At 33.6% G+C, this 57,671-nt stretch carries 54 protein-coding genes (1 of these 54 running past the window's edge); 34 read left to right on the top strand and 20 right to left on the bottom strand.

Translation table 11 applies throughout. From position 1 onward, the window contains the following. The 16 genes from moaA to rocD form a co-directional block, all read right to left on the bottom strand. Window positions 1-817: the 5' portion of a GTP 3',8-cyclase MoaA gene (gene moaA, locus B0A66_RS07150; RefSeq protein WP_089049171.1), read on the bottom strand. 191 nt of this gene lie to the left of the window's left edge; only the first 817 of its 1,008 coding nucleotides appear in the window; it begins with the start codon at window positions 815-817; its stop codon lies beyond the left edge, outside the window. Beyond that, window positions 804-1,718: a bifunctional molybdenum cofactor biosynthesis protein MoaC/MoaB gene (gene moaCB, locus B0A66_RS07145; protein WP_089049170.1), complete on the bottom strand. Its 915-nt coding sequence runs from the start codon at window positions 1,716-1,718 to the stop codon at window positions 804-806. The genes moaA and moaCB overlap by 14 nt, the downstream gene beginning before the upstream one ends. A gap of 15 nt (window positions 1,719-1,733) precedes the next feature. Continuing rightward, window positions 1,734-2,165 carry a molybdenum cofactor biosynthesis protein MoaE gene (locus B0A66_RS07140; protein WP_089049169.1) on the bottom strand — a complete coding sequence of 144 codons (432 nt, stop codon included), beginning with the start codon at window positions 2,163-2,165 and terminating at the stop codon, window positions 1,734-1,736. 207 nt (window positions 2,166-2,372) lie between these two features. Beyond that, window positions 2,373-3,446, bottom strand: coding sequence for a HesA/MoeB/ThiF family protein (gene moeB / locus B0A66_RS07135; protein WP_089049168.1), 1,074 nt, complete (start codon window positions 3,444-3,446; stop codon window positions 2,373-2,375). A gap of 10 nt (window positions 3,447-3,456) precedes the next feature. Further along, window positions 3,457-3,693 (bottom strand): MoaD/ThiS family protein, encoded by a 237-nt coding sequence (locus B0A66_RS07130; protein WP_089049167.1) that lies wholly within the window; start codon window positions 3,691-3,693, stop codon window positions 3,457-3,459. Next, window positions 3,693-4,484 (bottom strand): uroporphyrinogen-III C-methyltransferase, encoded by a 792-nt coding sequence (gene cobA, locus B0A66_RS07125; RefSeq protein ID WP_089049166.1) that lies wholly within the window; start codon window positions 4,482-4,484, stop codon window positions 3,693-3,695. The genes B0A66_RS07130 and cobA overlap by 1 nt, the downstream gene beginning before the upstream one ends. 5 nt (window positions 4,485-4,489) lie before the next feature. Continuing rightward, window positions 4,490-5,056, bottom strand: a complete 567-nt coding sequence (locus B0A66_RS07120; protein ID WP_089049165.1) for a molybdenum cofactor guanylyltransferase — start codon at window positions 5,054-5,056, stop codon at window positions 4,490-4,492. Window positions 5,057-5,387: 331 nt separating this feature from the next. Then, entirely contained in the window at window positions 5,388-6,560 is a 1,173-nt protein-coding gene (locus tag B0A66_RS07115; RefSeq protein WP_089049164.1) for a molybdopterin molybdotransferase MoeA, read from the bottom strand. 175 nt (window positions 6,561-6,735) lie between these two features. After that, complete coding sequence (locus B0A66_RS07110; protein ID WP_089049163.1) at window positions 6,736-6,984, bottom strand: DUF6755 family protein; 249 nt, start codon at window positions 6,982-6,984, stop codon at window positions 6,736-6,738. Window positions 6,985-7,007: 23 nt separating this feature from the next. Next, complete coding sequence (locus B0A66_RS07105; protein ID WP_089049162.1) at window positions 7,008-7,520, bottom strand: QcrA and Rieske domain-containing protein; 513 nt, start codon at window positions 7,518-7,520, stop codon at window positions 7,008-7,010. A gap of 11 nt (window positions 7,521-7,531) precedes the next feature. Then, the gene (locus tag B0A66_RS07100) at window positions 7,532-8,101 is read right to left on the bottom strand and encodes a 4Fe-4S dicluster domain-containing protein (RefSeq protein WP_089049161.1); all 570 of its coding nucleotides are present in this window, start codon (window positions 8,099-8,101) and stop codon (window positions 7,532-7,534) included. Window positions 8,102-8,120: 19 nt separating this feature from the next. Next, window positions 8,121-10,337, bottom strand: a complete 2,217-nt coding sequence (locus B0A66_RS07095) for a molybdopterin oxidoreductase family protein (protein WP_089049160.1) — start codon at window positions 10,335-10,337, stop codon at window positions 8,121-8,123. A gap of 83 nt (window positions 10,338-10,420) precedes the next feature. Beyond that, complete coding sequence (locus tag B0A66_RS07090) at window positions 10,421-11,473, bottom strand: MFS transporter (protein WP_089049159.1); 1,053 nt, start codon at window positions 11,471-11,473, stop codon at window positions 10,421-10,423. Between the two features lie 26 nt (window positions 11,474-11,499). Continuing rightward, on the bottom strand, window positions 11,500-13,092 hold the full coding sequence (locus tag B0A66_RS07085) for a magnesium transporter MgtE N-terminal domain-containing protein (protein ID WP_089049158.1): 1,593 nt from the start codon (window positions 13,090-13,092) through the stop codon (window positions 11,500-11,502). A 19-nt stretch (window positions 13,093-13,111) separates the two neighbouring features. After that, window positions 13,112-14,584: an MFS transporter gene (locus tag B0A66_RS07080; protein ID WP_089049157.1), complete on the bottom strand. Its 1,473-nt coding sequence runs from the start codon at window positions 14,582-14,584 to the stop codon at window positions 13,112-13,114. Between the two features lie 605 nt (window positions 14,585-15,189). Beyond that, window positions 15,190-16,440 carry an ornithine--oxo-acid transaminase gene (rocD, locus tag B0A66_RS07075; protein WP_089049156.1) on the bottom strand — a complete coding sequence of 417 codons (1,251 nt, stop codon included), beginning with the start codon at window positions 16,438-16,440 and terminating at the stop codon, window positions 15,190-15,192. A gap of 192 nt (window positions 16,441-16,632) precedes the next feature. Here rocD and B0A66_RS07070 point away from each other — a divergent pair, with 192 nt between their 5' ends. The 4 genes from B0A66_RS07070 (at window position 16,633) to B0A66_RS07055 (ending at window position 19,986) form a co-directional block, all read left to right on the top strand. Next, window positions 16,633-17,085 (top strand): Lrp/AsnC family transcriptional regulator, encoded by a 453-nt coding sequence (locus B0A66_RS07070; RefSeq protein ID WP_089049155.1) that lies wholly within the window; start codon window positions 16,633-16,635, stop codon window positions 17,083-17,085. A 107-nt stretch (window positions 17,086-17,192) separates the two neighbouring features. Then, window positions 17,193-17,966: a dienelactone hydrolase family protein gene (locus B0A66_RS07065; protein WP_089049154.1), complete on the top strand. Its 774-nt coding sequence runs from the start codon at window positions 17,193-17,195 to the stop codon at window positions 17,964-17,966. Between the two features lie 39 nt (window positions 17,967-18,005). Beyond that, on the top strand, window positions 18,006-18,962 hold the full coding sequence (locus B0A66_RS07060) for a DUF3667 domain-containing protein (RefSeq protein WP_089049153.1): 957 nt from the start codon (window positions 18,006-18,008) through the stop codon (window positions 18,960-18,962). Window positions 18,963-18,966: 4 nt separating this feature from the next. Beyond that, window positions 18,967-19,986 (top strand): M28 family peptidase, encoded by a 1,020-nt coding sequence (locus tag B0A66_RS07055; RefSeq protein ID WP_089049193.1) that lies wholly within the window; start codon window positions 18,967-18,969, stop codon window positions 19,984-19,986. A gap of 186 nt (window positions 19,987-20,172) precedes the next feature. Here the strand turns inward: B0A66_RS07055 and rho are convergent, their stop codons facing one another. Continuing rightward, a complete protein-coding gene (gene rho, locus B0A66_RS07050; RefSeq protein WP_089049152.1) occupies window positions 20,173-21,966 on the bottom strand; it encodes a transcription termination factor Rho in 1,794 nt (597 codons plus the stop codon). Window positions 21,967-22,149: 183 nt separating this feature from the next. Here rho and B0A66_RS07045 point away from each other — a divergent pair, with 183 nt between their 5' ends. From B0A66_RS07045 to B0A66_RS07035, 3 genes are all read left to right on the top strand, one after another. Beyond that, the gene (locus B0A66_RS07045) at window positions 22,150-22,563 is read left to right on the top strand and encodes a DUF4293 domain-containing protein (protein WP_089049151.1); all 414 of its coding nucleotides are present in this window, start codon (window positions 22,150-22,152) and stop codon (window positions 22,561-22,563) included. Window positions 22,564-22,711: 148 nt separating this feature from the next. Next, window positions 22,712-23,374 (top strand): response regulator, encoded by a 663-nt coding sequence (locus tag B0A66_RS07040; protein ID WP_089049192.1) that lies wholly within the window; start codon window positions 22,712-22,714, stop codon window positions 23,372-23,374. A gap of 25 nt (window positions 23,375-23,399) precedes the next feature. Further along, a complete protein-coding gene (locus tag B0A66_RS07035) occupies window positions 23,400-24,344 on the top strand; it encodes a sensor histidine kinase (RefSeq protein WP_089049150.1) in 945 nt (314 codons plus the stop codon). 2 nt (window positions 24,345-24,346) lie between these two features. On the opposite strand, the gene B0A66_RS07030 is transcribed toward B0A66_RS07035, so the two are convergent. Next, on the bottom strand, window positions 24,347-24,841 hold the full coding sequence (locus B0A66_RS07030; protein WP_089049149.1) for a metallophosphoesterase family protein: 495 nt from the start codon (window positions 24,839-24,841) through the stop codon (window positions 24,347-24,349). Window positions 24,842-24,988: 147 nt separating this feature from the next. On the opposite strand from B0A66_RS07030, the gene truA reads away from it, so the two are divergent. From truA to B0A66_RS06935, 19 genes are all read left to right on the top strand, one after another. Then, on the top strand, window positions 24,989-25,723 hold the full coding sequence (gene truA, locus B0A66_RS07025) for a tRNA pseudouridine(38-40) synthase TruA (RefSeq protein ID WP_089049148.1): 735 nt from the start codon (window positions 24,989-24,991) through the stop codon (window positions 25,721-25,723). A gap of 176 nt (window positions 25,724-25,899) precedes the next feature. Then, window positions 25,900-27,654 (top strand): ABC transporter ATP-binding protein, encoded by a 1,755-nt coding sequence (locus B0A66_RS07020; protein ID WP_089049147.1) that lies wholly within the window; start codon window positions 25,900-25,902, stop codon window positions 27,652-27,654. A 256-nt stretch (window positions 27,655-27,910) separates the two neighbouring features. Further along, window positions 27,911-28,495, top strand: a complete 585-nt coding sequence (locus B0A66_RS07015) for an NUMOD4 domain-containing protein (protein ID WP_089049146.1) — start codon at window positions 27,911-27,913, stop codon at window positions 28,493-28,495. 303 nt (window positions 28,496-28,798) lie between these two features. Beyond that, window positions 28,799-30,187: a dihydrolipoyl dehydrogenase gene (lpdA, locus tag B0A66_RS07010; RefSeq protein WP_089049145.1), complete on the top strand. Its 1,389-nt coding sequence runs from the start codon at window positions 28,799-28,801 to the stop codon at window positions 30,185-30,187. Between the two features lie 1,005 nt (window positions 30,188-31,192). Next, the gene (locus B0A66_RS07005) at window positions 31,193-31,435 is read left to right on the top strand and encodes a hypothetical protein (protein WP_089049144.1); all 243 of its coding nucleotides are present in this window, start codon (window positions 31,193-31,195) and stop codon (window positions 31,433-31,435) included. An 11-nt stretch (window positions 31,436-31,446) separates the two neighbouring features. Next, complete coding sequence (locus B0A66_RS07000) at window positions 31,447-32,379, top strand: hypothetical protein (RefSeq protein WP_089049143.1); 933 nt, start codon at window positions 31,447-31,449, stop codon at window positions 32,377-32,379. A gap of 29 nt (window positions 32,380-32,408) precedes the next feature. After that, entirely contained in the window at window positions 32,409-33,359 is a 951-nt protein-coding gene (locus B0A66_RS06995) for a DUF6620 family protein (protein ID WP_089049142.1), read from the top strand. Window positions 33,360-33,473: 114 nt separating this feature from the next. After that, on the top strand, window positions 33,474-34,220 hold the full coding sequence (locus B0A66_RS06990; RefSeq protein WP_089049141.1) for a DUF2314 domain-containing protein: 747 nt from the start codon (window positions 33,474-33,476) through the stop codon (window positions 34,218-34,220). 194 nt (window positions 34,221-34,414) lie between these two features. Beyond that, on the top strand, window positions 34,415-34,930 hold the full coding sequence (locus B0A66_RS06985; protein ID WP_089049140.1) for a TPM domain-containing protein: 516 nt from the start codon (window positions 34,415-34,417) through the stop codon (window positions 34,928-34,930). Window positions 34,931-34,995: 65 nt separating this feature from the next. Beyond that, window positions 34,996-35,640, top strand: coding sequence for a suppressor of fused domain protein (locus tag B0A66_RS06980; protein ID WP_089049139.1), 645 nt, complete (start codon window positions 34,996-34,998; stop codon window positions 35,638-35,640). A 343-nt stretch (window positions 35,641-35,983) separates the two neighbouring features. Continuing rightward, window positions 35,984-36,487 (top strand): hypothetical protein, encoded by a 504-nt coding sequence (locus tag B0A66_RS06975; RefSeq protein ID WP_123868225.1) that lies wholly within the window; start codon window positions 35,984-35,986, stop codon window positions 36,485-36,487. Window positions 36,488-36,684: 197 nt separating this feature from the next. After that, complete coding sequence (locus B0A66_RS06970; protein ID WP_089049137.1) at window positions 36,685-37,728, top strand: serine hydrolase domain-containing protein; 1,044 nt, start codon at window positions 36,685-36,687, stop codon at window positions 37,726-37,728. Further along, a complete protein-coding gene (locus B0A66_RS06965) occupies window positions 37,728-38,150 on the top strand; it encodes a DUF1801 domain-containing protein (protein ID WP_089049136.1) in 423 nt (140 codons plus the stop codon). Before B0A66_RS06970 ends, B0A66_RS06965 begins: the two co-directional genes overlap by 1 nt. 7 nt (window positions 38,151-38,157) lie before the next feature. Continuing rightward, window positions 38,158-39,255 (top strand): MBL fold metallo-hydrolase, encoded by a 1,098-nt coding sequence (locus B0A66_RS06960; protein ID WP_089049135.1) that lies wholly within the window; start codon window positions 38,158-38,160, stop codon window positions 39,253-39,255. Window positions 39,256-39,291: 36 nt separating this feature from the next. After that, complete coding sequence (locus tag B0A66_RS06955) at window positions 39,292-39,825, top strand: GNAT family N-acetyltransferase (RefSeq protein WP_089049134.1); 534 nt, start codon at window positions 39,292-39,294, stop codon at window positions 39,823-39,825. A 76-nt stretch (window positions 39,826-39,901) separates the two neighbouring features. After that, window positions 39,902-41,119 carry a porin family protein gene (locus B0A66_RS06950; RefSeq protein WP_089049133.1) on the top strand — a complete coding sequence of 406 codons (1,218 nt, stop codon included), beginning with the start codon at window positions 39,902-39,904 and terminating at the stop codon, window positions 41,117-41,119. A 141-nt stretch (window positions 41,120-41,260) separates the two neighbouring features. After that, window positions 41,261-42,484, top strand: a complete 1,224-nt coding sequence (locus B0A66_RS06945; RefSeq protein WP_089049132.1) for a porin family protein — start codon at window positions 41,261-41,263, stop codon at window positions 42,482-42,484. A gap of 110 nt (window positions 42,485-42,594) precedes the next feature. Beyond that, window positions 42,595-42,963 carry an iron chaperone gene (locus B0A66_RS06940; RefSeq protein WP_089049131.1) on the top strand — a complete coding sequence of 123 codons (369 nt, stop codon included), beginning with the start codon at window positions 42,595-42,597 and terminating at the stop codon, window positions 42,961-42,963. 6 nt (window positions 42,964-42,969) lie between these two features. Then, a complete protein-coding gene (locus tag B0A66_RS06935; protein ID WP_089049130.1) occupies window positions 42,970-43,650 on the top strand; it encodes a mutarotase in 681 nt (226 codons plus the stop codon). A 16-nt stretch (window positions 43,651-43,666) separates the two neighbouring features. On the opposite strand, the gene B0A66_RS06930 is transcribed toward B0A66_RS06935, so the two are convergent. Both B0A66_RS06930 and B0A66_RS06925 read right to left on the bottom strand, forming a co-directional pair. After that, window positions 43,667-44,047: a VOC family protein gene (locus B0A66_RS06930; protein ID WP_089049129.1), complete on the bottom strand. Its 381-nt coding sequence runs from the start codon at window positions 44,045-44,047 to the stop codon at window positions 43,667-43,669. Between the two features lie 21 nt (window positions 44,048-44,068). Beyond that, window positions 44,069-46,213: a cation:proton antiporter gene (locus B0A66_RS06925; RefSeq protein ID WP_089049128.1), complete on the bottom strand. Its 2,145-nt coding sequence runs from the start codon at window positions 46,211-46,213 to the stop codon at window positions 44,069-44,071. 309 nt (window positions 46,214-46,522) lie between these two features. Between B0A66_RS06925 and B0A66_RS06920 the strand changes: the two genes are divergently transcribed. The 8 genes from B0A66_RS06920 to ypfJ all read left to right on the top strand — a co-directional run bounded on the left by B0A66_RS06920 (window position 46,523) and on the right by ypfJ (window position 57,420). Further along, window positions 46,523-47,950 carry an L-serine ammonia-lyase gene (locus tag B0A66_RS06920; RefSeq protein ID WP_089049191.1) on the top strand — a complete coding sequence of 476 codons (1,428 nt, stop codon included), beginning with the start codon at window positions 46,523-46,525 and terminating at the stop codon, window positions 47,948-47,950. An 83-nt stretch (window positions 47,951-48,033) separates the two neighbouring features. Continuing rightward, window positions 48,034-48,852, top strand: a complete 819-nt coding sequence (panB, locus tag B0A66_RS06915; RefSeq protein ID WP_089049127.1) for a 3-methyl-2-oxobutanoate hydroxymethyltransferase — start codon at window positions 48,034-48,036, stop codon at window positions 48,850-48,852. Between the two features lie 298 nt (window positions 48,853-49,150). After that, window positions 49,151-49,501, top strand: a complete 351-nt coding sequence (locus B0A66_RS06910) for a four helix bundle protein (protein WP_089049126.1) — start codon at window positions 49,151-49,153, stop codon at window positions 49,499-49,501. Window positions 49,502-49,710: 209 nt separating this feature from the next. Next, window positions 49,711-50,400 (top strand): RluA family pseudouridine synthase, encoded by a 690-nt coding sequence (locus B0A66_RS06905; protein ID WP_089049125.1) that lies wholly within the window; start codon window positions 49,711-49,713, stop codon window positions 50,398-50,400. 73 nt (window positions 50,401-50,473) lie between these two features. Further along, window positions 50,474-51,802, top strand: coding sequence for an aldehyde dehydrogenase (locus B0A66_RS06900; protein ID WP_089049124.1), 1,329 nt, complete (start codon window positions 50,474-50,476; stop codon window positions 51,800-51,802). Between the two features lie 118 nt (window positions 51,803-51,920). Continuing rightward, window positions 51,921-52,712 (top strand): DUF2189 domain-containing protein, encoded by a 792-nt coding sequence (locus B0A66_RS06895; RefSeq protein WP_089049123.1) that lies wholly within the window; start codon window positions 51,921-51,923, stop codon window positions 52,710-52,712. Window positions 52,713-52,798: 86 nt separating this feature from the next. After that, window positions 52,799-56,479: a response regulator gene (locus B0A66_RS06890; protein ID WP_089049122.1), complete on the top strand. Its 3,681-nt coding sequence runs from the start codon at window positions 52,799-52,801 to the stop codon at window positions 56,477-56,479. A gap of 92 nt (window positions 56,480-56,571) precedes the next feature. Beyond that, a complete protein-coding gene (gene ypfJ / locus B0A66_RS06885; RefSeq protein WP_089049121.1) occupies window positions 56,572-57,420 on the top strand; it encodes a KPN_02809 family neutral zinc metallopeptidase in 849 nt (282 codons plus the stop codon). Window positions 57,421-57,671: the final 251 nt, after the last annotated feature.

The following is a 57,671-nucleotide window of genomic DNA, read 5'->3' as shown; positions in this document are numbered from 1 at the left end:
TTATTTTACCATTTGCCGTCAGGCGAATTCTGTTACAGCCATCACAAAACGGATTCGTAATCGAACTTATAATTCCAAAATTGCCCTGATATCCTTTTATTTGATACGTTCTGGCGGTAAAGTTTTTTTCATCTTCTAATTTCTGAATAGCTTCAGAAGAAAAAACATTTTCTAATTGCGATAAAATTTCGTTTTGAGAAACCATTTTGCTTCTGTCCCATTCATTCCCTGCAAAAGGCATAAACTCAATAAAACGTACAGAAACAGGCAAAAATTGGGTCAATTTTACAAAGTCAGCAATTTCATTTTCATTAAAACCTTTCATCAAAACAACATTTATTTTTACTTTAAAGTTATTTTCCAAAAGCAAATGTAAATTATCAACAACCTTTTGAAACTGATCTCTCAAAGTAACCGAATGAAATTTGGAAGCTACCAAAGTATCAAGACTTAAATTAATTTTCCTGATCTTCGTTTGTTTCAAAACCTCAATAAACCGATCAATCAAAATACCGTTGGTCGTGATTGAAAGCGAGACATCCAGCGTTGCCAATTTTGAAGCAATCTCCGGAAAATCCTTTCTTAAAAGTGGCTCACCACCCGTTAATCTAATTTTATCTACACCATTCTCTACGAAAGTCTGAGCGATTGCAAAAATCTCATCTGCCGTCATTAAATCGGCTTTTGGAGATAATGTTATTCCGTCAGCAGGCATGCAATACGTACAACGCAAATTGCATTTTTCCAGCAACGAAATACGCAAATAATTGTGTTTTCGCCCAAAATCATCCGTTAAAATGGTTTTAGATGTTGTCATGGTTTTTTCCTTTTAAAATATGAAAAACGTGCAAGACATGCGGAAAAACGGCATCCATAGATTCTCTGGCTCCGTTTGTTGATCCCGGCAATGCCAAGATCAGACTTTTTCCTATTGTACCCGCAACCGTTCTGGATAACATCGCATACGGCATTCGTTGCTGACCGTAATTGCGAATCGCTTCTTCAATTCCCGGAATTCGGCTTTCCAGTAATGGTGCCAGCGCTTCCGGCGTAACATCTCTTGGTGATAATCCCGTTCCTCCGGTAAAAATAACCAGCTGATGTCCTTCGGCGAAAGCCTTAGTTCTTTCCTGAATAATATCTAATTCGTCAGGAATAATCTCGTAATGTGCTGTTTCTACACCACAAGCATTTAGTTTTTCGACAATAATTTTTCCGGAACGATCTTCCTTATCACCCGCAAAAATAGAATCAGAGCAAACAAAAACGGCTGCTTTGATTACATTCGAAAATTTATTTTTAAAAGATGATTTTCCACCCTCTTTGCTACTCAATTTAATATTAGAAATTTCAATTTCCTTATCAATCGGTTTTAGCATATCGTACATGGTAAGCGCGACTATAGAAGCACCATGCATTGCTTCGACCTCAACACCGGTTTTGTAAACTGTTTTTACCGTAAAAATAATCTCAATCGACAAACCTTCAATTCTATAATTGACTGACGTATACTCAATTGGAATTGGGTGACAATCCGGAATCGATAAATGGGTATTTTTCACAGCAAACAATCCTGCTGTTTTTGCCATTTCAAGCACGTTACCTTTTGGAACCAGATTATTCACAATTGCATCAATTGTTTCTTGCTTACTCACATTGACAATTGCTGTTGCTGTAGCGGCTCTTAACGTATTTATTTTATGCGTAATATCTACCATTATTGGTGTATTTTTTTAGGTGTTTTGTTTCCAGGTAAAGGTGTCATTTTCAAACATTTCTTTACCAAAAATAGGCACATCCGTTTTAATCCAGTTTACAATTGCTTCTGTAGCTTCATATACTTGTTTGCGTCGTGTTGCTGAAACAAAAACAAACAAACATATTTCTCCAGCTTTTACGACGCCTAAACTATGATAAATATGCATACAGGTTAGATCAAACTTTGCAAAGGCTCTTTCCCGAATGGTATGCAACGCTTCATTCGCCATATCGGTATATGCAGAATAATCAATGGCAACCACTGTATTATCATGAATAACATCGGCACGTACCTGACCCAGAAAAATATTATGTGCACCAATCGTATGCTTCGATTGATGTTTGGCAATAGACTCGGCTATAAATTCGGAAGAAATTGGTCCTTCTACAAATACATTTTTACTCATTATTTCTTTATTTAATTCGTTTCGAAAAACGATCTTTATTTACTACTGTCAGAACACAAATTATAGAGATTAGAATTGAACACGAATTTCACGAATTAACACCAATATATTAATGTAAATTTTTAGTTTGTGTAATTGATTTCAAAAACTAATTCGTGTCAATTCGTGAAATTCGTGTTCATTTTAAAATTATGTTCACACGTTAACTTACGTTATCACTTTTGTTTCTAAAATCTTTTTCATTTCCAGCGCTCCGCCGATAATACTTTTTACTTTAAACTGCTGTTTTAAAAGCAATTCAGCCGCTGTTTTACTTCTAACTCCTGATTGACAAAAAACATAAATAGTTTTGTTTTTATCGAGCTTATTTATTTCATTTTCTAAATCAGAAAGTGGAATCCGAATGTTATTTTTTAGGACAATTTTTGGTGTTTCGTCTTCATTACGAACATCTAAAAAAAGAACCTCATCGGAATCTATTTCATCCAAAACCAAATCAAAACGTATTTCTTCGATTAGCTTTTCAGTTTTTAAATATTGCTTTTCAAATGTTTCTTGAGTTATTGCAGGAGTCTCATTCTTATCGAAATCATACTTTTGCTGCTCATTATTCAAAATATTATAAACCAATATTTTACCACTTAAAACCTCGCCTATTCCGAGAATCATTTTCAAAACTTCATTTGCCTGAAGCATACCAATAATACCAACTGTAATTCCTATTACTCCTGCATCCGTACAAGTTTGAGCTTCTGTATTTTCATTGGGATACAAGCAGCGGTATGTTGGTCCGTTTTGATAATTAAACACCGAAACCTGACCTTGGAATCTAAAAATAGAGCCGTAAACCATTGGTTTATTGGTTACAATGCATGCGTCGTTTATAAGATACTTTATAGCAATTGAATCTGTTGCATCAACAATTATATCATAGTTTTCAAATAATTTAATAGCATTGTTTGCAGCTAATTTTTCTGTAAACGAATTTACTTTTACAAGCGGATTCAATGCTGTAAGCATCAATTTAGCTTCTTCGGCTTTGTAAGCGCCAACAGCATCACTTTTATAAATTACCTGACGATGTAAATTCGAAATTTCGATTACATCATGATCGATTATACCAATTTCACCTACGCCGGCAGCTGCCAGATAAGGCAATACAGCCGCACCCAGACCGCCTGCTCCTATTACGAGAACTTTGCTTTGGGCTAATTTATCCTGACCTTGTTCTCCTATTTCAGGCAAGATCATTTGTCTGTTATATCGATCTGTTGTATTCATGCAACTGTTTTTATCCTCCGGCAAAAGGAGGTAATAAGGCAACAACATCATTTGAAATCAACTTATAAGCTGTTGCTTTTTGAACTATTTTCTGATTTACGGCCACACTAAAAGAAAGTGATTCTAATTGATATTTTTCTTCAATATCCTGCAGTAAATCCTGCAGTGCTATTTCAGAAAAAGGTATTTTCTCAAATTCACGTTTTGTTTTTTCAGCAACAGCTCCAAAATATTTAATCTCGATCATTACTTTAAATTTAAATTTTGAAAAATAAACTCATCTTCAAAATGCTCCTGAAAATAAGACGTCATTCTTGACGTATTTTTCACTACTTCACCAATTACAATAATAGCGGGCGATGAAATTTTGTTCTGAACTACTAATGTACCAATTGTACTAATGGTTCCTATTACTTTTTGTTCTGTATTTTTAGTTCCGTTTTGAATAATTGCAATTGGCAAGTCATCAGTACGGTTCTCTTTGTATATTGTGATAATTTCTTCTAATTTATGCATTCCCATCAGAATAACGACAGTTGCATTCGATTTTGAAGCCAAATAAACATCTTTCGATAGCTCATGATTAGAGGTTGTTCCGGTAATTACCCAAAAACTCTCTGCTATCTGGCGCTGTGTCAGGCTAATTCCTACTGAAGCCGGAACACCCAATGCAGATGAAATACCGGGAACGATTTCTGTTTCTACTTCAAATTTTTCTGCATACTCAATTTCTTCACTTCCGCGACCAAAAATAAACGGATCTCCACCTTTTAAACGTACAACATGACCGTATTGTTTTGCCATGGAGACAATTAACTCGTTAATCTGATCTTGGCTGTACGCGTGACAACCCAAACGTTTGCCCACAAAAACAATCTCAGCTGTTGTCGCATATTGCAATAAATCTTCATTGACAAGAGCATCGTACAATACTACATCGGCATTCTGTAAAGCTTTTATCGCTTTTAGCGTAATCAATTCGGCATCACCGGGACCTGCGCCTACGACCGTTAATTTTGGTGTTTTTAAATTTCGCATAACTATTAACTTAAATTGATATTGAGATCGTTTAATTCATCAACTGAATTAATGTTCGTTAGATGAAAATTTTCACTTTCATCTATGGTAATAATCTGATGCGGAATCTTCGTCAGTAAATTCATCATTTTTAAATCATCGTTATCAATTGCGCTTTTGATAACTGGTACTACTTTTTTAGAATAAATCCCAATTAAGGGATGTAATCTGCTTTCGGAAGCAAAAACGGTAATTTCAGCTTCTTCATTATGTTTGGAAATCAACTCTTGTAACAACTCGGTCGAAATTAACGGAATATCACAACTCAGAATTAAATTAAACTCCGTTTCAGAATCTTTCAAGGCGGTATAAATGCCTCCCAAAGGTCCTTTGTCTACAATAAGATCCGGTAACTTTTGATACGTTAAATAATCGTAATCTGATCCATTCGTAATTAATTTAATATTCGATGTAACACCCAAAACAGCCTGAATAATATGCTCGACAAACGGTTTATCCTGAAACAAAACAAGTCCCTTCTCTGATTGCATTCGAGAACTTTTGCCTCCACAAAGAATGTATGCTGTTATCATTTTTTTTTACGTTTAATCGTTTTATTGTTAAATCGTTTATTTGTTGAACTGTTTAATCGGTAAATCGATAAATTGTTAATTTGTTGAATCGGTTAATCGTTTGTTGTTTTTGGTTTATTGTTTAAAGCTATATGTTTAAATTTACACACTGCTATTTGTTTTTAAATTAAAATCAAATAATTTTTAAATCATTCAATCTTTTAATTTTTCAATCCAAAATCTAAAATCTGAACTCTAAAATCTGAACTCTAAAATCTAAAATTATTGACAACAACAATCTTTAAATCATTAAATCTTTTAATTTTTCAATCTAAAATCTGAACTCTAAAATCTAAAATAAAGAAAGCAACGTAACTATTTGTCCTTTTTTTAATGTTTCAACATCATTAGGAACAATTATTAAACTGTTGGCGATGGCAAAAGTATTGAGCATTGCCGAACTTTGACTATCGAGAACCGTTACATTTGTTTCATCGTACAACGCTTTCAAAAACAATGTTTTTCCTGAATTATTGGTTATACTTTGATTTAGCTTTCTCATTATTTTAGTTCTATGCGTATCCAAAAATCCCATTTTAGCTTTTATTGCCGGATAAACGTAAACGTAAAAATTAGTCAATGACGAAGCGGGATTTCCGGGTAAGGCAAAAACTAAGGTTTCTTTTTTAGCTCCAAAGAACATTGGTTTCCCAGGTTTTTGATTGATTTTATAAAAAAGCTGTTCTACGCCATTAGCTAATAATGCTTCTTTTACAAAATCATAATCTCCAACAGAAATTCCACCGGAAACTAAAACAACATCGTATTTCTTTAAAATAGCTTTTAAAGCTTTCTTTGTCGCCTTTAGATTATCTTTTACTGTATAAACTTTAGATTTCTTTACTCCAATGGTTTGAAGTGCAGCCTGAAGCATTACAGAATTACTTTCGTAAATTTTTCCTTTCGGTAATTTTCCTCCTGGTTTTACTAATTCATTTCCAGTTACTAAAATGGCAACTTTCGGTTTTTTAAAAACATTAATTTCCGTAATTCCTAAACAAGCCAGAAAACCAATTGCAGCAGGAGTAATCAGCGTATTGGCTTCAAAAACAACTTCGCCTTCCTGAATTTGCTCTCCTTTTGCCCGAACATTTAAATAAAGCTCTGGCATTCGGGTAATTAATATTGATTTTTCATTTGCCAAGACATGCTCCTGCATTACTACAGTATCGGCATTATTAGGAACAAAAGCACCTGTAAAAATACGTATGGCTTCGTTTTCTTTTAATTTTATTTTAGAATGGTCTCCTGCCTGAGAAAGACCTATTACATCATATTGATGTCTTTCACTATGAATAAACGCGTAACCGTCCATTGCTGATTGACGAAATGGCGGCATTGCAATTGGCGAATAAATCGTTTCTGCCAAAATATATCCCAATGCTTTGTTCACCGCAATCGTCTGAACGGGCATTTTAGTACTATTTTGCGCAATAATTGATAACGCTTCTTCGACTTGAATCATAGTTGCTATTTTATAAGGCAAGCAAAACACTTATTACAAATATAAGTATTTTTACTTAGTTTTAATCGTTAATATTAGAAAGATTTAAAAGAATATAAATTTAAGCTTAATTCTTCATATAGTTCCGTAAAAAATGATAAATAGCTGTTTGCCCAAATCAATTCAGAAAAATAGATTATTTCCTTCTAAAATTACCTGCAGGTAAATAGTACAACCACGCAAAACCTATAAAAAACAATACAGCCGAAGCAACAAATGCGGGTATTAAAATTTCTCTGTTATTATCTAATGCATTATTCAGCGAAGCATACAATAACCAAATCTGAATACTTACATTTAATATCAAAATAAAAATAAGTGTAGAAAGTATGTTGTTTAGCTTATTAGGATTTGATCTGTTCTGACTTCTTCTAAAAGTACTCATAATTACAAAATTTGAGATTTATATTAACTGTCTTTGTTTTCTGAAATTGCTTTTACGTAAACGCCTGCATCTTTAAAGAAAACCTCTAATTGCGGCAAAGCTCTCGGCGGTGGTCCTGCAATTACATCTCCTGTCATGGCATCAAATGAACCTTCGTGACAGGGACAATGAATAATTCCTGTGCCCGGTTTGTAAAATACGGAACAGGAAAGATGCGTACATTTTTGTTCATAAGCTCTAAAATCACCACTTTCAAGGTGTATCAAAATATAAGGAATTGCACTTCCTTCGATTACAAAACCTCTTGTTCCTCCTACCGGAACTTCTTCTTTGTTACAAATAAAATGTTCTCCCATTACCTCTTCCTTCGGTAATAAATAGGCTTTTGCAGTCACGAATCCACTTCCGACCATTAAGCCTCCTGAAACAAAAGTCAGGAATTTGGCAAAATCACGTCGGCTTACTTGTGTTGATTCCTGTTTTTTTATTGGGAAATCTTTTTTCCAGTTTTCATTTAAATTATCTTCTTTTGACATGGATATAGATTTTAATATATTCTTAATTCATTACTGCCTTTTGGCATCATAATGTTTACTTTGGTATTCACTACTTCTTTTCCAAAAATGAAAGTATTGATTGGTGTACTGTTTGGTCGCATTTCTTCGATTTGCTCTCTTGTTCCGTAAAACAAAGCTCCACTAGGACAAACAGTTGCACACATTGGTTTTTTACCAATACTTGTTCTGTCGTAACACATAGTACATTTCATCATCAGATCGTACTCTTCCATTTTTTTAGGAACTCCAAACGGACAAGCCATTACACAATTGGAACAACCAATGCAACGTTCTGTATTTGCTGTATGTACGACTCCAAATTCATCTTGGGAAATTGCATCCGCAGGACAAACATTGGCACATACCGGATCTTCGCAGTGCATACAAACCTGAACGGTTGTCTGAATAGTAGAGGAACGCTCTACATAGTTTACACTAATTAAGGATTCCTGACCGTTTGTCTCGCATTCTGCGCAAGCCATTTCGCAGGCTTTACATCCTATACAGCGCTGCAGATCTACAAAAAATTCTTCGTTTCTATTAAAATTCGTTAAATTCATACTCTTGCTTTTTTATAGATTAAACACTTGCGTATGCGTCTGATTCTTTAGATGGCGGCGCAATAATTCTTTGTGGATCCAGTAAACAGGCACAAACTTTAAATTCCGGTATTTTAGAAATTGGATCTAAAGTTCCTGGTGTCAATTGATTGGCTGATTTAGCACCTGGCCAGTGATACGGTATAAAAACAGTATCTTTTCTAATGGTTTCTACAATATTTGCCGGAAAAATTCCTTCGCCTCGTCGTGTTACCACACGAATTAATTCTCTTTGTTTGATTCCATACTTCGCAGCCAATTCCGGATGAATTTCTAACATAGGCTCCGGAAACTGATCTACCAGTTTACCAATTCTTCGGGTTTGCGTTCCGCTTAAATATTGCGATACAACACGTCCCGTAGTAAGTGTTATTGGGTACTCTTCGTCTGTAACTTCACCCGGTAATTTATAAGGCGCTGCATTAAAATGGGCTTTCTTATCTGGTGTAGCAAATACTTTATCTTCCCATAATCTAGGCGTTCCGGGATGATCCTCTGTTGGACAAGGCCAAAACACGCCCATGTTATCTTCAACTTTTTTATACGTGATTCCGGCATAATCTGCTGTACCTCCTTTAGAAGCTACACGCAATTCATTGAAGATCGCTTCACTATCATCATAGGTAAACTTATCTTCTTCGCCTAATCTTTTGGCTAATTCCAAAATTATCGAAGTATCAGTTCTTGCATCTCCGGGAGGTGTAACAGCTTGTCTAATGCGTATCACACGTCCTTCTGCAGATGTTGTTGTTCCTTCTTCTTCTTCCTGTAATGAACCTGCCAAGATAATATCCGCATGACGGGCTGTTTCATTCAAAAAGAAATCAATACAAACATAGAATTCTAATTTTTCAAGTGCTGATCGTACGTAATTATTGTTTGGTAATGAAACTAAAGGATTAAAACATAAAGAAATCAATCCTTTTATTTCGCCACGATGAATCGCTTCTATAATTTCGTAGGCTGTAAGCCCTTTTCCGGGCATATCTTTTTCATCGATTCCCCAAACTTCAGAAATGTATTTTCTATGTTCCGGATTTTCAATATCTCTGTTCCCCGGTAACTGATCGCATTTATGACCATGTTCACGACCACCTTGTCCGTTTCCTTGTCCTGTAATCGTTCCATATCCGCAATATGGTCTGCCAATTCTTCCAGTTGCTAAAACAAGATTAATACACCCTAAAACATTATCAACTCCTTTAGAATGGTGTTCGATTCCGCGCGCATGAAGCAAGAAGCTTGTTTTGACTTTTCCCCACAATTCTGCAGCTTCTCTAATTTTGTTTTTATCAATTCCTGTAATTTCTTCCGCCCATTCCAGCGTATAATCTTTTACAGCATCTATAGTTTCCTGAAAACCTGACGTATGATTGTCTATAAAATCGTGATCCAGCATATCGTGATCTACTAAATATTTTAGCATTGCACCATATAAAGCGGAATCTGTTCCCGGTTTTACATCTAAATGAACATCTGCTGTTCTTGCCAATGGAATTACCCTTGGATCGACAACAATTAATTTTGCGCCACGATCTCTGGCTTTCCAAATCCAGTGGGTTAAGGTTGGAAATGTTTCACTAATATTCGCTCCGGCAACGATAATTACCTCAGCATATTCCAGATCCGAATAATTGTTTGAAGCACGGTCTAAACCAAATGCTTTTTTATTTCCGGCTCCTGCACTTACCATGCAAAGCCTTCCGTTATAATCGAGATTTCTTGTTTTTAAAGCTACACGTGCAAACTTTCCAACTAGATAACTTTTTTCATTGGTAAGCGATACACCTGATAACATCGAAAAAGCATGTTTACCATATTGTTCCTGAATTCTTTTGATTTCAGATACAGTTTTATCCATTGCTTCATCCCATGACGTTTTTTCGAAACCTTTTCCTTCTACTCGTTTCAGAGGATTCAAAATACGATCGGGGTGATTGTTCTGAAGATAACGCTGTACTCCTTTTGGACATAAGCGTCCTTCATTAAAAGGAAATTCCATCCAGGGTTCAAAACCTACGACTTTATTTTCTTTAACTAATAACTGAATACCACATTGCATACCGCAAAAGCAACAATGTGTTTTTACTACTTCATCCGGTTCATCTCTACCTTCGTAACCATCTTTCGGCGCATAGTTTAAATGAGGTCCAAAATCTTCAATAATTTTCTCGGTTGATACAGGTAATTTTGCCATGTCTTTTTTTTATTTTTTTGTTTCAGGTTTCATGTTTCATGTTATAGCGAGAAACTTGAAATTTGAGACTTGAAACTTAATTTTTATCCAAATAAACTTCCTCCGCTTTCTAATCTAGCTTTTAAATGTGCCTGAGCCAAACGTGATCTTTTACCTTCAGGACTTAAATCTAAATGTGATGTTCCGTCTTCGTGTGTAAAATCGAAGCCTAACTCTTTGGTAACAATTTTTAAATCGTTGATATGAAGTTTTGTTGCAAATTCATCTCCGGTATGCGGACATACCGCCATTCCCATTTTGATTCCTTCTTTTTTATAAATATGTGCCCCAATTTGCGCGGGACGCTGAATAATGTGGAAAAATTTACCAAATGGAATCCATATTAAAAACATAATAACGGTAACAGCGTGTATTACAGCAAGAAAGTCATACGCAAATCCTTTCATAAATTGATAAGAATAGGTAAGACATAATCCTGTTACTGATATTGCGATTAATAAAATAAGTGGTAATAGATCGCCTTCAAAAGTTTGGGTTGCAATTAATCCGGGATTCGTTAAACGTCTTCTCAAATAATAAACAGATCCGAAAATAACCAGCCAGGATGACCAGTTTAAGGCATGGAAAATTAAAAATGCCATAATCGATCCTATTTGAAAGTCCATCATTTTAAATCCGAAAAAATGTGCTTCGTAAATCGAAATTGAATTAGGTGCCAATGTAAAATGAATCCATCCAAACGTAAGCGGAATGGTAATTGCAAAGGCAGATGTACATCCTAGTGCGATACAAAAGTGAGCTGCCCAGCGGTATTTACTTCTTGGGTAAATGAATTTCTGAACGACTATATTTTCAACTGATTCTTTTCCGAGAAACCATAAATGCGAAAATACTTTTCCGGTAAAAAGGAATTTCATACTGCGTTTAAAATACAGCCATGTCGGCGGTCTTTGCAGCCAAACGGAGTACCGATAAACAATGCCAAAGAAAGCAAATACGGTTCCGAATAAGTAAGTAACAAGTGCCGCGTCAAAATTTTGCAATCGTCTTGACCCGTAAAATACAAGTACAATGGTCAGTACAGAAACAAAGGTTGCAACTAGTAAAGCTTTGGTATTAAATGTTTTATTTTTCATCCTTAATTTTATTTAATGATTACTTTCTAACTTGGTTTCTCACAACCTTTACGATTATAGAACCACCAATTGATACCTGTAGCTAAGATAGAAAAAATAGCAACACCAATAAAGAATTGATTTACAGTACCATTAAGAGAAAGATTATTTCCTATTAATTTAGAAAATATAAAAGGACCAAATGCTGCAATTGCTGCTGTCCATCCTATAACTCCTGCTGCCTGACGTTGGTTTTCTGCAAAAATGATTGGATATTGTCTAAATGTTCCCGCATTTCCAATTCCGGTAAAAAAGAACATTCCTAAAATTACAGCCACAAAAAGAGGAAACTGCTCCATACTTGTTGGCGCTACTAATCCTTGCGTTACTAAAATTATTGCTCCGATTACAATACCAAAACCAGTAATGGTTGTTAGTATTGCTCCCCCAACTTTATCGGCTACGAAACCAAAAGCAACTCTGCTCGCAGAACCAATAAAAGGTCCGTAAAAGGCATAAACTAAAGGATCAGGTGCATTTGGAAAATCTCCATATAAGAATTTAATCATTAATGGAAATGCTGCTGATAAACCTGCAAATGTTCCAAAAGTCATGATGTATGTAATGGTACAATACCAGGTATGTTTATTAGAAAATATATCCATTTGTTCTTTAATAGAAGCTTTCATTGGAATACTTCTTAAATAAAACCAACTTATAATGGACAATAAGATTAAAAACGGAACAAACCAGAATGCTGCCGATTGCAGGTAGATGGGTTTATTAGTTACAGCTGTATGATCAGGGCTAATGTCATTTAAGATTCTTTCGGCCAATTTTGGGTTGGCATTGGCAATCGCTTTGGCTTTTGCCTTAACCGGCAACGAAGTAAACAAAACTGCTTTGTCATCAGACTGCACTGATGCTGCAACAGAATCTAACACATTTTTCTTTACGTTTGCTAAAATCGCTGTCTGAACATCAACATTAAGCCCTGCAAAAACTTCTTTTTGCTTTTCTACATTTGAATTCTGAAAAACGGTTATTGTTTCTTTAGGACTAATACTTGTAAACACTGTTGAGGCGCCGTAAAGACCAACACCTAATAAAAGTGGTGTTATAAATTGTGCCAGTGAAACGCCAAAATTTCCTATTCCTGCCTGAATACCAAGTGCGGTACCTTTTAGCCTTTTTGGAAAAAACAAACTTGTACTTGGCATGTAAGAAGAGAAATCTCCTCCTCCAAAACCTGTTGTAAAAGCTAAAACAGCAAAAACCCAAAATGGTGTATTGACATCCATTACGGCAAAACCAATTCCGATTACGGGAATAAGTTTAATTGCGGTTGCAAAAGAGACAACATGTCTGGTTCCAAAAATGGGTAATATAAAAGTGTGTACTATTCTCAATAATCCCGCTGCTAAACCCGGAATTGCTGTTAACCAAAACAACTGATCTTTAGTAAAATTAAATCCTAATCCAGGTAGCTTAACCGCAATTACACTCATCATAAACCAAGAGGCAAATGACAGAATTAATGTAAGAGTTGTAATTATCAAAGTTCTCCAGGCAATTGTGCTGCCACCGGTATTCCAAAACGTTTCGTCTTCAGGTTCCCATTTGTCTAACCAAGTCTTCATATACTACTTTTTTATATTATTATTTATCTTCTATTTCTCTTGTAAAATCGGGCGATTTAGTTCGCATTGCATTTATAATTGTTCTGTGCATCCATAACAAACAAAGTACTGACACTACGAAAATGAATATCCAGGAGCTCGTCCACAATCCTGTAGCATTGAGCAGGTAACCAAAGATAATGGGACCTAAAAATCCTCCCAGACCTCCAATTAAACCCACCATTCCTCCTACTACACCCACTTCATTAGGAAAATATTCCGGAATATGTTTATAAACCGCAGCTTTACCAATTCCCCATGAAATACCTATCAGAATTACCAAAACAACATAGACCCAAAGGTTTGCACTAAACTTAATTTGTGTAACACCTTTTGCCAGTAACTCTTTCTTTTTTACTTCCTGATTTTGTTGCACGACAATTTCCTGCCATGAATTTTTTACTGGAAAAATTGCTGTTTCACTATCATTTGAAATTTCTTTTTTGTTGACTTTATGTGTTTTTCCGTTAACAGTAACCTGATCAGCAGCAAGTTCTGTAACCACACCATTATTGGCAGCTAAAACGCCGGGACCAGCTGTAAAAATTTCCATTTTGGGGAACATCAGCAAAAAGCTAATTACTATTGTAGAACCTAAAACCCAATACATTACTTGTCGCGCTCCATATTTATCTGACAAATAACCTCCAAAAGCTCTAATAACTCCAGATGGTAAACTAAACATAGTAGCAAACATTCCACCCATTACTAACGAGGTATGGTAAACATTCATGAAATTGGGTAATAACCATTGCGAATAGGCTACGAAGAAACCAAAGACTAAAAAGTAATATGCTCCGAATCTCCAAACACGCATGGTTTTAAGAGGAGACATTAATTGTTTCATTGTTTTTGAAACGCCTTCACTCTTTTTATTTTTAGCAAATACCACAAACAAAATTCCTATTGTTACTAAAGTTATAGCATAAATTATAGGTAGCATTTTCCATCCATTTTCAGGATCTTTTTCGGATAAAAAGTTTAATAATGTTGGTGCAATAAAAGTGGTAATTGCGGCACCTGCATTTCCCATTCCAAAGATTCCTAATGCTCTGCCTTGCCAGTTTTTAGGATACCATACCGAAGTATATCCAATACCTACAGCAAAGCTGGTTCCTACCAATCCAAAGAAAAAACTTAATACCGCAAAACTCCAAAAAGAACTGGCGAACGGAAGTAGAAAGAAAGGAATAGAACAAAGGAAAAGTAAAATTGAAAACACAATTTTACCTCCATACTTATCTGTTAAGATTCCGATTGGCAATCTAAAAATAGATCCTGACAGAATTGGAATTCCTAATAACCAGCCTATTTCGACAACTGTCCAATTAAAAATTCCTTTATCAACCAAATAGGTTACTAAAACTCCATTTAATGTCCAACACGCGAAACAGATAGTAAAGGCAAGTGTATTTAAAAATAAAATTCGATGAGATTTAGATAAGTCGCTCATGTGAAATATTTACTAGAATTAATATAAATTCAAATTAGGTATAGTACCTCGAATATTCTGATAACAAAATTAAAGCGTAAGATTCGTAAGCGAAATGACATTTATCATCATAAAGGATATAAATGTCCTTTGATGCTATTTTATAAACAATCTAAATTAAATAGTATTTTTTGAAAGTTAGACGTATTATTACCATTACAAGATATAGTTAAAATGACTACATTGTAAAACTAAACCTCATAAAAATATGAAAAAATTATAAATAAAAAACATTAAATTTATTTTTATTCCCAATTTTAGTGAAAATTCTCATTTTTGTTTAACTCGTTATTTGTTAATTCGTGAAACCGTTTAATCGGTAAATCGTGTTTCTTGTTAACTGTTGAATCATTGATTTAATTAGCAGTTTAATTAGTTGAGTTAAGAGATATGAAGAGTGAGATAATTTAAAAATATAAGCCAATTTTCGATTAAATAGTTAAACAAAGTATCTGTTAAACAATTTACCGATTCAACGGTTAAACAGCTAAGTGGTAAAAAATCAAATAAAAAAAGGCGATTGTCATAAACAATCGCCTTCGCATATAGATAAGATGAAATACTTTCTATCTAAAATCATTCAAAGATTTCTCGATAATTTCAAGACATTCCTTAATTTGTTCTTCGGTCATAACCAAAGGTGGTGCAAGTCTGATTTTGTTTCCATGAGTTGGTTTTGCCAATAATCCGTTGTCTCTGAATTTTAAGCAGATTTCCCAAGCCAAATCTGAATCTTCTCCGCAATTAATTACAATTGCATTTAGTAAACCTTTACCACGAACTAGTGTAATAAGATCATTACGTTCTGCAATTTCATTTAATCCTTTTCTTAAAATGATTCCTAAACGTTCTGCATTTTCTGCCAGCTTCTCGTCTTTTACTACTTCCAGAGCTGCAATAGCAACAGCTGCTGCAACTGGATTTCCACCAAAAGTTGATCCGTGTTGCCCTGGCTTAATAACATTCATGATTTCGTTATTTGCTAAAACTGCTGATACCGGATAAACTCCACCAGAGATCGCTTTTCCTAAAATCAAAATATCAGGCTGTACGTTTTCATGATGTACCGCCAGTAATTTTCCGGTACGTGCAATTCCGGTCTGAACCTCATCTGCAATAAACAATACATTATGTTTTTCACAAAGTGCTTTCGCTTTTGCCAAATATCCTTCTGAAGGAACATAAACTCCTGCTTCACCCTGAATTGGTTCAACAAGAAATCCGGCAATATTTTTTGATGATTTTAAAGCTTTTTCAAGAGCTTCAAGATTATCGTATTCAATTTTTATAAATCCGTCTGTAAAAGGTCCAAAGTTTTTACGTGCGGTTTCATCATTAGAAAAAGAAATAATTGTAGTTGTTCTTCCATGAAAATTATTCTCACAAACAATTATTTGTGCCTGATTCTCCTGAATACCTTTTACTTCATAAGCCCATTTTCTCGAAAGTTTCAATGCTGTTTCTACTGCTTCTGCACCAGTATTCATTGGTAATACTTTATCAAAACCAAAATAGTTGGTTACGTATTCTTCGTAATTTCCTAGTTTATCATTATAAAAAGCACGAGATGTTAGACTTAGCTTTTGAGCCTGATCTATCATAGCCTGAACAATTCTAGGATGACAATGACCTTGATTTACTGCTGAATAAGCAGATAGAAAATCATAGTATTTTTTTCCGTCAACATCCCAGACGTAAACTCCTTCTCCTTTTTCTAAAACAACAGGAAGCGGGTGATAGTTGTGCGCTCCGTATTTGTTTTCTTTTTCAATTAAAACTTCTGATTTTGATGAAAGTACTTCTTGTTGATGTGCCATGATATTTTCTTTTATTCGAAACAAAAATATAAAAATTTTTTATTTAACATTAAAAAACAATACAAATTAACTCAAAATTACACATATAAAATCAAAACAACCTATTTGACCATAATTAAAAGTCATTTTCACATTTAAAATAAAACAAACAATCAGACTTATTTTTATCTTTACAGCAATAAAGAAGTAAGCATGGATATTTTAGATGAGTTTGACGCAAAAATTATAAAAGAATTAGAGAAGGATGGCCGAATTGCATATTCTACCATTGCAACTAATCTAAAGATCTCTAATACAATGGTGCACCAACGTATTAACAGATTATTCGAACAAGGTATAATTACAGGAATCAAACCAATCTTAAACGAAAAAAAAATTGGTTATGACTGGGCTTCGTTTACAGGGATTACACTTAACAAAGATTCCGATTCAGAACGCATTATAGAAGCGCTAAAAGATATTCCCGAAATAACAGAATGCTATTTTGTAACGGGATCTTTTACACTCTACCTAAAAATTACAGCCAAAAACCACGAACACATGCGAAAAATATTATATGAAAAAATCGACAATATTCCGGGAATCGCCAAAACAGATTCGATGATAGAACTAGGATGTGCTTTTAAGAGAAATATATCTCTGTAAATCAACATTATAATCATTACAATAGCAACTAATAAACCTTGAAAGAATTCTCTTTCGAGGTTTTTTTGTACCATAATATTTCTCATATTTGTTTAAAATTGTAACCTATGAAAAATTTAACCTCACTCATCCTAGTTATCATGCTGTTTTCCAACACTATAAACGCACAGTTAAAACCTGTAAAATACAATGACGGAAGTCAGGTACTAAACGGTTTAGCTATAAAATCTACTAAAAAAAGCGCTCAAAATCCAGGTATTTTATTGTTACCGGCTTGGTTAGGAATAGACAATGCATCAAAGCAAATTGCTGAAGATTTATCAAAACTTGGTTACCATGTTTTTGTTGCTGATATTTATGGTGAAGGAAATTATCCAAAAAATACTGCCGAAGCTGGAAAACAAGCGGGATATTTTAAAACGAATTTTACCGAATATCAAAAAAGAATAAATGCGGCATTGCAGGAACTAATAAAATCCGGTGCTAATGCAGATAATATTGTAGCTATTGGATATTGCTTTGGAGGAACCGGAGTTTTAGAAGCTGCACGCGGACATTTGAACCTTAAAGGAGTGGCTTCCTTTCATGGCGGTTTAGGAAAAGATGCCGCCCGCGTTGTTGAACCTATTACAACCAAAGTTTTAGTTTGTCATGGTGCTGATGATCCTTTTGTTTCAAAAGAAGAAATAACTGCTTTCCAACAGGAAATGCGCGATTCTAAAGCCGATTGGCAAATGATTTATTATGCCAATTCTGTACATTCATTTACAAATCCGGAAGCAGGAAGTGACAACTCTAAAGGTGCCGCTTACAATAAAGTTGCTGCCAAAAGATCTTTTGAACATTTACAGCTTTTCCTAAATGAAGTACTAAAGAAATAACAAACCAAAAAAAACTACAACCAACCAACTAACCAACCAATGTCAAAAAGTGAAATTAGAAAAGACAAAACCTGTTTAAATTGCAGGCACGTTGTCGAACAAAAATTTTGTCCAAATTGCGGACAGGAAAATTCAGATTCCCGAAAAACTTTTCATCATTTATTTGTTCATTTCTTTGAAGATTTGACGCATTACGAGAATGCTTTCTGGAAAACCATTCGCAATTTACTTTTTAAACCTTCTACGCTGACCAAAGAATATCTTTCCGGTAAAAGATTGTCTTATCTGGCTCCGGTACGTCTATACATCTTTATCAGTTTTATCACTTTCTTGTTGATTGCCTTATTCCCAAATAGGGTGAGCGAGAGTCTCAATGATAAAGATATCAACTCAAAACTGGAAATGCCGGAAAAAGTGCAGCTGCAAACCTTTAATGAAAAAACGCACTTCGAATTAAAATCAATGAAAGAAATTGATTCTATTCAGAAGTATGGAAAGGAAAAAGAAAAGTATTCTGATTTTAAATATTGGATATACAAAAAGATAGTAAATGTAACAGAACACAATACAAAAAAGGAGATTGTAGAAAAATTCCTCGAATCTTTTGTGCACAATATTCCGAAGATTCTTTTTATTATCATGCCTTTCTTTGCTTTCTTTTTATGGCTTTTTCACGATAAGAAAAAATGGTACTATTTTGATCACGGAATATTCACACTGCATTATTTCTCATTCCTGCTGCTTATCTTTCTCATTTTGTTTATCATACAAGAAACAATTGGAGCAATTAAACCAATATCCTTTATAGCCGATATTCTGAACTTCGTTGGTATCGCCTGGATGTGCTACTATTTTTATCCGGCGCACCACCGTTTTTATGGCGAGTCTAGAATTGTTTCGTTTACGAAAAGTGTGCTGCTATTTTTTATAAACTTCTTTTTTATTGTATTTTTACTAACTTTTTATGTCTTTTATACATTTATCAATTTACACTAACCAAATGAAAAAACTTTTAATTCTATTACTAATTGCTTCTGCGTATTCGTGCTCGACTACGCAAAATGGAGTGGCATCGAAAGACAATTCGGATCCAACCAAATACATTAAACTTATTACCGAAAAAGATCTTAAAACTAAGCTATACATTGTTGCTTCTGACGAAATGGAAGGACGCGAAACAGGTTCTGCTGGTCAAAAAAAAGCAGGTCTTTATATGATCGAAGAATACAAAAAACACAATATTTCTTTTCCTAAAGGAGCAAAAGATTTTTATCAGCCGGTTCCTGCTGCATTCTTAAATGCAAGAAGAAACGAAAACTTACCGGATTCTGAAAACATTTGGGCGTACATCGAAGGTTCTGAAAAACCAGACGAAGTTTTAGTAATTTCAGCGCACTACGATCACGTTGGAATCAAAAATGGTGAAATCTATAATGGTGCTGACGATGATGGTTCAGGAACTGTTGCTTTATTAGAAATCGCAAAAGCATTTGCAAAAGCTAAAAAAGACGGAAAAGGTCCAAAACGTTCTATCTTATTCCTTCACGTTACTGGAGAAGAACATGGTTTACACGGTTCTCGTTACTATTCTGAAAACCCATTATTTCCTTTAGCAAATACTGTCGCTGATATCAACATCGATATGATTGGCCGTCGTGACGTAGAGCACGCAAAAACAAACAACTATGTATATGTAATTGGTGCAGACAGATTGTCAAGTGATTTACACAACGCTGTTGTAGCTCAGAATGAAAAATACATAAAAATGGACTTAGATTTTAAATTTAATGATCCTAAAGATCCGAATCGTTTTTACGAGCGTTCTGACCACTATAACTTTGCTAAACACGGAATTCCTTCTGTTTTCTTATTTAATGGTGTTCACGAAGATTATCATGGAAAAGGTGATGAACCGGAAAAAATTGAATACGACGCTTTAACAAAAAGAACGCAACTTGCATTTGTTATCGCATGGGATTTAGCAAACAGAGAAAACAGACCTGTAGTTGATAAAAAGTAACTTTTTTTTAGATTCAAAGGTTCAAAGTTGCAAAGGTTCAGAGGTTTCTAATCTCTAAAGCGACGACTAAAAAGATAATAACAAAAAGGGATGAGTTTTAAAAAACTCATCCCTTTTTTTATATTTATAGAATCCTAAAAGAAAAACCTTAGAACCTTTGTAACTCAGTCTCTCAGCACCTTCCTTCTAGTCATTCATAGAAATCAAAAACTCTTCGTTGTTTCTTGTTTTCTTAAATCTTTCATTAACAAAATCCATAGATTCTACCGGATTCATGTCAGATAAATATTTACGCATAATCCACATTCTTTGTAATGTTTTTTCATCTAATAAAAGATCATCACGACGTGTACTTGATGAAGTAAGATCGATTGCAGGAAAAATACGTTTGTTCGCAATTTTACGGTCTAATTGTAACTCCATGTTACCAGTACCTTTAAATTCCTCAAAGATTACTTCGTCCATTTTAGAACCTGTTTCTGTCAATGCAGTAGCGATAATACTTAATGAACCTCCATTCTCTACATTTCTTGCAGCTCCAAAGAATCTTTTTGGTTTTTGCAATGCATTCGCATCAACACCACCACTTAATACTTTACCAGAAGCTGGCTGAACAGTATTGTAAGCTCTTGCCAAACGGGTAATAGAATCTAATAATATAACAACGTCATGACCACATTCTACTAAGCGTTTTGCTTTTTCAAGTACGATGTTGGCGATTTTTACGTGTTCTTGTGGTTCTCTGTCAAAAGTAGAAGCAATAACTTCTCCACGAACACTGCGTTGCATATCTGTAACCTCTTCCGGACGCTCGTCTATTAAAAGAACAATTAAATATACTTCCGGGTGATTTGCAGCAATTGCATTGGCAATGTCTTTTAACAACATTGTTTTACCAGTTTTTGGTTGTGCGACTATCATACCACGCTGTCCTTTTCCTATTGGAGAGAACAAATCGATAATACGTGTTGAAACAGAACTTCCTTTTTCTGCCAATTTAAATCTTTCTGAAGGAAAAACGGGTGTTAAGTGCTCGAATGAAACTCTATCGCGAACTACTTGAGGATCGTGACCATTGATTTTAAGAACACGAACTAAAGGAAAAAACTTTTCTCCTTCTTTTGGAGGACGAACCACTCCTTTTACAGTATCTCCGGTTTTAAGACCGAACAATCTAATTTGTGAAGTTGATAAATAAATATCATCTGGAGAGGCTAAATAATTGTAATCTGATGAACGTAAAAAACCGTAACCATCCGGCATCATTTCAAGAACACCTTCACTTTCTATAATTCCATCAAATTCAAAGTCTGAATCTCTAAAATTATTCTTTTTATTTTTATGATTAGGATTTTGGTTTCCATTATTCCCGTTTTGATTTGGATTCGGGTTCTGGTTCGGATTTTGGTTTTGATTTTTATTCTGATTAGGATTAATCTTTTTTACCGGACCAGCAACTTCTGCTTTTTCTTCTACTTCCTTTTTTTCTGCTATTGGAGCGTTATTTACAACATCCGCTTCTTCCTCTGCACCTGCTTCTTTCGAAGCTTCTTTTTCTTTTTGTAAGGCTACTTTCTTTTCGTAAGCTGATTTATTAAACTTTACGATTTTTGGTCCTTTTTTCTCAGGGCTTTTAATTTCCTGAACTTCGTTTACCGGAGCTTCTTCATTCGGAACAACTGCTTCTACACTATTTTCCTGAGTTTCTTCTTGCTTATCAAACTCTAAAACAGGAGCCGTCTTTTTTATTGCTGCCGGTTTCTTAGCAGGAACTATTCTTGCTCTTTTTGGTTTGTTATCATCTGCAGGTGCTTCTGTTACAGGCGCAGCAGCTGATGCATTACTAGCTTCCTGATGTGCTAAAATCTGAGTAATCAGAGTCTCTTTTTTCACACCGTTAAACTTTATAGTTTTAGCTAACTTAGCTATGTCTTGAAGCTCAGAAAGCTTCATTTCTTTTAATGCAGAAATATCAAACATGAATGTTCTATGAATTTAATTATTTTAAAGGAATACTGTAAAAAGAATAGATAGATACTATTTTTCAATTGACCGCAGTATGAAGTGCTTACGGTATTATGATGCAATAATACGAATAAAATTTTATCATACAATAGTATTTATAAAAAAGAAAATATATTTTTGTAGAACAATTATTAAATCATGATACAAAGAATTCAAACTGTTTATTTACTTCTGACTTTTATTATTACGGGAGTTTTAATGTTTTTTATTCCGCTTTGGACACTTAATACAGGAAAAGCATTTTATTTTATGCAAGATCAGGTGTACACTATATTATTAGGTCTAAGCACGATGTTAACTATCATCAGTATTATTTCATACAAAAAGAGACAAAATCAGTTTGTCATGGGCAGACTGAACATAATATTAAATTTAATTTTATTAGGATTGTTTGTATATCGATCACTAAATCTATCTGGAGAAGCAGCTACTGTTTCAGAGAAAGGTATTGGGATGTTTCTACCGATTGTTGCTATCGTATTATTAGTTTTAGCTAATAAGGCCATCAAGAAGGATGAAGATCTTGTAAAATCTGTTGACCGTTTGAGATAAACCTATAAACTTAAGTTTTTTGTGCGAAGAGAACCCGAATTTTATAATTCGGGTTTTTTTGTATCCGCTGTTTTGTTAAAGACTGTCCTATAATCAAAGCTTTATAAGATTTTTTTTCCTATTTTTGGCTTTCCATGATAAAATGAAAATGACACAAAAAACAAGAATACATCTGGCAGATGATCATCAGGTCCTTTTAGACGGACTTACCAATTTACTTCATACTGTCCCGGAATTCGAAGTAGCGGGAAACTCTGTCGATGGAAATGCTGTTTATGCTGATGTTGTAGCTAATAATGCTGATGTTTTACTTCTCGATATTAGCATGCCAAACAAGGATGGAATTGCAGTATTAAAGGAATTTAAAGAGAAAAAATTTCCTTGCAAAGTAATTATTCTTTCCAGTTATGACGATCTGAAAATAATCAAGGAAGTCATGAAATTAGGAGCACTTGGTTATTTAACTAAAAAATGTGCCGGAGAACATATTATTCAGGCTATTGAAGCTGCTAATAATAACGAAGAATATTTTGATGATCACGTGCGAAAAAAAATCTTTGCCAGCTTTACCCAAAACAATCCCAAATTAATTAAAAATCCCGAACCTAAATTGCTTTCTTTAAGCGCTCGGGAAATAGAAATAATAACCTTAATTTCTCTGGAATACAGTGGAAAAGAAATAAGCGAACAACTTTATATAAGTCTGAATACAGTAGAAACACATCGAAAAAATATCATGAAAAAATTACATCTGAAAAATGTAATTGGTATTGTAAAATATGCAATCAAAAATAAATTAATCAAGAATTAAAACTTTATTAATCAAATAGCTGTATATGCCTTTACTGAGATTTTTTTTATTTACTTTTCTCCTTATTACGCTTAACGGAATAACTTGCTATGCCCAACCTGGAGCTTTTGCTCCAAAAACAGGCAACGAACTATACAATAGCAAAACGGATTCCCTTTTTTCTTCTAAAAACGCGAAAGAGCAACAAATTGTAAAACAAGAAAAGCACGAACGCAAACTTGTAGTGAGTTTGTTTGTGATCTTAGTGATCTTACTGTGCATTTTAATTTTCTTCGTTTATGAAAACAATGAACTAAAAAGAAAGAACAGACAAAAGGATATTAAGCAAAAGTTACAACTCAACATTATCAACTCCGGTATCGACGGACAGGAAAGCGAAAGAAAAAAAATAGCCTCCTTTTTACACGACAATATCAATTCGTTACTATCTTCTGTTGGCTTGCATCTAAATGTATTTGTCGCACAAAACAATATAAAATCTGTTGAAATATTAAAAGCAAAAACCATTTTAGAAGAGGTACACGATCGTTTACGTGATATGTCTCACGAGTTGATCCCTACTCTATTGGTACGTTTTGGATTAGTTTATGCATTAGAAGACTTATGCGAAAAAAACTCCAATTCAAGCATTCACTTCGAATTTATAAGTAATGTTTCTACTGAAAAACGATACAATGAAAAATTCGAAATCAAAATCTATTTTATTGTTACAGAATTATTCAACAACATCATAAAACACAGCGGTGCTACCGAAGCATCGATTACTATTCACCAAACCAGCAGCCGTCTTATCATCACGATTAACGATAACGGAAAAGGTTTTCATACCGAAAAACTCAACAGAGGTGAAGGTTTTGGATTAAACAGAATTAGAGCACGAATAAAAAAACTAAAAGGAAGTTTTATTATTACCTCGAAAATGATCGAAAAAACGGGTACTTCTATAAAAATAAAAGTTCCGGCTGTGTAATCCTATTTTTTGCCAATCTCAATAATTTCCAGGTCTTTTATCTTATCGCCTTCGATTACAAATCGCAACATAGTTCGCATTTGATGAAATCCACTTTTTCCTGCAGCTCCCGGATTCATGTGCAGCAAATTATTTTTTTTATCATAAATAACTTTTAGTATATGCGAATGCCCGCAAATAAACAACTTTGGAGGATTCAAAGCCATTTCTTCTTTTATGTTGGGATTGTATTTTCCGGGATATCCGCCAATGTGTGTAATCCAAACCGAAACATCTTCGCATAAAAATCGGTTATGAAGCGGAAATTCTAATCGTGCTTTTGCATCATCAATATTTCCGTACACACAACGTAAAGGTTTAAGCTTTTTTATAGTATCCGTAACATTTAGATCTCCAATATCACCTGCGTGCCATACTTCATCGGCTTGTGCAACGTATTTTAGAATAGTATCATCGATGTGGCTGTGCGTATCAGAAAGAAGCAATATTTTTTTCATGTTAAGGCAAAAGAGATTCAAAAGTGGTAAAGATACAAAACCATTAGAACCTTAACAACCTAAAGCCTTAGCTCCTTATTAAAGAAAACTTTGTACCTTTGTATTTCAGAACCTCAGGACCTTTTAAAAAAACCTCTGTCCCTTAAAATGAGATATTTTATTCAATTCGCTTATAACGGAACACATTATCATGGCTGGCAAATTCAACCTAACGCATCCTCTGTTCAGGAAACCTTAAACAAAGGACTTTCGGTTTTATTAAATTCACCGATAAATGCAATGGGAGCCGGAAGAACAGACACTGGTGTTCATGCGCAGGAAATGTATGCTCATTTTGATTATGAAAAAGAGATCGATGTTCCCGTTTTAATGCATAAACTAAACTCCTATCTCCCAAAAGACATAGCCATTTTTAATATCATTCCGGTTCACGACGATGCGCATTGCCGATTTGATGCTACTAAACGAACGTATGAGTACCACATCAATACCATAAAAAATCCTTTTTCAGAAGAACTAAGCTGGTATTTTAATCAAAATCTGGATGTAGCTTTGATGAATGACGCTGCGAAAATTTTATTGAATCACACCGATTTTCAGTGTTTCTCTAAAGTAAATACAGACGTTAATACCTTTGACTGCACCATTTTTCAGGCGCATTGGAAAACAGAAAACAACAAACTGATTTTTACAATCTCAGCCAACCGCTTTTTAAGAAACATGGTTCGGGCTATTGTAGGAACATTAATAAATGTTGGTTTACATAAAATTACGCTTAACGATGTTGAGCAAATAATCGCCAGCAAAAACAGAGAAAAAGCAGGTTTTTCAGTCCCAGCACACGGATTGTATTTAACTGAAATAGATTACGACTATATTTAGGCTGTAGGCTTTAGGCTGTAAGCTTTAAGCCTTTATCTTATAATAAAAAACAGCCTTAAACGTAAAGCATATAAAAAAAGCCTAAAGCATACAGCTTAAAGCTTAAAGCATAAAAAAATAGCATAAAGCAAAAAAAGCCTAAAGCCTACTGCCTACAGCTTAAAGCAAAAAAAAAAATGAAAGCAAAAGCATTTGATACCGGATTATTCAAACGAATCTTAAAATACACCAAACCTTATAAATGGCGTTATTACGGCGTTATATTATTTGCTGTATCCTTGTCTGTTTTTGCAGCACTTCGTCCTTATTTACTAAAGCAAACCGTCGATGGTTATATTACAACGCACGACAAACATGGTTTACTGATGTATATTATTCTGATGGGAGTTGTCCTTTTACTGGAAGTATTTTCACAATTTTATTTTGTTTACTGGGCAAATTGGCTCGGACAAGACATTGTAAAAGACATACGTACCAAGCTTTTTAAACACATCCTGAGTTTTAGAATGAAATATTTCGATTTGGTTCCCGTAGGACAATTGGTAACCAGATCTGTTTCAGACATAGAGTCGATTGCCAGAATCTTTAGCCAGGGTTTATTTATGATTATAAGCGACCTGATGAAAATGCTTGTCGTGCTTATCTTTATGTTTTATATGAACTGGGAACTAACCTGGATTGTCGTTGTTGCCATGCCGATTTTGGTTTTTATTACCCGAATATTTCAACGCAAAATGCAAGTCGCTTTCGAGGAAGTTCGTACACAAATCGCTAATATGAATTCCTTTGTTCAGGAACGTGTTACCGGAATGAAGATCGTTCAGCTCTTTAACAGAGAGAAAATTGAAGCTGAAAATTTTAAAAACATCAACGACAAACATCGCGTTGCCTGGATAAAAACCATTTTATACAACTCCATCTTTTTTCCAATTGCGGATATTATATCTTCAATAACATTAGGATTAGTAGTCGTTTATGGCGGATTTAAAATCTTAGGCGGAAACCATTTTACAACGTTTGGAGATTTGTTTTCCTATACTATGTTTATCGGAATGCTTTTTAATCCGCTTCGTCAGATTGCGGATAAATTCAACGAGATGCAATTAGGAATGATTGCAGCCAATCGTGTTTTTGATATTATTGACACACAAGATCACATTCAGGATACCGGAACAATAGAAGCTCCCGTTTTTAGCGGAAGCATCGAATTCAAAGACATACACTTTAGTTACATTCCGGAAGAAGAAGTCATCAAAGGAATCGACTTATCAGTAGCCGCCGGGCAAACTATCGCCATTGTAGGATCTACGGGAGCAGGAAAATCGACCATCATCAATCTATTGAATCGCTTTTACGAAATCAACAGCGGTACTATTTATATAGACGGTCAAAATATCGAAAACTATACTTTGGCATCTTTACGAAAACAAATTGCTGTCGTATTGCAAGACGTGTTTTTATTTGCAGATACTATTTACAACAATATAACCTTGCACAATCCCGAAATTACGCGCGATCGTGTTATAAATGCTGCTAAAATTATCGGCGTACATGATTTCATCATGAGCTTGCCGGATGATTATGATTTTGACGTAAAAGAACGTGGTGTAATGCTTTCGTCAGGACAGCGTCAGCTAATAGCGTTTTTGCGTTCGTATGTTAGTAATCCGAGTATTCTAATTCTAGATGAAGCTACATCATCAATCGACACCTATTCAGAAGAACTCATTCAGCGTGCTACCGAAACCATTACAAAAGGAAGAACCTCTATCATTATAGCGCATCGACTAGCTACAATTGTAAATGCCGACAAAATTGTTGTCATGGACAAAGGTCTAATTGTAGAACAAGGAACACATCATGAATTGCTTACCAAAACAGATGGATATTACAAAAACTTATATGATTCGCAATTTTCAGTAGCGAACTAGTTTATCAGTTAATATGTAAATACAAAGGCTCAATTTTATATAAGATTGAGCCTTTTCTATTTTTACGTTTTTAATTTTTACATCAATTTTAGAAGAAAAATGACATTTTAAATACCAAATAAAATCTTAAAAAAGTTAAAATACCGTTATAAGAATCATAAAACTTGTGCTCAGCACCAGTAAATTAAGAAAAGTCGAATTTCTATTTTTTATATTTGAGAATATAATCAGAATATAAATCAAATGTAAAAGACCAATGCTAAAAAATAGATTTTATCCTAACGAAGAGTTTAAAGAATTAGAAATTAACGCATCATTACAACTTAAATATGCCATTTCAAACCGCGGTCGTTTAATTAGTTTTTCCGACAAAATCGAAAACGGAAGAATCCTCAAAGGAGGTCTCAGCGACGGATATCCAACCTTTAGATTTAAGGTTAAAAATGACGACAAAATTGTAAACAAATATCTTTTTTTATACAAGTTAGTAGCGCAATATTTTATACCAAAAGAATCCGAAGAGCAAACCTATGTATTGCATCTTGATTACAACCGCAGCAATGACGATGTCAACAATTTACGTTGGGCAACAAAAGCCGAAATGATGGCGCACAGCCGCAAAAGTCCGCATGTAATTCAAGCCAAAAAGAATCTAATTGAACACAACTTAAAATCTGACGGCAGAAAACTAACGACAACTAAAGTTATGCTAATCAAAAAAATCTTAGCACGACCGGAACAAAAAACACGTCTAAAAATGATCGCCAAACAATTTGGAGTAAGCGAAATGCAAATAAGACGAATTGCCAGCGGCGAGAACTGGGGACATATTAAAATTTAGATCGTAGATTTTAGAATGCAGATTTTAGATTTTCAACTTTCTAACTTTAGACTAAAAAACTTTAAAACTAAAAAAGACTTAACGAAATCCAGAACTTTTAAAAATAAAGGTTCTGGATTTCCTTTTTAACTTTAAGACTTTCAAACTTTCGACTTATATGACTTTACGACTTTACGACTTTCAACTTTTTTTTAAAGTGTTTTTTAAAATAAATCCTTAAATTCGCATCACAAAGAAAAACGAGAAAATGATCTTCGGACTTATGAACTTCATTTTCGGTAATAAATACTAAAAACAAAAAAAATGAAATACGACGTTATTGTTTTAGGAAGTGGTCCTGGCGGATATGTTACTGCTATTAGAGCATCTCAATTAGGCTTTAAAGTAGCTGTAGTTGAAAAAGAAAATTTAGGTGGTGTTTGCTTAAACTGGGGATGTATTCCAACAAAAGCATTATTAAAATCAGCTCAGGTTTTTGATTATTTAAAGCACGCTTCTGATTATGGATTGAAAGTTTCTGAGTTTGATAAAGATTTCCCAGCAGTAGTACAACGTAGCCGCGGTGTAGCTGAAGGAATGAGCAAAGGAGTTCAATTCTTAATGAAAAAAAACAAAATTGACGTTATCGAAGGTTTTGGTAAACTAAAACCAGGAAAAAAACTTGACGTTACAGACAAAGACAATAAAGTAACAGAATATAGCGCAGATCACATTATCATTGCTACAGGAGCACGTTCTCGCGAATTACCAAACTTACCACAAGACGGACAAAAAGTTATTGGATACCGTCAGGCAATGACATTACCAACACAGCCAAAATCTATGATCATTGTAGGTTCAGGTGCAATTGGAGTAGAATTTGCACATTTCTACAACTCAATGGGAACAGAAGTTACTATTGTAGAATTTATGCCAAACATCGTTCCTGTTGAAGACGAAGACATTTCTAAGCAAATGGAGCGTTCTATGAAAAAAGCGGGAGTTAAAATCATGACAAACTCTTCTGTAGAGAAAATTGATACTACCGGAACAGGCGTAAAAGCAACTGTAAAAACAGCAAAAGGAGAAGAAATTCTTGAAGCTGACATCGTACTTTCTGCAGTTGGAATCAAAACAAACATCGAAAACATAGGACTTGAAGAAGTTGGTATCGCTGTAGACAGAGACAAAATCTTAGTAAACGCTTACAACCAAACAAACATTCCAGGATACTACGCAATTGGAGACGTTACTCCAGGTCAGGCTTTAGCTCACGTAGCTTCTGCAGAAGGAATCAACTGTGTAGAAAAAATTGCAGGTTTACACGTAGACCCAATTGATTACGGAAACGTTCCTGGTTGTACTTATGCAACTCCAGAAATCGCTTCAGTAGGTTTAACTGAAAAACAAGCAAAAGAAAAAGGATACGAATTAAAAGTTGGAAAATTCCCATTCTCAGCCTCAGGAAAAGCAAAAGCTGCCGGTGCTGCTGATGGATTCGTAAAAGTAATCTTCGATGCTAAATACGGAGAATGGTTAGGATGCCACATGATTGGTGCTGGAGTTACAGATATGATTGCTGAAGCAGTTGTAGCTCGTAAACTAGAAACTACAGGTCATGAAATCCTTAAATCTATCCACCCTCACCCAACAATGAGCGAGGCAGTTATGGAAGCTGTGGCAGATGCTTACGGCGAAGTAATTCACTTGTAAAAATAGACCGTTTTACGGTTATATATAATTTTCAATTTAAAAAATCCGATTTGTGAAAGCAGATCGGATTTTTTTATTCATTCCAGTTGCTATGGCGTGTCCCTCCGGGTCAGGCTGTCCGCTGTATCTTTTATGGCGAACCCCGCCACAAAAGGATGCCGCTCCCATCCTTCACGCAAAACCAGTTAAAGTAATTTCTCCTGCAATATTTCCAAAACCTTGTAGGTGTTTTGACTTGTTTTTATTACGTTTTGTATGTAAAGAGCCATAGGCTCGGCTGATATTGTAGAGCCGGATTTTAATCCGGTTTTATCGTACAGAATAGAAAAAAAGATCCATAGGATCGGCCGATATTTTATGCATATTCTCAAACAAAGCTGGTCAAAATGGATCGTTCCTATGGAACTTTAGCTACGGTCGTTATATAATCAACGGATTAAAATCCGTTGCTACAAAATATATCGTTCCTACGGAACTTTGAATAAAATACCTGATAGCGAAATATTGAAAAATATTTCACATAAATTATCCCTTTGCTAGCACAAGAATCTTCCCTGTGGTCCAGTAAAAAATCCAAAAAAATCCAATCTTTCGCATACTTCGATTCTCAATCCTGCAAGGTTTCCAAAACCTTGTAGTTCTTCCTAGATATTCAAACCGACGTCTTATTTATACCTACAAGGTTTTGGAAACATTATAGGAAATCAAAACAAACATAAAAATCCGTAGAAATCCGCGTTTTCGCAAAGCGAATCTGTATCATCAGCGTATGAATAAATGCAAAGTGACAACCATAAACAAAACACTTAACAAGGAATCCATTGTTAATAAAAAAGACTTCGTTTAAACAATAACCAATTACAAAGTAGTCCAATCCATTTATGCAGAAGATGCTACCAAATAAAAATTTGTTAAAAACTTGACATGAAAAAATATTCTCATCATTTTAAAATTCTTATTTTTATTCTTTATAAATAATAAAATCGAATTATTAAGCCAATTGTAATGGAAGAAAAAAAAGTCAATTCGTTTTTAGACAAGCTAAAACAAAGAGCCCAAAATCAAACCAATTACGGTGGTGAGTTCGAAACAAACGAAGCACAACTCAATACAAGAGATTGTCCAAATTGTGGTGCCGGAAGAGCTAAAAAAGATGGCATAACCAATTGCGCCTATTGCGGATTTGAGTTTTTAACTGTCAAACTTACTGATGGTGTTTACATTAAAAAAGAAGATAATTCAATTTAAATATAAAAATAGTGTTCGGATTATTTAAAAAACAAAAAGAAGAAGAAACCAATCCTGAATGGTATACTGAACTTCAGGAATCGCAAGAACGATGGTTTACTTTTTTAGAAAAATTAGAAGCAAAAATGGAAGAGTTTGCCAATGCAGCTATTCCAGAATTAAAAGAAATTTTGCAAACAGATGATGATCTTTACAAAAGAACTTTTCACAAGGTGTATTCAGGCGTAAATGGTCAATTGTCTAATATCCGAGAAAAAGCCAGAGATACTTACGAAGAAAAAATACTAAACGTTTACTACGATTACAATTCCCAGATTTCTGTTTTAAGCAAACACCACAATGTCGTTTCTGATTTTAGAAACCGCTGTTCTGATCGCCATAACGATTTTGAAGACAAATATGATTATTGGAGAAATCAAATTGAGACAACAAAGCAACGTGATCTCGAAATCGAATATCAAAAAATACTGGACGAATACGAAACCATTAAAGATAAATTTCATTGTACACAATGTGGTGCCGGCATTCTAATCGAAAAAATCTTTTTGATCGAGACCTATATTACCTGTCAGTATTGTCAAACACAAAACACATTTGCACCAAGTACATTAAGTAGAAATCTGCAAAATATTGCTCGAGATTTAGCCGAACAAAGAACGGCACATTTGTATCAGGAATTCGAAACCGAAAGTGGCAAAGAACACGCTTTATACCTGCAACGTCATGAATTAAGTCTCAGTAAAATTCACCAATCAGACAAAAAAGTGCTCAGCGAAATCCAATCCAAAATGGATGATCTTGACGAACAAAGAAAATTTGCTGTTAAAAATGCTCCAAAATTACGTCAGATCTATTTGAGAGCTATGTATGACGAATGGAATAAGATCACACCCGATTTAAAAGAGCACAACGAAAAAATGTATCAAAATCAAATTACACAATAAAATTTTTATTAATCCCAAAAGACAGAACAATGTTTAAAAAACTCTTTGGATCTCAAAATGGAGACGACAAACAAGAAAATCAAAATTACGAACAAGCAGAAGCTTCAAATGATAATTACGACAATGAATATCAGGAAGTAGAATACGATCCTGAAACGTTGCACGGAACACATTACGACGTCGAAGATTTTGATGACGAAGTTGCTGAAAGAGCTGAAGCCTGGATCGCAGACGAACGCGAAAGCGGTGAAGATCTTGATGAGAAAGACATTCAAAACATTTACTTTAATTACAGAAGAGAAGTTTATACAGAATGGAACAACTGCGACTCCGATCAAATGATTCGATTTGAGCACGCTAATTCATTAAAATATACTGGAGTTCAAACTTCAGGATTTGTAAAAGTTGCTGATGGTAATCCGTTTCTTGAGCCGGTACATGGTATCGATTTAAGAGCTTATACTGCAATGACTATTAAAATCAGTGCCGGAGTAGATTACCTTGAAGTTTGTAAAGCAATGGGTATCGAACCTGCAGTGTGGGAAGAATTAAATACCATCTGGCCACAACGTATGGCACAAGATACTTCGTTTACAGTGACTACTTTGTTTGGACAATATTTCGCTGAAAATGTAACGCTTCCTCAATTAGAAAATGTAAACGCTGAAATTTCAGAAGAAGGAGCGGCAAATCTTGAAAAAATCAGAACAGACCGTTATTTCTACGAAGAACTTGCAGGAGCGAGACAAGCAGCTTACGAATACGGAATCGATGGTGCACAATGGATTCTGGAAAACTTCGGAATTAACCTTGCCGATTTTCAATCTGCAGCAATGCAATGGATGACAGAGCAAAATCAAAACTGGAGTTCAGACGACATTCACCACTTTCATGATTATCAACAAGGAAAACAAAAAGAATATGCTGCTAAATTTGCAGCAGAACAAGGTGGAAATATTGCAGACGATGTAAATTTCTAATCTCACTTTGTTTTGAGTATAAAAAGACCGATTTGCAAAAAACAAATCGGTTTTTTATTCGTTTAAAATTACTCAAAACGCTTTAAAAAAATTATACTTTTAAATTAATACCTAATGGAAAACACACCGATATTCTTTGCAGACGGAGAAAGTCAAAATATGATAAACGCCTTCGAGAGAGCACAAGAAACATTCAAATATTTCTGGAGAGAACTATCCTGGGAATACAGACGCATCATTCCTGCTCTTGATGTTGCCTGTGTAAAACTAGCCTTTACACAAGAAATAGACGATGAAACAATTGTAGAACACATGTGGATAAACGAGATCAACTTTGATGGCGAAAAAATCAAAGGAATTTTGGTCAACGATCCAAATGATTTAACCAATGTAAGTAACGGAGACTACGTTGAAATTCCGATAAACCAAATCAGCGATTGGTTATTTGCAACTCAGGATAAAACATACGGAGGCTTTACAATTCAGGCAATGCGATCTGAAATGAGCGAAACCGAAAGACAAGAGCACGATGATGCCTGGGGAATGGATTTTGGAGATTACAATGATATTCTGGTTGCTTACGAACAGAAAGAAAAACCTGAAAACCTTACGGAACATCCAATGAGCATTAATATGAAAGACAGTTTGGCTAATTTTATAAAAGAAAATCCAAATGAACTAAACGGTGAAGATGAATTTGGATATACTTTTTTGCATCGCGAAGCCATTGCAGGAAATAGTACCATTGTAAAGGTATTATTAGATTTAGGAGCAGACAAGAATGCAAAAACACATGATAATAAAACAGCTAGAGATTTTGCTGAAAGCTTAAAATGGGAACACCTGCTTCCACTTTTATAACAGTATTTAAATCCGATTTGTGAAAACAAGTCGGATTTTTTTTCTTTTTTCCTTAAACAAACTTAACAACAAATATGACTTTTGTTATAGCATTTAAAAATTGCAAAAGATTAACTTTTTAGTATCCCAAAACACTGCAATTTATAATAATAAAACGGTATTTTCGCCGTACCAAATCTTATCCTGAGTATACAATGAAAAAGATCTTCTTTATTATTACAATTACTTTGTTATCAATTAATTGCGTTCATTCTCAAACAAAAAAAGACGTTGCAGCTAAATCAGAAATAAACAAAGATTTTGCAAAAGCATACGATTATGTAAATGACTTTGAGAAAATACTTACTCCAACTCAAATCACTACTTTAAATACAACTTTAAAATCATTCGAAAAAAAGGCATTATACAAAATTATCATCGTAACCACTTCTTCAGCTGGTTCGTATGGGAATTTTTCTGAATATTCTCAGGCTTTAGACAAATACCTGACTACTGATTTAAAAACCGAACCTTCCGTTTTAATTGTTGTAAGCAAACAAATGAGACAGATTCAGGTTTTAGGTTCGTCATTTATCAAATACAAACTAGACGATAGTCAAACCACCGAAATTATTTCTAATTATACCGTTCCGGAATTTAAAAAAGGGAACTATTATAAAGGTATGGAAGATTCGGTAACACAAATAATGCAAAAACTAGAAGCAAAATAAAATTTAATTTTTCCGACGAAATCTCTATCTTGTATCATAGTTTTTAATCCTAAAAAAACTTGTATATGACATTAGAAGAATATAAGAAAGAATTTTCAGAAGACGATGCTGTTGGCTGGTTATCCATCGACAAAGAATTTGACCGTCTATATCCTAATCAGGAACCTAAACATTTTGCGCCTCCTATACATTACATGCTCGGCGGACCTGATCCGCTAGATGGCATTAGTATTTACGACAGTAAAAAACAAACAGATCATTTTCATTATGTTACGTATGGCTTTTCGGAACTGTATTATGACGAAGAAAAAGTAGATGGCGAATTTAGCAAATGGGGTTTTGAGCTTACCTTTAGATTAAAACCATTTTCAGAAGATAAAGAAACACCAACCTGGGTAATTCCTCTGTTACAAAACATTGCAAAATATGTTTTCAGCAGCGGAAATTGGTTTGAGGAACTCCATTACATGCCTGCCAACGGCCCAATACGACTTGACACCGAAACCGAAATTACAGCATTGCTATTTGTTGCTGATCCTGAAATCGAAAAAATACAAACGCCACACGGAGAAGTTACTTTCCTGCAAGTCGTAGGAATAACAACCGCGGAATTTGAAGCTTTAAAAGAAAATCCGGAAACAGCTGAAGATTTAGTAAATAAATTAAAAAAAGATAACCCTTTGCTTATTACTGATCTTACCAGAAAGTAAAGCATTTAAGCACAATAGAAAGCTCAATAATACCTACAAGGTTTTGAAAACCTTGCAGGAAATAGCTCCAAAATTATAACGTATTATTTTTATTTACGAAACAAAAGAACATAGAAACTAGTAGTAAATAATTAATTTCAAGGGGTATTTACACTGCTCGTCCTGCAAGGTTTTCAAAACCTTGTAGGTATAAAATTAATCTCAACGAATTAAAAATTAATTATTTATAAAAAAATCAAATATGGCTACAACATTGAGAATATTTGCGGTTTTACTGGTTTCCATTTTTCTATTAAATTGTGCCTCGTTTTCAAATAAAACGTTTAAAAACGATTATAACAAAATGAATTCCGAAACTGTACTTTCTATTAACGGAAAGTATAGTTTCTTTCCCATAAAAAAGTTTGACAGAAAAAAGGAGCATTCTAATTTAGAGAGCTTAAAAAAATACATCAACTCATACAATTACATGACCAATGAAATTGTAAAATTTACCGATCTGGATTCTACACTAAACGGTCTTCATTTCTACCATCTAGAATTAATTCTAACTAATAACAATACGCTGAATCTCGAATTATTTAAAAATAATAAGAGTGTTAAAAAACAGCAAATTAAAGGCGAACTCAAAAAGGACGGAATGTTTTATCTCGACAATAAATTTTTGGAGTGCAACGGAATACCTTATCTATTTGGTGGCTGTCAGAATAATAAAAGACGTATTGCAGTTTCTAAAGAAAACAACCTTATAATAAATGAAGCGGTATGCAATGAAGGTGCACTATTACTATTTATAGCTGCAGGTGTTAGTTACAATAGTGCTTACGAGTTTAAACGCTTAGAATAAAAGTCGTTTTTTACGTCTTATAAAACATGTAACTTCCTTTCAAAAACTGGTTGCTTTAACAGTGCAAAAATCTTCAATTCTTTAACCCTTTTTTGTAGTCCTAAAACCGTTAATTTTCATAACTTAGTTTCCTTTTTTAAACTATAAAACGGAACTTCAAAAAATTAACCGTAAACCAGCAAAAAACCAAGCACTTCATGAATTCTTTCCTCAAAATTTCTTTCTTATTCGCATTTGTTATTTTTTCAAGCTGCAATTCTACTGCTCAAAAAAAAGAGGATTATACTGCAAAAATCGACAGTTTAATTAAAGTAGCTAATCCAAAATTTAATGGAGCAATTCTTATTTCAAAGAATGGAAAGACTTTGTACAAAAAGATACATGGAGTTACTGATTTGACAACTAAAAAACCTTTGCAGCAAGACAGTCAATTTGAGATTATGTCAAATGGCAAGCTAATTACTGCTGTATTAGTTTTACTTGAAGTGGAACAAGGTAAAATAGATGTGAATGCACCAATAAAAAAATACCTGCCTCAGCTTACTCAACCTTGGGCAGATTCTGTTAAAGTTCATCAGTTACTGAATCATTCGCATGGAATCATTGCATTAGACAAACCATTGCTTTTTAAACCTGGAAGTGATTATAAATACGGAAATCTAAACTTTAGCTTATTAGGTAAAATTGTAGAAGGTACTTCTGGGAAAAGCTATTCAGATCTGGCAAACGCTCTTTTCAGGAAATTAAAAATGAAAAACACAAATGTGTATGTTAAAGGTCAATTTCCGAATTTAGTAACAGGTTATTCTATTGAAAACAATGTCTACAAACCTGTAACTAATTCTATGATTAATCCTGAGAACCTTGGTGCAGTTGGTATTTTATCTACAGTAGATGACTTGGCAATATGGAATAATAATCTCCACAAAGGAAAAATTATTAAACCGGAAACATATCAGTTGCTGCTTCGCTATACCATTTTGTCACAGCATAATTTCTTTGGTAAAGAAAAAGAAGGTTATGGTTATGGAATACGCATCATCGAAAAAGAAGCCGTGAAATATATAGGACACACCGGTTTAGGTGATGGATTTTCGTCTGTAAACATATATTTTCCAGAAAGCGATGTTAGCTTGATTGTGATGGAAAATATAATGCCTGATAATCCTGATCTGTTCTATGCTACTGAATTTAAAATCAAAAACATTTTATTAAAAAGTACTTTACTGCAAAAAATGTAATGGCAAAAAATAAAACAATCGAAACAGACAGCAGTGTTACTCATTTTGTAAATACTGTCGAAAATGAGGCCAAGAGAAAAGATTCTTTTGAACTTATCGAAATCATGAAAACACAAACTACTTTTGAACCTAAAATGTGGGGCACCGCTATTATTGGTTTTGGGAGTTATCATTATAAATATGCGAGCGGACGAGAAGGTGATGCTCCACTTGTTGCCTTCTCGCCAAGAAAAGAAGCAATTTCGCTTTACTTGTATCCAACATTTGAGAATAAAGAAAATTTACTTTCTCGTTTTGGAAAATACAAGGCTGGAAAAGGCTGTATTTATATCAAAAAAGTAGCTGATATTGACATTGAAATTCTCAAAGAAATGATTTCTATTTCGGTTCAGGAAATACAACAATTATACCCATCAAATTAATATCGTCATGATTATTACACTCCTTATCTTAGTTTTTGTTCTCGTTCTCCTTGTTTTTAACCATCCAAGATATGGTAAAAGACCTGATGGTGAAAGGCTGGCTCTTATAAAGCAATCTCCTAATTACAAAAACGGAAGATTCGAAAATGCTCACTTTACACCTGAACTTGCCGAAGGATATAGTTATTCGACTGTACTGACTGATTTTTTCTTTAAAAAAGTCAAAAGAAAAATTCCAACGGATAGTATTCCTACTCAAAAAACCAATTTACTGGAACTTTCTATCGAGCAGGACATTTTGGTATGGTTTGGACATTCCTCTTATTTTATTCAGCTAGAAGGAAAACGATTCCTTATTGATCCTGTTTTTAGCGGAAACGCCTCTCCTATTTATGGAACTACGAAAGCTTTTAAAGGAACTGACATTTACACTGCAGCTGATTTTCCGGAAATAGATTATTTAGTAATCACACACGATCATTACGATCATTTGGATTATAAAACCATTATGGATTTAAAGCCAAAAATCAAAAAAGTAATCTGCTCGCTTGGTGTAGGTTCTCATTTTGAATTCTGGAAATTCCAAAAAGAGATTATCATCGAAAAAGACTGGAACGAAAAGATAGAACTTGATGAAAATTTAACGCTTTACACGACTCCATCAAGACATTTTTCAGGCAGAAGCATCAAACGCTGCAATACGCTTTGGACTTCTTATGTTCTTGCTTCCAAAGATTTTAAAATGTATTTGGGAGGTGACAGCGGATACGATACACATTTCGCGGAAATAGGTGCTAAATTTGGCCCTTTTGATATTGCGCTTATTGATAACGGGCAATACAATCCGGCATGGAGATACATTCACAATTTACCCGAAGATGTAATAAAAGCGATGAAAGATTTAAATACAAAACGAGCTTTTCCGGTACACTCTTCAAAATTTCCATTGGCATTGCATCCTTGGGATGAACCCCTGATCAGAGTAACAGAATTAAATGCAAATTCAGAAAATCCGATTCCGCTAATTACACCAATGATTGGACAATTGGTAGAACTTAAAAACGAAAAACAAGTATTTCAGCAATGGTGGAAAGGGGTTAATTAATACCTACCTATCATTTTTACAAAAAAAAAATATACAATGAACACATCTAATTTTAATTTACAGCCAGAAGTTTTAGAAGACGACATTACCAAATTGATTCCCTTAAAAGAAGGTCATTTCGACGCACTTTATGAAGTAGCGTCAGATCCTTTAATTTGGGAACAGCATCCTATGAAAGACAGATATAAAATTGAAGTATTCAGGTCTTTCTTTGATGCAGCAATTAATTCGCAAAGTTCTTTTCTAATTTTAGATAAAAACACTAATGAAATTGTGGGTAACACGCGCTACTATGACTACAACGCAGAGAAATCAAGTATTGCAATTGGTTTTACTTTTATAGCCCGTAAATTCTGGGGCGGCTTACACAACAAATCAAATAAGAAGCTATTAATGGATTATGCATTCAAATATGTAAACACAATTGTATTTCATATTGGCGCTGAAAATATCCGTTCACAAAAAGCAGTTGCTAAATTAGGAGCCGTTAAAACAAAAGAAATGATGGTTTCAAGTAATGGTGTAGATCTACCACATTTTGAATATGAATTAAGTAAAGCTGATTATTAAATAATCAAATATTTTTTTTGCAGAATGTATCTCTATATTTGCCAAAATTCGCAGAAAATAAATATAATCCAAAATAATGAATACAAAACTACTTGCATACCTTTTTCTTTTTTTTAGTCTTCAATCTTATTCTCAAATTACATTTCAAAAAGGATATTTTATTGACAATAACAATACAAAAACAGATTGTTTAATTAAAAATTTAGATTGGTTAAACAATCCTACAGATCTTGAATACAAATTAGATGAACAGGATCAACCTATTAAAATTAATGTTTCGCAATTGAAATCATTTGGAATAGAAAATGAATCAAAGTATGAAAGACATGCTGTAGATATTGATCGCTCCAGTAGAATTTTAAGTGAAATGGGATATGATAAAAACCCAATATTCAAAAGTGAAGATTTACTGCTAAAAGTTTTAATAGAAGGAAAAGCAACTTTGTTAGAATACAATAATGACAATTTAACACGTTATTTTTTCAAAACAGACTCAATACCTGTTACGCAACTTATTCATAAATCCTATAAAGTAACAGAAGCTCAAATTGCTGAAAACAGCCAATACAAGCAACAATTATGGATGGGCTTAAAATGTGATAATATTGCAATTAAGGAAGTTGAAAACCTTACTTATAAGAAAAACAGATTAATCAAATTCTTCATAAAATACAACCAATGTAATAATTCGGAATTTGTTGACTTTAAAGTTAAAGAGAAAAAAGATCGTGATTTTTTTAATCTAAATATCAGACCCGGAATAACAAGTTCTAGTTTGTCTGTATCAAATGAAGCAAATACATTAAATTATGCAGATTTTAAAAACAAAATAGGATTCAGAGTAGGTCTTGAGGCTGAATTTGTTTTCCCTTTTAATAAAAACAAATGGTCGTTTATTTTTGAGCCTACTTATTCTTCTTATAAAGCTGAAAGCACAACCGTAAATCCTAGTGGCCGCAGAAGAGATTTTACTGCAGATTACAACTATATCGAGTTTGCCGCCGGATTTAGACATTATATGTTTTTAAATAATGATTCTAAGCTTTTTATAAATGCTCAATATGTTATGGAACATGTCTCCTCTAATTCTAAAGTTGTTGCTAATTACTATGATAATATTACAGAATTAGAAATTACACCAAATAATAGTTTTGCATTGGGTTTAGGTTATAATTACAAGAAAAAATATAGCATCGAAGCAAGAACTAATCTTAAAAATGTTTTAGGCAACTATTTGGAATGGACATCTAAATACCAATCTTTTGCATTGGTTTTTGGATATTCAATATTTTAAAACTGATATCTAAAAAAAGAGCTTTGCAACTTATTGTAAAGCTCTTTTTTTATGTAATTTTTAAAATGATTTATTATAAATGTGTTCTTTTTAACCTGTATCTCTATATTTGCAAGAATATACCTCAAACAAAATTTAAAAATGACTAAAAAACTACTTGCTTACCTTTTTCTTTTTTTAAGTACACTCTCTTATTCGCAAATTTCATTTGAAAAAGGATATTTTATTGATCAAAACGATAAAAAAACCGACTGCTTAATCAAAAATTTAGACTGGTTAAATAGTCCGACAGAATTTGAATACAAACTAGACGAACAAGATCAAGCAATAAAAATTAATACAGATCAGATTAAAGTTCTTGAAGTTAGTGATAAATCTAAATATGAAAGATATGATGTAGACATAGATCGTTCAAGTAGCTTAATCAGTGAAATGGGATATGAGAAAAATCCAATATTCAAAAAAGAAAATTTACTGCTTAAAGTTCTTATTGAAGGAAAAGCAACTTTATTAGAGTATAATAATAAACATTTAACACGCTACTTTTTTAAAACTGATTCATTACAAATTACACAACTTGTTTACAAATCATACAAAATTACTGAAGCTCAAATTGCTGAAAATAAACAGTATAAACAACAGTTATGGACAAACCTACAATGTGATAATATTGCTAGTAATCAAATCGAAAGTTTAAACTATAAAAGAAACAAATTAATAAAATTATTCATAAGATATAATGAATGCAATAATTCTGAAGTTATTAATTATAATTTCAAAGAAAGCAAAGAAAGAGATTTTTTTAATCTAAACGTTAGACCAGGGATAATAAGTTCTAGTTTATCTGTCGACGCAGGAAAGGGATCTTTTTTTAACACCGATTTTGGCAATAAAATTGGATTTAGAATAGGTCTTGAAGCTGAATTTATTATGTCTTTTAATAGAAACAAATGGGCTATTATTTTTGAACCGACATATCACAGTTATAATTCCGAAAAAACGAAGAAAAATTATAGAGGACATGATATGAAGTCAATTATGGAATACAATGCGATTGAATTTCCAATTGGATTGAGACATTATATGTTTTTAAATGATAATTCAAAACTTTTCATAAATACACAATTCATTATTGAATATAGTTTTAACTCTAAAGCTACATTCGAGCGCTATATAAATGTACCAAGTACCGAAATGGAAATAAGACCAAAGCCTAGTATAGTATTTGGTTTAGGATATAAATACAAGAACAAATACAGTGTAGAAACCAGGGCTAACTTAAATAAAAGCATAACAGATCGTAATCTTAGCTGGACATCCAAATACCAATATTTTGCATTAGTTTTTGGATATTCAATATTTTAAAACTGATACCTAAAAAATCTAAAAGAGCTTTGCAACTTATTGTAAAGCTCTTTTTTTATGTAATATTTCTTAAATTAGTATAGTATTTCAAGTTCACGTAAAATAAAAAAATGGAAACAAAAAAACCTAAAACCATCAACGAATACATTGGAGGATTTCCAAATGATGTACAGGAACTTTTGGAAAGAATACGGGCAACAATTCAAGAAGCAGCTCCAGATGCTAAAGAAAAAATTAGTTATTCGATGCCGGCTTTCGAACAAAACGGAATTGTAGTTTACTTTGCTGCCTATAAAAATCATATTGGTTTATATGCGCTGCCAACAGGTCATGAAGCTTTTAAAGAAGAACTTTCTTCTTATAAATCAGGAAAAGGTTCGGTTCAATTTCCTTTAAATTTACCAATGCCTTATGAACTTATTTCTAAAATAGTAAAATTCAGAGTACAGGAAAATCTCGAAAAAATTAAAAAGAAGTAATAGTTTATGAATTTAAGTCAGCACTACGATCAATTATACATAGCATCTTCTAAGTTAATTTTAGAGGGAAATTATAAATTAGATAATCAGATTACGAATCCTTCGGATACTCGCTTTGGTATCACGTTGCTCATTCGCCCCAGCGAAGCAATAAAAGCTGCAATCCACACCTTAATTAATGATTTAGCTGCAATTGAGCCATTACAGTATTTTTATCCTTCATCAGATATTCATATTACAGTTATGTCTATTATTTCGTGTTATGAAGGTTTTACTTTAAATAAAATTAAGATCGAAGATTACATTGAAATTATTACTAAAACACTAATTGATTTAGACTCGATTACTATTAAATTTAAAGGAATAACAGCTTCTCCATCTGCAATTATGCTTCAGGGTTTTCCAACTGATGATTCTTTGAACAATTTTCGAAATAAACTCCGCGAGAACTTTAAAAAATCGAATTTAGAACAAAGTATTGATAGTCGCTATACCATTTCAACTGCACATTCGACCATAATGCGATTTCAGGAAAAACTTCAAAATCCAACTGAATTAGTAAAAATTTTAGAAAAATACCGAACGTATGATTTTGGAGAATTTGAAGTACGAAATTTGGAATTGGTTTATAATGATTGGTATCAAAGGGAAGAAAACACCATTCATTTAGCTGATTTTATTCTTTGATTTTTCACAACAAAATTTATTTAGTAAACTTCCCAAAATGCCATAAAACGCCGGACGGATCGTGCAAAAAACATTCGCTTCCCCAATCTAAATGAACTGTAGGTGTTAATTTAACGCCATATTTTTCAGTTAAGTTCAAAACTAATAATTGATTATAGTAATAATCAACATCTTCCACTTCTAGAAAAATCATCGTGTTTTCTATCCAGTTTTTATCATAATAATCCTGAAGATAAAAAGCCAGATCACCTGTTTTAAAAACGGAAAATTTAGCATCCAATACTACTTCTTCGAAACCCAAATCCCGATAGAAACTTCTGGACACCTCAAAATCTTTGGCTCCAATAAAAGGTCGTATAGATAATGCTTTGTGTTTGACTTTTATCGATTCTTCCATCTTATTTTCTTTTAGAATATTTTATCCCTTCTTCAAAATACTTCCCAGACCTCTACCAATCTGTTCGATTGCTTCAAGACCTTTTGTAAGTGGCGTAGCAGTAAAATCTTCATACGCATCCATAGCACTTTCCTGACGATCATCTTGTGGATAAACCAATATAATATTGTTATTATCAAATGATTTCTCGAATTTTTGAGGTAATTTATCAAAAATCGATTGGTACGAAACAGAACCTTTTCTCGATAAATTAAATACAACTAAATCGGTATCTTTTATCTCATCAGAAATAGCGTCAAAATCTTCCCAATCTAAAATACTTTTGAAACCAAGTTTTGCATTTAATCTTAAATTAGTTGCAATTTGCACAATTGACTGATGTGTTTTATATTCTCCGTAAATCACAATCGGAATACTTAATTCCTGTGACAAACGACAAATTTTTTGAAGCAAAAGCTGAAAACCAACTCCTCTTTCTGAAAAAGGCGGGCAAATAAATACCAATCTTTTTTCTTCAATAAAGTTATGCTGAAACCTGCAGATAAATAAACTCTTGTCTACATTATTGATAATAGAATCTACATTTTCTCCAAAAATCTTATCGATAAAACCTGTTTTTCTAGGCCATCCCACGATCACGATATCCGACATAATCTCTTTGGAAGTCCTTGCGATTCCACTTGCGGGATTATGATCAATTCTGGCAATCGTATTTATCTTAACTTCAGATGCTGAAGCCTGAATGACAAATTTATCTACCGCTTTTTTATATTTTAAAATATTAATTTCAGCCTGATCGTTGTTGGGAACAATCGTTAACAAAGTCACCGGATTCGCTGATTTTTTGTCTTTTATTAAAAGTGCAAAATCCAAGAGACTTGCCGTAGAAGAAGTTTTTGCCAGCGGAATCAAAATATGTTCTTCTAAAATTTTATCTCCTGTATGTGCCGGAGAAATTTCTTCCTCGCAGATTGCAATTTTCTTAGCTGCTTTTTCAGTAGCAAATGACGCTACAATACAGGTAATCAAAATTAAAATAATAGTTCCGTTTAGAATGTTCTCATCTAATATTTTAGCTTTAAAACCAACTAAAATTACAGCTAACGTTGCAGCGGCATGCGCACTGCTTAATCCGAAAATAAGCTGTCTTTCTGTTTTTGTATATCTAAAAACAAGCTGTGTAAAAAAGGCTGCAATCCATTTTCCAAAAATAGCCACAACACTTAATGTTCCTGCTACAATCAGCGCATTTGGACCGCTTAATATAACACTGATATCAACCAGCATTCCAACAGAAATAAGGAAGAACGGAATAAACAATGAATTTCCGATAAACTCAATTCTATTCATTAATGCCGATGAATGCGGGATTAAAGGATTTAGTGCCAAACCGGCAACGAAAGCACCAATGATAGGCTCTACTCCTGCTACTTCTGCCAGGAAAGCGGCAAAGAAAACCACAGAAAGCACAAAAATATAATGAGCATGTTTTTCACTTTCTAATTTTTTGAAAAACCATTTCGCAATTCGCGGAATAACTAAAAACATAATTGCGGAGAAAATAGCCAATGAAACACCTAATTTTATCCAGAAAGCCTGATTTAGATTTCCCTGACTGCTTCCCATTATTACTGCCAAAATAATCAAAACGGCTGTATCTGTCAGAATTGTTCCTCCAACAGTAATAGCAACAGCCTGATTTTTTGCTATTCCTAGTTTACTAACAATCGGATAGGCTACTAACGTGTGTGTAGCAAACATACTTGCTGTTAAAAAACTGGCATTAAAGTCATATTGCAATAGATAGAAACAAACCGGGAAACCAATGGTAAGCGGGAAAATAAAAGTAAAAAAACCAAACAGTAAACTCTTATTTCGATTGGCTTTAAACTCATTCATATCAAGTTCAAGACCAGCGATAAACATAATATAAAGTAATCCTATCGTAGAAAATAAATCGACAGCAGAGTTCTTCGCCAGAATATTAAGTCCGTGAGGACCAATTATAACGCCAGAAATAATAAGTCCGATGATACCGGGAATGTTGATTTTTTTTAACAAAATCGGAGAAAGCAAAATAATAAAAAGTATTAGTGAAAAAATTAATACCGGATTACTAAGTGGCAACTCAAATTCTTCTAAAAAATGCTTAAAAAATTCTATCATAATGTAATTTTATCTTCTATAATGGTATTTTAATTTTCACAAAAAATGCTTCAAAAATAAATTCAAAACACCCTAACTTTCTTTATCGGATCGAATAAAAACCCGAAATCTTTAGTGATTGCTTATTTACAAAAATACCTAAAAAAAAACCGAACTCTTTAGAAAAAGCTGATTTTAAGATTTTAAATTTTATTTCGTTGATAAATTATTATTATTTCATACTAATTCTAACAAAACTGCAAGATTTATAAATCTTAACAAACCATCTTTGCATTATTCAATTATCTTTGTCTTAATAAATATTGTATGATGGAAGAATGTATCTCTGTTTTTGATATGCTTAAAATTGGCGTTGGTCCTTCGAGCTCACACACTTTGGGTCCTTGGCGCGCCGCAGAACGTTTTTTAGAAGAGTTAAAAGACGAATCTATTTTAGAAAAAACAACAAGAGTTAAAATTGATTTATACGGTTCCCTTTCATTAACAGGTAAAGGGCACGCTACCGATTTAGCAATTATGTTAGGTCTAAGCGGTCAGGATCCTGAATATATTCCTGTTGAAAGCATTGCAGAAATTATTAAAACGATCGAAACTAAAAATGAAATCATTTTAGGTAATGAACTTACGATTCCGTTTTATTTTCTGCAGGATATTGTATTCAATAAAGATTTCCTTCCCTTTCATGCTAACGGACTAAAATTTACAGCTTACAAAGCGGATGATTCTGAATACGAATCAACTTTTTATTCTATTGGTGGAGGCTTTGTAGTTAAAGAAGAACGTACAAACGCAAAAATAAAAGAAGAAATAAAATGCGCTTTTCCTTTTCCGATTCAAAATGCTGTTGAGCTTTTAAATTATACAGTTTCAGAAAACAAAATGATTTCTGAAATTGTTTATGAAAATGAAAAATCAATGCGCCCTGAAGCTGAAATTGATTCAGAATTAATGCGTATTTGGAATACGATGCTCGAATGCATGTACATAGGCTGTCATACTAGCGGGATTCTTCCTGGTGGTTTAAACGTAAGACGACGTGCTTTTGACATGCATCAGAATTTAATTGGACTTTCTAATTATTCTGATCCTCAAAGCTGGTTAGAGGAAATTAGAAAAACTGAGGTTAAATTTCGTCAGATATTAAAATGGGTAAGTTGTTTTGCACTTGCTGTAAATGAAGTAAATGCTTCATTAGGACGTGTTGTTACCGCTCCAACTAACGGAAGTTCAGGTGTTATTCCAGCTGTTTTGATGTATTATTTAGTAATTGAAAATCATAATGCAGGAGAAAAAGAAATCAAACAATTTTTGATGGTTGCCGGAGAAATTGGAAGTATCTTCAAAAAAGGTTCTACAATCTCAGCTGCAATGGGTGGCTGTCAGGCAGAAATTGGTGTTTCTTCTTCAATGGCTGCAGCAGCACTTTGTGAATTAATGGGCGGAACGCCTGCTCAGGTTCTAATGGCTGCCGAGATTGCTATGGAACATCACCTTGGCTTAACCTGCGATCCTATTGGTGGTCTGGTTCAGATTCCGTGTATCGAAAGAAATACAATGGGTGCCATAAAAGCAATAAATGCAGCAGAACTAGCGCTGGAAACCGATTCAAAAAATGCAAAAGTACCTTTAGATAAAGTAATAAATACCATGTGGCAAACTGCCAAGGATATGAATTCTAAATATAAAGAAACCTCCGAAGGCGGATTAGCAATTGCTGTTAACATGGCCGACTGTTAAAAACATTCTGTATTGAAATATTCTACGATTGTTAATTTCAATCTATAATAATTCAATACTTTTACATACTCAAAAAAAATAAAATGTCAGTAGCTAAAAAAGATTATAAAAGAATCACAACAAAGTCATTAATCGAAATGAAAAGCAATGGAGAAAAAATCTCTATGCTAACAGCTTATGATTATACCATGGCGAAAATTGTTGATACCGCAGGGATCGATGTGATTTTAGTGGGAGATTCAGCATCCAATGTTATGGCAGGTCATGAAACGACGTTGCCAATTACCTTAGATCAAATGATATATCATGCATCGTCTGTAGTTCGTGCTACTGAAAGAGCATTAGTTGTTGTTGATTTACCTTTCGGAAGCTATCAGTCTGATCCTAAAGAAGCTTTACGTTCTGCTATCAGAATCATGAAAGAAAGCGGCGGTCACGCTGTAAAACTGGAAGGTGGAAAAGAAATAAAAGAATCTATCAAAAAAATACTTAACGCCGGAATTCCAGTAATGGGACACTTGGGTTTAACTCCTCAATCGATCTACAAATTTGGAACGTACAGCGTTCGTGCAAAAGAAGAGGAAGAAGCTGAAAAATTGATCGAAGATGCCCAAATGCTTGAAAAAATAGGTTGTTTTGGTGTTGTTTTAGAAAAAATACCTGCTCATTTAGCAGAACAAGTTGCAAAAAGTATCTCTATTCCCGTAATCGGAATTGGTGCAGGCGGCGGTGTAGACGGACAAGTACTGGTTATTCATGACATGCTTGGAATGAACAACGAATTCAGTCCACGTTTTTTACGTCGTTACCTAAACTTATACGAACAAATGACTTCTGCCATCGGTCAATATGTAACTGATGTAAAATCTAGTGACTTTCCTAGTGAGAAGGAACAATATTAATTTTTAGACTTGCTTAGATTTTTAGACTGACTTAGACTAGCTTAGACTTGTTAGATGCTAGACTAGCTTAGACTTCTTGGATTTATATTATTAACTTTCTTTTTTTTTTTTATTAATAAATAATCTAAGAAGTCTAAGCAAATCTAAAATTCTAAGTCAGTCTGGTAAAAAAATCTAAGAAATCTAAGCAAGTCTAAAAATCTAAGTCAGTCTGGTAAAAAAATCTAAGAAGTCTAAGCAAGTCTAAAAATCTAAGTCAGTCTAAATTACAGTCTAAATTAAAATTTAATTAAAAAAAATGCATCAATACAAAGAGCTTTTAATTTGGAAAAAAAGCAGATTGTTTTGTTCTAAAATATATAATGCAACAGCAGATTTTCCAAGTGAAGAAAAATTTGGAATAACAAATCAATTACGACGAGCTTCGGTTTCAATTCCTTCAAATATTGCTGAAGGTTCTTCAAGAAAATCAAATAAAGATTTTGCCCGATTTCTAGAAATTGCTATTGGTTCTGCTTATGAATTAGAAACCCAACTTTTAATTTCATCCGACCTTGGATTCCTTAGCGAAGAAAACACAACCGAGTTAACAGAAATGTTGGCTGAAATTATTAAAATGACGTCTAAATTCAGAGCAACTTTAGCATAATCTTTTTAATTTAAGCAAATCTAAAATTCAAAGTAGTCAAAATAATCTAAGAATTCTAAGTCAGTCTAACATCTAAGAAGTCTAACAACCAATAAGTCAAACAAATCCAACATCTAAGAAATCTAAGCTAGTCTAATATCTAAGAAGTCTAAGCAAGTCTAAAAATCTAAGAAGTCTAAGTCAGTCTAAAATTCTAAGTAAGTCTAAAAATGAAAATTCTTTCCAACAAAATCAACCTCCAGATTCTCCATGAAGACAATCACATTATTGTGGTAAACAAGCGTGTGGGTGATATCGTGCAAGGCGACAAAACGGGAGATAAGCCTTTGTCTGACGTTGTAAAAGAATACATAAAAGACAAATACAATAAACCAGGTGATGTTTTTCTGGGTGTAATTCATCGTTTAGACAGACCCACAACCGGAATTGTTGTCTTTGCGCGAACTAGCAAGGCTTTGACTCGCATGAATGAACTATTTAGTAACCGAGAAACTAAAAAAACCTATTGGGCAGTCGTTAAGAACAAACCGCAGGAAGCAACGGCAAAATTGGTTCACTTTTTAAAGAGAAACGAAAAAAACAATACTTCAAAAGCACATTTAAAAGAAGTACCTGACAGCAAAGTTGCCAGTTTGGATTACACCGTTTTTAAAGAACTGAATAACTATGTGGCTTTAGAAATTAATCTGCATACCGGTCGTCATCATCAGATTCGTGCACAATTATCGGCCATTGGATCGCCTATAAAAGGAGATTTAAAATATGGTTTTGACCGAAGCAATCCTGATGGCGGAATTCATCTTCACGCCAGAAAATTATCTTTTGTTCATCCGGTGACGAAAGAAAACATTACCATTGTCGCTCCAACTCCTGATGAAACCATCTGGAATGCACTATGATTTTATGATATAATTCTTATTTTTTAAATTTTTATCATTTAACTTGCATGGTTCAATCAAGCCGATCATTAAAATGGACTACGTAAACGATATTGGATACCGAAAAGAAACACTAAAAAAGTTATTGTACAACATTCAGAAAAGCGAAGATTTAATCATACAGGCTTTATACGATGATTTTAAGAAACCTGCATTCGAAGCTGTTATTACGGAAACCAATTATGTAATTTCAGAATTAAAAGATACCATCAAAAATATCAAGAAATGGGCAAAACCCAAGCGTGTTTTCCCATCACTTGTTAACTTTCCTTCTACAGATTACATCTACAAAGAACCTTACGGAAACGTTTTGGTAATTGCTCCCTGGAACTACCCTTTTCAACTTGCATTGTGTCCTTTGATTTCTGCAATTGCAGCCGGAAATAAGGTGACTTTGAAACCATCAGAACTTACACCTCATACTTCTGCTATTATTGCTGAAATTATCGAAAAAACATTTCACATTAATCATGTCGAAGTAGTTGAGGGCGGTATTGATATTTCGAACAAACTACTGGCGCAGCGATGGGATTATATCTTTTTTACCGGCAGTGTAACCGTTGGGAAAATTGTAGCAAAAGCAGCAGCAGAAAATCTTACACCTGTTACATTAGAATTAGGCGGAAAAAATCCGTGTATCATTGATGAAACTGCCAATCTAAAATTAGCAGCAAAACGCATTGTCTGGGGAAAATTCATCAACGCAGGACAAACATGTATTGCGCCGGATTATATTTTGATTCAAAAAAACATGAAAATCAATTTCATAAAATTTTTGATGGAAGAAATCATTAATGCTTATACCAAGAACACAGAAAAATCACCTGACTTTGCCCGCATCATTAATACTAAAAACTGGTTGAGACTTGTAAGCATGATCGAAAGCGAAAAGGTTATTTTTGGAGGTCAAAGTGATGTTAACGAACTTTATATAGCACCAACTTTAATCGAAGAGCCAAGTTTAGAAAGTGCTGTAATGAAAGAAGAAATTTTTGGTCCAATTTTACCAATTCTAATGTACGAAACAGAAGAAGACATAAAAAATATTATTACCCGCTATGAGAAACCTCTTGCTTTTTACATCTTCAGTGAGAATAAATCTTTCACCAAAAAAATAATTCAAACTTACTCCTTTGGAGGCGGTTGTATAAACGATACAATAGTCCATTTTTCTAATAAAAGACTGCCTTTTGGTGGTGTTGGTCATAGTGGAATTGGTGCTTATCACGGACAGTTGAGTTTTGATACTTTTTCACATCATAAAGGAGTGGTAAAAAAAGCCAATTGGCTTGATATCCCTATGCGATACGCACCTTACAAGGACAAATTAGCTTCAATCAAAAGGGTGTTGGATTGGCTTTAAATTTCCAAAACATTTTAGAATGTTTTTTTGATTTTTTTAAGGAATTGATTAAAAATATTATATTTACGTTTAAATAGTAATTAAATATTACAGCTAATAAAACAATTCTACTTAAACGATGAAATCTACTCTTGACCAAGTCGAAGCTATTAAAACAAATGGCTATTCCTTAGACTTTTCTAATGTTTTTAATCATGCATTTGAAAACTACAAAAAAATCGCACTTTATGCTGGTTTAATTATACTGGTATTTTCTATACTATTTTTTATTGGTTTTACATTTATTGTAGGAGCTTACTACGGAGCTGAAAGTTTAAACGAAGAATTTTTTAAAAGTTTAGGAGCTCAAAAATTATCTTCTGTACAATTGCTTGCTTCTACCTTCATCATATCTTTTTTAAGTGCTTTATTAAGCCCTTTTGGAGCAGGATTTTTGAAAATGGCAGACAGCGCAGATAAAGATAATGAGTTTAATGTTTCTACTATTTTCAGTTATTACCAAGCTCCTTATTTTTCACAGCTTTTTATTAGTGCCTTCATTTTAGCTCTTGTAGGTTCGGCTATTACCAATACACTAGAAAGTTTAGGGGTTGGTATCTTAGGAAGTATAATTTCATTAGTCATTTCGTTTTTTACCATTTTGACAATTCCACTAATTGTTTTTGGAAATCTAAAAGCATTAGATGCTATAAAATCAAGTGTTATTGTCGTAAGCAAAAATCCGTTTGTACTATTAGCATTAGTTATTACAGGAATTTTAGGCTCTTTCGTTGGAGTAATCGGATGTTGTATTGGAGTAGTTTTTACAATTGCATTTAATACTTCTATGTCGTACGCCATGTATTGCGCCATTTTTGATATTGAAGAAGACGATTCTATTGATTCTATCGGAACATCGTATTCAGAATAAAACAGCTTTTTCTAAAACATAGAGCTTGACCAACTCCTTAGAAAAATCGAAATTGTTATTTACTAAACAAAACCAATTCTAAAACTATGGTAGAAAACTATAGTCTTTTTAGTTCAACGATTTCAGGTACCGCCCTCTTGGGAGATACCTTGAAATCGACTGGAACAAATTGGTCTGTTTTTAACTCCTGTATTATCTTTTTTAACAATCCCAAACTCATTATTCTGGGATTGTCTTTGTTTGGTTTCTTAGGTATTTTGATCTATCAGTTTTTCAGAATTAAAAGCAAGATTGGGAACTTCATAGAAAAACGGCGTGAAATAGAAACGACCAATAAGGAATATCAACTTTATCTCTTATTCTTTGGAATAGCCATTATTGTCATCGAAATTATAAACGAGATATTTAAAGTCCGGCCAAAGAGCTTATTAATACTAAACATTAGCATTGGCACATTTATACTTCTGATTTATATCACTACTGACAAAATCAAGTATATGCAAAATCGAATCCAGCAAATTTTCATTTCGCTGTTTCTTATTTACTTCATTTACAATAGCTGCAACATTATTTTTCACGAAAAAGATGTTATCCCAATCATTGCGTTTTTAATCTCTTTTTACTTTTCATACAGCATTCTCAAACCCATAAAAGTATATTGGACGTTTGTTGTTGCTGCCGCTTTATTTTTAATGGCGACAGTGATTTTTCATTTAATTCCCATTAAAACCTCCATTTTATTAATCAACTATTGTATTCTGGTTTTTATAATAAATCAGGTAAAATATGCTGTTTTATTAAACAACAGAGATAATTTTAGATTTGCCAACGAGATTGTTCACAAAGGAAATTCGCTCACAATTGCAACAAATGGGAAAGGTGAAATTCTATTTTGCAGTGATACCATAACAGCCATCTTGGGTTATTTACCCGATGAAATTCTGGGTATGGAATTTTGGAAATTAAACAAAGACAAAGCCACTATGTACGAGAGTAATTTAAATTACTTGGACAACAGACTTTATATCCGAAAATTAAAAACCAAAAATGGAGAATATAAACACATTCAATTTAAAGATAAAAAATTCTCTGAGGACTTAATTATTAGTATAGGTCAAGACGTTACAGAACAAATTACCGTTCAGGACCAATACAAAAATCTTATTCAGACTGCAACAGATATTATTTTTGAAATAAATGAAAGAGGCTATTTTACTTTTATAAATGAATTTGGATTCTCGATATTAAAATATCCGGAAGAAGAAATTATTGGACAGCATTATTCGAATTTCATTCATGACGAATACATCAAAAATGCGGTAGATTTTTATGAAAATTTAGAGCAGAACGAAACCAATTATCCTACGATCGAAATTCCGATTTTAAAGAAAACCGGCGAAGAATTATGGATCTCATTAAAAGTAATCATTCGCAAAAATGACTTACATCAAACGATAAGTTATGCCGGTATTGCAAGGGATATTACAGCAATAAAAAATATCGAAAACGAAAAGAAAAGACGTTTAGAAAAAATTGAAGCCTATAATAATTCAACAAAAAAAATGTCGACGACAGATTTTAGGGATTATAATAACATTCAAAACGTTATCAATTATATTATTCGGGAAGCTGCAATAGTATCTAAAACAAATCGGGTAAGCTTCTGGAAATATTCAGATGATACGATTAGCTGTCGCAACTTGTTTAGTCTGGACGACCAAAGCTTAAACGATAAAAACATACTCAATAAAGAGTCCTATCCTATTTATTTCGAAACACTTAAAAATAAAGCCATTATCAATGCACCAGATGTTTTTAACAAATTAGAAACATCTGAATTTGAAAGCGTTTATTTTATCAAAAATAAAATAAAATCAATGCTGGATGTTCCTATTTTCCTAAACGGACAATTGGTTGGTGTTACCTGCTTTGAAAGTACTGAAGGAAAACGCGATTGGGACAACGAAGACATCAATTACGCTAAAACTATTTCGGATGTAATTTCGCTTGCCATTTCCTCACAAATGCGTCTGAAAGCAGAGAAAAAACTAGAAGTTAAAAGCGATTTATTGTCTGCATTGGCACTTTGTACTGAAAAGTTTCTACTAAGCCAGACAACACAAAAAATGTTTCAGGAAACGTACGAGATCATTGGAAAAGCTTCGAATGTAGATCATATTTTTTATTACGAGAAAGATTTCGACACCAACACTATTGGGCAACGCTACAAATGGTCAAGAGGCGGAATCCCACATCAGATAACCGAATTACAGGCTTTTACAGAAGACGATTTAAAAGAAATCATTCACAACTCTAAAGACAAAAAAGTTTTAAGCATACTAACAAAAAAACTTGAAGACACGTATTTCAGACACCTGTTAGAACTCAATGAGATTAAATCTATTTTGATTTTGCCATTGTATGCCAACAATGTCTTTTCGGGTTTTATTGGTTTTGATGATTGTACAAGAGAACGAAAATGGTCAGATGATGAAATCTATATTTTTCAGACTCTTGCCAATAACATTTCTTCGGCCTTAGACAGAAATAGAAACATTGCTAAAATCAAAGAAAGTGAAGATGCCATAAAAGCAAAAGAATTAGCCGAGGCAGCCAATAAATCTAAATCTGATTTTCTTGCCAATATGTCGCATGAAATCAGAACTCCATTAAATGGTATTATCGGATTTACGCATTTACTCATGAAAACAAATCTTGAAGAAATTCAGGAAAAATACATGACTACGATTAATCAGTCTGCACATTCCTTACTTGATATCATCAATGATATTCTTGATTTCTCTAAAATTGAAGCCGGAAAACTGGAACTTTTTATCGATTTATATGATATTAAAAAAATACTGGGACAGATATTTGATTTGATTGTTTATGAATCCAATCAAAAGAAGCTTAAACTAGAACTCATTGTAGATGCTAATGTACCTAAGTATATCTGGACCGATATTGTACGTTTAAAACAAATTTTAATCAATCTTTTATCTAACGCTATTAAGTTTACAAATGAAGGTTCTATAACACTGACTGTTTCTGTGATAGAAAAAAAATCAGATGAAAATTACATCATTCGTTTTTCTGTAATTGATACCGGAATTGGAATTTTAGAGCAAAATCAATTAAAGATTTTTAAAGCATTCTCTCAGGAAGATAGTTCTACAACCAGAAAGTTTGGCGGAACTGGTTTAGGCCTTACCATTTCGAATCAGTTATTGGCGCTAATGGAAAGCCGTCTGCAACTTGAAAGCGAAATAAATAAAGGAAGCAACTTCTATTTCGATCTCAATTTAAATATCAGTCATAAAAGCATTACAGAGAAATACAAAATCATTACAAAAACAAGCGCTGTAGAATTACCTATAACCGAACAGGAACAGCAAAAAAAGGTAAGTGTTTTGATTGTCGAAGACAATAAAGTCAATATGCTACTTTTAAAAACTATCGTAAAAAATTTAAATGTTAATACCACTGTTTTTGAATGCGAAAACGGATATGAAGCAGTGAAACAAATAGAAAACATAAATCCCGATCTTGTTTTCATGGATGTACAAATGCCAATAATGAATGGCTACGAAGCGACAAAAGCCATTAGAAGTACAATATCCGGTAAAGATGTTCCCATAATTGCTGTTACAGCAGGAGCTGAAATAGACGAACGCAACAAATGTTTGTCTGCCGGAATGAATGATTATATCTCGAAACCGATCATTCGCGGAACAGTGGAAGAAGCTTTATCTAAGTGGATAAAATAATTAAAAGTTAATTGTTTTTTGATTACTGTATTTTCAAAAAAACACATAAATTCGTACAACTAAATTTTCAACAATCAATAAAACAATCTAATATGAAGTGGAGAGGTACACGAGAAAGTGATAATGTAGAAGACAGAAGATCTGTTTCCGGCGGAAAAGTGGCTGTTGGCGGCGGAATTATCGGTATCATTATTTTACTTCTAAATGTTTTTGGAGGTGAAAATGCACAGCTTATAACGCCTGTTCTGGAACAATTACAAGGCGGACAACAAACACAAACGGAAGCTGCTGCCCCGCTTAGTAAAGAAGATGAAGAAATGGGACATTTTGTAAGAGCCGTTTTGGCCCGAACAGAAGATACCTGGGATAAAATATTCAAAGAACATGGTATGACCTATAAAAAACCAAAATTGGTACTTTTTAGAGGATCAGTACAAACTTCTTGCGGTGGAGCGACTGCGGCATCGGGACCGTTTTATTGTCCGGCCGATCAAAAGGTATATATGGATTTAGGCTTCTTTGAAGAGCTTAAAACTAAATTTGGAGCCAAGGGTGGCGACTTTGCTATTGCGTACGTTATAGCGCATGAAATTGGGCACCACGTGCAGACTTTACTGGGAACGTCTGCCAAGATGCATCACGATCAACAGGGAAAAAGTAAAGCAGCTGCCAACAAACTTTCTGTTGCACTGGAATTACAAGCTGATTTTTACGCCGGAGTCTGGGCACACGACAATCAGGAATACATTGAAGAAGGAGATATTGACGAAGCTTTGAGCGCTGCCAATGCTGTGGGCGATGATGCCATTCAAAGTAAAATGCAAGGTCAGGTTGTGCCTGATTCTTTTACACACGGAACATCAGAACAAAGAATGTACTGGTTTAAAAAAGGATTTAAATCAGGAGACATTGATCAGGGAACTACTTTTGAAGAAATTTGATAATTTACAAATCAGCTATCTTAACCAATTAGGCATGACGTAACGGTCATGCTTTTTTTTTTAAAACTATCTCTTCAACGATACCTAACAGGTTTTAAAAACCTGTTAGGAAACATGGTTGAAACAAATTTCAAGTATTTAGAAAATTCAAAGTAATTAAGAAATAGAAAAATCTACATCGAAAATAAATATAAAAAATCCGCATAAATCCGTGTTTTCGCATAGCGAATCAGGGATCAATGCATATTGTT

Origin of the sequence: Flavobacterium hercynium (assembly GCF_002217285.1) — a bacterium.
In the GTDB taxonomy this organism is placed as follows: domain Bacteria; phylum Bacteroidota; class Bacteroidia; order Flavobacteriales; family Flavobacteriaceae; genus Flavobacterium; species Flavobacterium hercynium.
Note: the sequence above shows the minus strand (reverse complement) of the source record. Positions and strands in the feature narration are given on the sequence as shown.

What these genes read in the sequence shown, in the direction of transcription:
- moaCB (WP_089049170.1), bottom strand. Translation starts at nt 1,718, where the DNA reads ATGGTAGATATTACGCATAAAATAAATACGTTAAGAGCCGCTACAGCA.
- B0A66_RS07140 (WP_089049169.1), bottom strand. Translation starts at nt 2,165, where the DNA reads ATGAGTAAAAATGTATTTGTAGAAGGACCAATTTCTTCCGAATTTATA.
- moeB (WP_089049168.1), bottom strand. Translation starts at nt 3,446, where the DNA reads ATGAATACAACAGATCGATATAACAGACAAATGATCTTGCCTGAAATA.
- B0A66_RS07130 (WP_089049167.1), bottom strand. Translation starts at nt 3,693, where the DNA reads ATGATCGAGATTAAATATTTTGGAGCTGTTGCTGAAAAAACAAAACGT.
- cobA (WP_089049166.1), bottom strand. Translation starts at nt 4,484, where the DNA reads ATGCGAAATTTAAAAACACCAAAATTAACGGTCGTAGGCGCAGGTCCC.
- B0A66_RS07120 (WP_089049165.1), bottom strand. Translation starts at nt 5,056, where the DNA reads ATGATAACAGCATACATTCTTTGTGGAGGCAAAAGTTCTCGAATGCAA.
- B0A66_RS07115 (WP_089049164.1), bottom strand. Translation starts at nt 6,560, where the DNA reads ATGATTCAAGTCGAAGAAGCGTTATCAATTATTGCGCAAAATAGTACT.
- B0A66_RS07110 (WP_089049163.1), bottom strand. Translation starts at nt 6,984, where the DNA reads ATGAGTACTTTTAGAAGAAGTCAGAACAGATCAAATCCTAATAAGCTA.
- B0A66_RS07105 (WP_089049162.1), bottom strand. Translation starts at nt 7,520, where the DNA reads ATGTCAAAAGAAGATAATTTAAATGAAAACTGGAAAAAAGATTTCCCA.
- B0A66_RS07100 (WP_089049161.1), bottom strand. Translation starts at nt 8,101, where the DNA reads ATGAATTTAACGAATTTTAATAGAAACGAAGAATTTTTTGTAGATCTG.
- B0A66_RS07095 (WP_089049160.1), bottom strand. Translation starts at nt 10,337, where the DNA reads ATGGCAAAATTACCTGTATCAACCGAGAAAATTATTGAAGATTTTGGA.
- B0A66_RS07090 (WP_089049159.1), bottom strand. Translation starts at nt 11,473, where the DNA reads ATGAAAAATAAAACATTTAATACCAAAGCTTTACTAGTTGCAACCTTT.
- B0A66_RS07085 (WP_089049158.1), bottom strand. Translation starts at nt 13,092, where the DNA reads ATGAAGACTTGGTTAGACAAATGGGAACCTGAAGACGAAACGTTTTGG.
- B0A66_RS07080 (WP_089049157.1), bottom strand. Translation starts at nt 14,584, where the DNA reads ATGAGCGACTTATCTAAATCTCATCGAATTTTATTTTTAAATACACTT.
- rocD (WP_089049156.1), bottom strand. Translation starts at nt 16,440, where the DNA reads ATGGCACATCAACAAGAAGTACTTTCATCAAAATCAGAAGTTTTAATT.
- B0A66_RS07070 (WP_089049155.1), top strand. Translation starts at nt 16,633, where the DNA reads ATGGATATTTTAGATGAGTTTGACGCAAAAATTATAAAAGAATTAGAG.
- B0A66_RS07065 (WP_089049154.1), top strand. Translation starts at nt 17,193, where the DNA reads ATGAAAAATTTAACCTCACTCATCCTAGTTATCATGCTGTTTTCCAAC.
- B0A66_RS07060 (WP_089049153.1), top strand. Translation starts at nt 18,006, where the DNA reads ATGTCAAAAAGTGAAATTAGAAAAGACAAAACCTGTTTAAATTGCAGG.
- B0A66_RS07055 (WP_089049193.1), top strand. Translation starts at nt 18,967, where the DNA reads ATGAAAAAACTTTTAATTCTATTACTAATTGCTTCTGCGTATTCGTGC.
- rho (WP_089049152.1), bottom strand. Translation starts at nt 21,966, where the DNA reads ATGTTTGATATTTCTGCATTAAAAGAAATGAAGCTTTCTGAGCTTCAA.
- B0A66_RS07045 (WP_089049151.1), top strand. Translation starts at nt 22,150, where the DNA reads ATGATACAAAGAATTCAAACTGTTTATTTACTTCTGACTTTTATTATT.
- B0A66_RS07040 (WP_089049192.1), top strand. Translation starts at nt 22,712, where the DNA reads ATGACACAAAAAACAAGAATACATCTGGCAGATGATCATCAGGTCCTT.
- B0A66_RS07035 (WP_089049150.1), top strand. Translation starts at nt 23,400, where the DNA reads ATGCCTTTACTGAGATTTTTTTTATTTACTTTTCTCCTTATTACGCTT.
- B0A66_RS07030 (WP_089049149.1), bottom strand. Translation starts at nt 24,841, where the DNA reads ATGAAAAAAATATTGCTTCTTTCTGATACGCACAGCCACATCGATGAT.
- truA (WP_089049148.1), top strand. Translation starts at nt 24,989, where the DNA reads ATGAGATATTTTATTCAATTCGCTTATAACGGAACACATTATCATGGC.
- B0A66_RS07020 (WP_089049147.1), top strand. Translation starts at nt 25,900, where the DNA reads ATGAAAGCAAAAGCATTTGATACCGGATTATTCAAACGAATCTTAAAA.
- B0A66_RS07015 (WP_089049146.1), top strand. Translation starts at nt 27,911, where the DNA reads ATGCTAAAAAATAGATTTTATCCTAACGAAGAGTTTAAAGAATTAGAA.
- lpdA (WP_089049145.1), top strand. Translation starts at nt 28,799, where the DNA reads ATGAAATACGACGTTATTGTTTTAGGAAGTGGTCCTGGCGGATATGTT.
- B0A66_RS07005 (WP_089049144.1), top strand. Translation starts at nt 31,193, where the DNA reads ATGGAAGAAAAAAAAGTCAATTCGTTTTTAGACAAGCTAAAACAAAGA.
- B0A66_RS06995 (WP_089049142.1), top strand. Translation starts at nt 32,409, where the DNA reads ATGTTTAAAAAACTCTTTGGATCTCAAAATGGAGACGACAAACAAGAA.
- B0A66_RS06990 (WP_089049141.1), top strand. Translation starts at nt 33,474, where the DNA reads ATGGAAAACACACCGATATTCTTTGCAGACGGAGAAAGTCAAAATATG.
- B0A66_RS06985 (WP_089049140.1), top strand. Translation starts at nt 34,415, where the DNA reads ATGAAAAAGATCTTCTTTATTATTACAATTACTTTGTTATCAATTAAT.
- B0A66_RS06980 (WP_089049139.1), top strand. Translation starts at nt 34,996, where the DNA reads ATGACATTAGAAGAATATAAGAAAGAATTTTCAGAAGACGATGCTGTT.
- B0A66_RS06975 (WP_123868225.1), top strand. Translation starts at nt 35,984, where the DNA reads ATGAATTCCGAAACTGTACTTTCTATTAACGGAAAGTATAGTTTCTTT.
- B0A66_RS06970 (WP_089049137.1), top strand. Translation starts at nt 36,685, where the DNA reads ATGAATTCTTTCCTCAAAATTTCTTTCTTATTCGCATTTGTTATTTTT.
- B0A66_RS06965 (WP_089049136.1), top strand. Translation starts at nt 37,728, where the DNA reads ATGGCAAAAAATAAAACAATCGAAACAGACAGCAGTGTTACTCATTTT.
- B0A66_RS06960 (WP_089049135.1), top strand. Translation starts at nt 38,158, where the DNA reads ATGATTATTACACTCCTTATCTTAGTTTTTGTTCTCGTTCTCCTTGTT.
- B0A66_RS06955 (WP_089049134.1), top strand. Translation starts at nt 39,292, where the DNA reads ATGAACACATCTAATTTTAATTTACAGCCAGAAGTTTTAGAAGACGAC.
- B0A66_RS06950 (WP_089049133.1), top strand. Translation starts at nt 39,902, where the DNA reads ATGAATACAAAACTACTTGCATACCTTTTTCTTTTTTTTAGTCTTCAA.
- B0A66_RS06945 (WP_089049132.1), top strand. Translation starts at nt 41,261, where the DNA reads ATGACTAAAAAACTACTTGCTTACCTTTTTCTTTTTTTAAGTACACTC.
- B0A66_RS06940 (WP_089049131.1), top strand. Translation starts at nt 42,595, where the DNA reads ATGGAAACAAAAAAACCTAAAACCATCAACGAATACATTGGAGGATTT.
- B0A66_RS06935 (WP_089049130.1), top strand. Translation starts at nt 42,970, where the DNA reads ATGAATTTAAGTCAGCACTACGATCAATTATACATAGCATCTTCTAAG.
- B0A66_RS06930 (WP_089049129.1), bottom strand. Translation starts at nt 44,047, where the DNA reads ATGGAAGAATCGATAAAAGTCAAACACAAAGCATTATCTATACGACCT.
- B0A66_RS06925 (WP_089049128.1), bottom strand. Translation starts at nt 46,213, where the DNA reads ATGATAGAATTTTTTAAGCATTTTTTAGAAGAATTTGAGTTGCCACTT.
- B0A66_RS06920 (WP_089049191.1), top strand. Translation starts at nt 46,523, where the DNA reads ATGGAAGAATGTATCTCTGTTTTTGATATGCTTAAAATTGGCGTTGGT.
- panB (WP_089049127.1), top strand. Translation starts at nt 48,034, where the DNA reads ATGTCAGTAGCTAAAAAAGATTATAAAAGAATCACAACAAAGTCATTA.
- B0A66_RS06910 (WP_089049126.1), top strand. Translation starts at nt 49,151, where the DNA reads ATGCATCAATACAAAGAGCTTTTAATTTGGAAAAAAAGCAGATTGTTT.
- B0A66_RS06905 (WP_089049125.1), top strand. Translation starts at nt 49,711, where the DNA reads ATGAAAATTCTTTCCAACAAAATCAACCTCCAGATTCTCCATGAAGAC.
- B0A66_RS06900 (WP_089049124.1), top strand. Translation starts at nt 50,474, where the DNA reads ATGGACTACGTAAACGATATTGGATACCGAAAAGAAACACTAAAAAAG.
- B0A66_RS06895 (WP_089049123.1), top strand. Translation starts at nt 51,921, where the DNA reads ATGAAATCTACTCTTGACCAAGTCGAAGCTATTAAAACAAATGGCTAT.
- B0A66_RS06890 (WP_089049122.1), top strand. Translation starts at nt 52,799, where the DNA reads ATGGTAGAAAACTATAGTCTTTTTAGTTCAACGATTTCAGGTACCGCC.
- ypfJ (WP_089049121.1), top strand. Translation starts at nt 56,572, where the DNA reads ATGAAGTGGAGAGGTACACGAGAAAGTGATAATGTAGAAGACAGAAGA.